The organism is Coriobacteriia bacterium, from assembly GCA_018368455.1.
Taxonomy (GTDB): domain Bacteria; phylum Actinomycetota; class Coriobacteriia; order Coriobacteriales; family UMGS124; genus JAGZEG01.
In genome coordinates this window covers 1-57,671 of sequence record JAGZEG010000014.1, presented here as the reverse complement: position 1 = coordinate 57,671, position 57,671 = coordinate 1, and the positions used below count along the sequence as shown (strand labels likewise).

Genomic DNA, 57,671 nt, shown 5'->3' with positions numbered 1-57,671 from the left:
GAACGGAAATCGGGGACAATTCTGGCGCCTCATTTTGCAAGATCTCGCACAACCGAAAATCGGGGCCAGCCAGACAGGACATGCCTGATTTACGCGACATGGGCTATGGATTCACTGAATTATGGTCCATGGCAGGCACGCATATGCTTAGTGACGATTCCGCTTGCTTATGCTTTGGCACTATAGAATATGAAGACGCCTACGATTGGCAATCATAGAGGTGGGATATCGCCAAGGCAGTCGCGGGGTGGGCGGAAAGTAGCTGGAGAGACGCCTCTCCTCTCATCCGGGACGAGCACGGGCACTTTGACCGTGCCTCTCGGTCAGGACGCTCGATTGCGGTTGCGAGCGAGCGGGCTCGCCTGGCGGCTTGAACTCGCGATTCGAGAAGGGACAGCGAATCCCATGGGCATGCGAAGCGCGCAGGATCTCCGTCGACAGCTGGCGGCTATCGACGGACGGGGCTACCCGGCCTATAAGGGCCTGCGCGGGGCCTACGACTTCGGCGACTACGTGCTGTCCATCGATCACGTGCAGGGTGATCCGTTTGCGGCGCCCTCGTCGGTGAGCGTGTGCCTGACGCATCGCCAGGCGGGCTTTCCACGGGCGCTGTTCGATGCGCCCCATCGTCGTGTCGCGTTCGAGGACTTTCTTGTGCGCCGCTTCGCCCGGCAGTCTGCCCGTTGGAGCTTCCGTGCCCAGGGTTCGGGCAAGAGCGGCCTCATCGCGACGAGCCGTCCCGGCCCCGAGGTTCTCGAGCGCTCGGCCTGCACATGCGACGAGCGTGGCATTACGCTGCGCTTCTCCGTGGGCTTCCCCGCGCGTGGCCGCACGATTGACGCCAAGGAGCTTGGCCGTGTGCTCTGCGACTTCGTGCCGCGCTGCGTCGACGGTGCACTGCGCTGCGACCGCGAGGCAGGGCGGGCGGCTCGCGACGTGGCGGACCTCGCCGACGACCAGCGCTTCGTGCGTGGGGAGCTCGAGCGCCGGGGCCTCGTGTGCTTCGTGGCCGACGGCGCAATCCTGCCGCGGGCGAGCGGCGTGTCGAGCGCGCCCCTGCGCGGCGCCCTGCCGTTCCGCTCGCCCGATGAGCTGCGCGTGACGCTCGACCTGCCCCATCGCGGCCCCACGAGCGGTATGGGCATACGTCGGGGCGTGACGCTCGTCGTGGGCGGTGGCTACCACGGCAAGTCGACGCTGCTGCGCGCCATCGAGGCCGGCGTGTACGACCACGTCGCTGGTGATGGGCGCGAGCTCGTCATCACGGACGCCTCGGCCGTGAAGCTGCGCGCCGAGGACGGACGCTGCGTGCACAGCGTTGACATCTCGGCGTTCATCGATGGCCTGCCTGACGGGCGCGACACACGGCGATTCTCCACGCAGGACGCGAGTGGTAGCACGTCGCAGGCTGCCGGGACGGTCGAGGCCGTCGAGGCGGGGAGTCGCCTACTGCTCTTCGACGAGGATACGTCGGCGACGAACTTCATGGTGCGCGACGACCTCATGGCAGCTGTCGTGAGCCCGGATCGCGAGCCCATCACGCCGTTCGTGTCCCGCGTGCGCGAGCTGTACGAGGTGGCGGGCGTCTCGTCGGTCATCGTGGCCGGTAGCTCGGGGGCATTCTTCCCTGTGGCGGACACTGTCATCCAGATGGACGCCTACGAGGCGCACGACATCACCGCCCGCGTGCGCGAGACGTTAGGCGCGCGAGGTATCGAGCTGGCTTCCGGAGTGCGCGAGGTCGGCCATGATGGTTCAGCTGCCGTTGAGCCTAGGGAAGCGCGGCCTGCTACCACGCCCTTCTTTGGCTGGCCCCCGCGCGAACGCTGGCTGAGGAGTGTGCGAGCTGGCGGTTCCTCAGCCAGCGTTCGTGAACCCCTGACGAGTCAGGAGGCTGATGCCGAGGCCGTCGACGCTCGCAGCGGCGCGACACGTCCCCACGGCCGTGGCGCCCGCGGGGGTCGCTCTGACCGCGTGAAAGTGCGCTCTGGTCGCGACGCGCTGCAGGTGGGGGAGGGCTCGGCGGACCTGCGCCTCGTCGAGCAGCTCGTCGACGCCGAACAGACGGCTGCACTTGCGCACATGATGCGCCTGTGCGTCGAGCGCGGCTGGCTGGATGACCTGCCGATTCGCGAGCTTGCAGAGCGTCTCTCCGACGAGGTGGCCGACGGCGGGCTAGTGGCTCTGTGCCCGCACGAGCCGGCGTGCGGCCTGGCCATGCCACGCTTCCAAGAGGTGTGCGCCTGCCTCAGTCGCTGGCGCGTGCGCTCCTGACGCGCCGTCCGCCAGCCCCTCGCGTCTCCGCCACTCCAAAACTGCCTCGAGTGCAGGGTTCTTCGGACCGGACTGTTCGTTTTGACCGTTGAGTGCACGCTTCTTGAAAAGGAGAGGGACCGCTCAGGACCTATCGGCCAACGTCGGTCACTTACGACCTGCGGTTTTGTGCGCGCATCTCGAAGCGCTAGGCTTTGGGGTCGCCTCTCTCGGCGAAGAAACCTGCACTCGACGCTTGTTTTGTGCGGCACGCCCCCAAGAACCCTACACTCGAGCGGGTTCTTGTGCATCCGAGTGCGCCGAGGCGCCCCGGTGGAGCGACATCCTCGCGCACTGTACAAAAAAGCCCCGGTGCCGCTGGGACACCGGGGCGAGGTGCGGGTTATGCGGAGGCGAGTGCCGCTGTCACGGCTTCGAGGATGGCCTTCGACGTGACGGTTGCACCGGAGACCGTGCTCACGCCATCGACGCCGTTGGCTTCGACGATGGCCGCGGGCAGCTGCTCGATGGCCTTCGTGCCGATGCCAGCCGTCTCGGAGTTCTCGCCGACGACGACCTCGGTGATCTTGCCGCCGGATACGGTGACGCTCACGGGCACGTCGCCGCCGATGCCCTTGGCGCTGCCCTCATACGTGCCATCGGCGATGGCGCTCACGTCGGCGGCTGCGGCACCGCCCTCACCGGGGGCGCCGGGCATGCCCGCGGGCTCCTCGGCGGGTGGCTGGTTGGCGGCGTCCTCGGCCGTCCAGTCCGTGACGGGGTTCTTCATCTCGTACGTCTCGACCTTGGAGTTGTCGAGCAGCGAGACGTCTCCGTCGTGGGCGGCGATCATGCCCTCGATGCGGCCGTACACCAGGGCGAACGAGCGGGAGATACCCGGGACCGTCGTGGGATAGCCGCCGGCGAAGCGACCGCCCTGGTTGTTGCCGGCGGCGTACAGGCCCTCGATGACCTGGTTGTTGTCATCGATGACGCGGCCGTACACGTCGGTCATGATGCCGGACGACGACACGAGCAGCGGGCCGGCGTTGTTGAACTTGCACGCGTAGAACGGCGGGTTCTCCAGCGCGTACAGGCAGTTGGCGGCCTTGTAGTAGTCCGTGTCCTCGCCGGCGGAGGCGAGCTCGTTGTAGCGCTGGATGGAGGCGAGCGCCGCCTCCTTGTCCTCGATGTCCGTCGCGGCGATGAGGTCCTCGAGCGTGTCGGCCGTCACGGTCGTGCCTGCCTCAATGGCCTGGTCGATTTGGGCCTGCGAGCCGAAGCCGTCGTTGGACGACAGGCGCTGGTTGTCGCTGTCCTGCAGCTCGTAGATGACCTGTCCGTGGCCGGCACCCATGAGGCCGACCTCCTCGTTCCACTTGGCGTCGAAGAACTGCCACACGTGGTCCTCGTTGTTGACGGCCATCTGGTCCTGGATCTCCTGGCCAGGGATGTCCTCGTTCATGAAACGCTTGCCCTGCAGGTTGAGCATCAGCATCGGCGCGCAGCCCAGCGGGCCGCCCATCGTGTGCGCCATGCCGGCGTGCGGGCCGCCCTCCATGCGTGCGCCGACCCACAGCGCCATCTTGTCGCCGTCGCCCGTGTTGGCCGCGTTTCCGTCGGGATCAGTCGCCGAGTACATGACGGGCAGGTAGTAGTACCACGGCATGTAGTACTCGAACATCTCGTTGTCGCCCGTGTAGTCGCCCGTGCACAGGATGACGCCCTTGGCGGCGTTGAACTTGAGGTAGGCGCCCTCGTACGTCTTGGCGATGAGCGCGCTCACACGGCCGGACTTCTGATCGTCACCGCGCACGAGCTGATAGCCGGCCGTCTGGTAGTACGTCGTGCAGTTGCCCGTCGCTTCTGCGGCCTTGACCATGGCCTCGCCACAGTACGTGAAGCTCTGCGCGCCGCCGAGGCGATACGTCGTCTGCCACGTGCCGTAGTAGGCGTCGCGGGGCTCGTGGGGGGCGGGCAGCGGGTAGCGCTCGGGCTGGATCCAGGCGTAGGCGCCGTTGGGCGTCGGCGTGGCTGTGGCCTCCAGGATGTAGAGATCTTCGAAGCAGTCGCACGCCCAGTCGAACGTGGCACCGGAGTGGCGCAGCCACGTCGTGTAGAGGTCCTGGTTGACCTTCGTCTGCGCGTTGTGCATCAGCTCGTGCATGATGCCCTCGGCGTCGTGGCTGTACTCGAAGCGGTCGGTGAACTGGCTCTCGAACGCGCCCACGTCACCGCCGTTGAACGTAGCTGTGCTGCCCTTCTCGAGCAGGCAGACCTTCGCACCCTCCTGGGCGGCGGCCAGGGCCGCGGCAACACCGGCGGGGCCGGCGCCTACGACGACAACGTCGCAGTCGATCGTCTCGGAGATGTCGGCGTCGGCGACGAGCTCGGGAGCGGTCATGAAGCTCGGCTGGGGCAGGACGTGCTCGCGCACGACGTCGCCCGAGCCGGACGCGTTCGCAGCGGCCGTGGGCTCGGCGGAGGGCGCGGGCGCCTCGGCGGCGGCGTTGGCGGCAGCCTTGGCGCCCTCCTCGGCAAGGGCCGTTGCGGCAGCGGCCGAGAAGGCGACGCCGCTCACGCCCAGGGCGGCGCTGCGCAGGAAGTACCGACGGGTCATGTCACTCATGGGAAACCATCCTTTCGTGGGAGCGCCGGCCGGCCGGAGTGGCAGGCCGGCGCCGCTGATGGACAAGGGAAACGGAGTGAGACTCAACGTTCATGCTCACCCTCACCTCAACGTGCAACATGAACGTGAGGGATTGTGCAAAACAGACTGGTGAAGTGCTGCGTGAAGGGCCGCTCCTATGCGGGCAGGCCTCCGAGGTACGTGCCCAGCGCATATCCGCCCGCAAGCGCGAAGCCGATGGAGGCGCCGTTCATCGGGGCGGTGTACTGCAGCGGGAAGCGTCCGCCAGCGCAGTTGCCCGTCGCGTAGAGCCCCTTGATCTTGTCGAAGCCCTCCGCGTCCATGACCTGCTGGTTGCCGTCGACGAACAGGCCGGCGAACGCGCACATGATGTCGTTGCGGTTCGGCGTGTTGGCGTAGCAGTAGAACGGCGGGTTGTTCAGGGCGATCATGTACGTGGCGTCCTTGCCGAAGTCCTCGTCAGAGCCGGCCTCGCACAGCTCGTTGTAGCGCTCGACCGTTGCGACGAACGTCTCCTGGGCGTCCTCGTCGAGGCCCATACGCACGGCGAGCTCCTCGATCGTGTCGGCCGCGTAGAGGTAGGCGGGGTCGTCGGGGCCGACGTAGGCGGGGCCGCGCTGGATCTTGACGGCGAGGCCGGCATCACCGGCGGCGTACGCCTCGTCCATGGACTGCTGGAGCGAGGCGATGGACTCCTCCGTTGCCTCGGGGTTGAAGTGCTCGAGCGGGTTGACGTCCATATAGGCGGCCACGTTGGCGTCCCACACGTCGTAGATGAAGCCGGCAGGCTGGCGGGCGCCCCAGATGCCGGCAAGCACGCCGCCGCCCGCGTACTCGTCGCCGTAGCGCTCGCCGTACTTGTTGACGCGCAGCACGGGCGTGCCGGCGAGTGGGCTCATCGGCAGGCCGAAGTTGCCGCCCATTGCCGCGCGCGGGCCGATCTCCATCGCGGCGCCGGCCCACAGGCCGAGCTTCTGGCCCTGGCCGCTCCAGCCCTGGCCCGCCAGCTGGTCCGTGGCGGTGTTTGTCTCGGCGACCTCCTGGCACAAGGCGGCGAACATCTCCTTGTCGGCCGAGCAGTCGCCGGCGGCGAGCACGACGCCGATTTTGGCCGTGTACTTGTGGAAGTTGCCGTCCGCGTCCTTGCCCACGACGCCCGTGACGCCCTGCTTGGCGTCTCCGATGAGCACGTAGCCGCTCGTGCCGTAGGCGATGGTGCCGCCGGCGTCCTCGATGGCCTGGCGCTGGGCCGCCATAGCCTTGTTGATGCCGCCACCCCAGCTCGCTGCCGCCGGATAGCTGCAGAAACTGCCGACCTTGTGCTGCCAGCCCTTCGGGGCAGGCCAGGCCTGCGCCATGGGCTGCGCGTCCTCGGGGCACACGGCGATGAGATCGTCGATGGCCGGGCCGCCGTAGACGGCGAAGTCGTGGACGAGCTTGCCCTGGGCGCGGTTGGCGCAGTGCAGCTGCCAGTTGTGCACGAACTCCTCGACGTCGTACTCGGGCACGCCCTGATCGAACTGCCACTGGGAGTTGATGTGGCCGATGGCCTGACCGAGCACCATGAACGTGTCGGGGTCGCCGTCCTGCTGCTCAAGCACGATGACGCGCTTGCCGAGCTCCGCTGCCTTGCGAGCACAGGCGGCGCCGGAGTGACCGCAACCCACGACGACGATGTCGGCCTCGAGCTCCTCGACGAAGCTCTCGGGCATGGCGGGCGCCTCGCCGAGCCACGCGGGGTTCTGCTTGAAGATTGTGGGGACGGTCTCGGTCGCGGTGTCGGAGCCGGCGGGGGCGTCTGCTGGCGCGGAGCCCTTCTCGTCGGCGAGGGCCTGCGAGGCGCCGACGGCGATGCCGGCGACGGCTGCGCTCGCGGCGGCGGCCTTCATGAGGTCGCGGCGCGAGATGGATGCGTTCTCGGTAGCCATGGAAGCTCTCCAATCGTTAGCGTGCGGGGCAGGGGCGCGGGCGGGGATTCGAGTCTTTTCGCCCACAGGCGCTTGACGGCGAGCCCTCCTAAGGGACGCCCGCTTTCGCCACGTGCCCCGCGTTGACGGACTCCACGCTACCGATGTGGGCCGCCGGGCGCTTCACCTCGTGCCCATGAATGACAACATCGCAGGTTGTGGGCATAGATTCACCTGCTCCGGGTGAAGCGGATGGGGGCATACTTTGCGGGGACGGATTGCGTCGGGGCCGCCTTTCCAGCGGGTGACGTAGGCGTGGGCTCGTCAATACGTCGTTTTGGAACGGGTGGATTGCGCGACGGTCTTCCATCGCGCGTAGTCCAGCGGATCGGACTGGAACGAAAGGGGGCCGGCATGGCGAGAGGACTGGGTGAGGCGGTGCGAGTCACGCTAGAAGACGGGCGTGCCCGTCTCGGGGCGTGCGCCATCGCCGTTCTTCTCGTTCTCGGCGGTGTCGCCCGATCCTATATGGAGCTCTCGCTCGACGGCGTCGGGCGCTTCCCCATGCCGGGCGACAACGTCGCCATGCTGCTCTGCTGTCTCGTGCCGTGCGCCCTGCTCGCGGTGGGTCCTTGCGTGCTGCGTCGAGCCATGGGAGGCCGCGCGGGCCGGGTGCTCGTCTGCGGGCTCGCCCTGATCTCAGCGGCGCTGCTCGCCGTCGCTGGCCTCGCGCCGCATGCGCTTCCGACGTCGGCGCTGTCCGCCGCGGGCGTGCTTGCGCGCGTTGCGAGCATGCTGGGCCTCGTGGCGCTCTGTGCGGTGGCGGGCCCCGCGCGCCCACTTGCCTGCGCTGCCCAGATGGCGCTCGGCATTGCGATAGCCGCGTGCCTCGACGCCGCTTTCCTGCTTTTGGCGCCTGCGGGCGTTGCCATCGCGGGCCTGGCTCTGCCCTTTGCGCTCTGGCTGTTGTTGGGACGTCTCTCCCGCACGAGTGGCGGGAGCGAGCTCGCGGGCCAGGGGGTGCCGGGGCCTGCCTGCCCCGAGGCCGAGTCTTCCGCGGGGGCGCGAGGCGCCGATGACGGGGGAGCGGCTTGCCCGGACGCCAGCGCCTGCGGCTGGAATGCCGGCAGGGCGGCGCTCGGCAGCGTCGGCCTTCTGCTCGTGACGTTCGCGCTGTACGGCGTGACGGGTGGCCTCGCATCGAGCCAGGCGTTCTCTGTGGGCGTTTTCGCCCTGGGCGGGGCGGATGCGCTTGCCCGCTCCCTCGTGCGCGACTGCCTCATCAACGACGCCGGCCTGCTGCTCGGCGCGCTCGTCCTGCTCGAGGGCACGCGGCGCCTCGACGCGCGCGGCTCGGGGCCGCTTGCGCTGCGCTGCGTTCTGCTGCCGGCCTATCTCGTCGCCATTTTCCTGACGCCGCTCATGTCGGGTGCCGTGGCCCTGCTCGTACCTCTGCTCATGGCCCTGTCCCAGGGGTTGTTCTACGGCCTGCTCTGGATGGCCCCTGCGGCGGTGGGCGAGGCCGAGGACGAATCTCCTGGGGGCCGCGACGCCGCGCTTGTGCGCCTCTCTGCCGCGCTCGGCTGCTTTTTCGGTGGGACGTACGCGGGCATGTGGTTCGGCGGCGATCTGCTCCCGCAGCTCGGCAGCGGCGACCTCTACATGATTGCCGCTGCCGTCGTGCTCGGCGCCGTCCTGTGCCTAGAGCTCGCGCCGCGCCTCCTCGCTCCGCAGCGCCCTGCGGGGGAGCTGGCCCAGCCGAGCTCTCCGGACGTTCCCGCCTCACAGGCGGAGATCGCGCGCGACGCCGTGGCCGCGGGCGAGCAGGGCGTTGAGCGGCTGGCCGACATCGCGGCGGAGGCGTGGGGTCTGACGCCGCGTGAGCGCGCCGTGCTGCCGGGCCTGGCGCGGGGCCGCTCCATCGCGTGGGTGGCCGACTCCCTGACGCTGAGCCGCAACACGGTGCACACGCACGTGCGCAACATCTACCAGAAGGCGGACGTCCACTCCCAGCAGGAACTCATCGACGCCGTTATGGCCCTCGCCGACGGGGAGCCGTAGACGCGTTGCCGCGGGCGGGCGCGTTCAGCAGCCTGTCGTTTGAGTGGAGCCTCCCGACGCGCGCCTCGGGCCGGGCGCCCCAAAGCTCTCTCTTGCGCTATGCTGGCCCGCAAGGCTATGACGAAGAGGTTCCGCGCACACGCGCCCAGCACAGAGAGGCGGGCCGGAGGCATGCCGGGGGTCGACGCATGTTGCGCGCCTGCCCACGGACACGCCCAGGCTGCAAGCTCGCCCAGGAGGTGCCGCGCGGACGTTCACTTCACCAGCCGCGAGCTGAACGAGGGCACGCCTGCCGCCGCATGGCGACGCAGCGACCCTCTGCGTAGGCGAGCCGGACTGGCCTCCCGACACCAGGGGCCGTAACGAGCGGGCACTCCGGACAGACAGCCGGGCGTGCCAATCAAGGTGGTACCGCGGTTAAATCCGTCCTTGAGCAGTGGCTGCCGGGGGCGGATTATTCATATACAGACCCCGGCCGATCGAGAGAAGGGATTGTGCATGTCGATTCTCGATGACCTGCGCGGCATTCGCGAGCGCGCCCTCGCCTCCATCGCGGCGGCGGCGGACACGCGAGCCCTCGAAGAGGTGCGCGTCGCCGTGGCCGGCAAGAAGGGCGAGCTCACGTCCGTGCTGCGCGGCATGGGCCAGCTGAGCGCTGACGAGCGCCCCGTCGTGGGCAAGCTCGCCAACGAGGTGCGCGCCGCCGTCGAGGAGGCGCTGGCCTCCCGCAAGCAGGACCTGTCCGCCTCCGAGCTTGAGGCCAAGATGGCTGCCGACGCCGTCGATGTCACGCTGCCGGGCCGCGCCCACCCGCTGGGCCACCAGCACCTCATCAACGCCATCCGCCAGGAGATGGAAGACTTCTTCTGCGGCATCGGCTACACGATCGCCGACGGTCCCCGCATCGAGACGGAGTACTACAACTTCACGGGCCTCAACACGCCGGCTGACCACCCGAGCCGCTCCGCGCGCGACACGTTCTATGTCGTCGACGAGTCCCAGGGCGCTGACGGCAAGGCCACGACGGGCGTTATCGGCGAGTCCAACGTGCTGCTGCGCACGCAGACCTCCGGCGTCCAGGTTCACACGATGGAGTCGCAGAAGCCGCCTATCTACATGATCTGCCCGGGCGAGGTGTTCCGCCCCGACGCGCCTGATCCCTGCCACCTGCCGCAGTTCCACCAGGTCGAGGGCCTCGTCGTCGACCGTGGCATCACGTTCGGCGACCTGAAGGGTACGCTTGACGCCTTCGTGCGCGCCATGTTCGGGCCCGATCGCCAGACGCGCTACCGCCCGCACTTCTTCCCGTTCACGGAGCCGAGCTGCGAGGTCGACGTCTCGTGTGGCGTGTGCCACGGCGAGGGCTGCCGCTTCTGCAAGAACACAGGCTGGCTTGAGATTCTCGGCTGTGGCATGGTCGACCCCAACGTGCTGTCTATGAGCGGCATCGACCCCGAAGAATACTCGGCGTTCGCGTTCGGCATCGGCATCGAGCGCGTCGCCTGCCTGCGCTACGACCTGCCCGACCTGCGCATGCTGGTAGAGGGTGACATGCGCTTCCTGAAGCAGTTCTAACCTGCACGCGCGGCGACCGTGGCACGCCATCTGCGGCGTTGGAACGAGGCTTGCGTATGTCATACGCGGCACCTCGTTCCGCCTTGCATACGACGCACCACGGCACCGCGTAACGGTGTAGATGGTTCGAACGCCTGATTTTGGGCGCCGCGTAACGGAGTTGGGAGTCTGACTGGTTGTTTTGACCGGCCCGAGTGGTTTTTTGTTTTGATTTTTGAACGGGGGTGAGGTGCGCCGGATGCAAGGCGCACGGAGGCGAAGCGTATTGGACATACGTGAGCCTCCGCGCAACGCCGCAGACGGCGTGTCTCAGCCCCGCTGGACCCGGATACAGTTTCCTTTGAAAGGAACGCCATGAAGGTTTCTTACGAGTGGCTCAAGACGATGGTCGCGGTGCCGGACGACCCGGCCGACCTCGTGCGCGCATATACCCGTACCGGCACGGAGGTCGAGGGCGTCGAGACGATCGGCGCCAACCTCGACCACGTCGTGACGGGCCAGATCCTCACGAAGGAGAAGCACCCCGACTCGGACCACATGTGGGTTACGACCGTGGACGTGGGCCGTGCCAACGTCGATGCGGACGGCAACCCCGTCCCGCTGCAGATAGTGTGCGGCGCTCAGAACTTCGAGGCCGGCGACCACAACGTCGTCGCGCTCGTCGGCGCTGAGCTTCCCGGCGACGTCCACATCAAGAAGAGCAAGCTGCGCGGCGTCGAGTCGTGCGGCATGAACTGCTCGGAGCGTGAGCTGGGTCTGGGCGGCGACCACGCCGGCATCATGATCCTGCCGCCCGACGCGCCCGTCGGCATGCCCATCGGCCAGTACCTCGGCACGTCCGACACGGTCATCGAGTGCGAGATCACGCCGAACCGCGGCGACTGCGAGTCCATGTGGGGCATGGCACGCGAGACGGGCGCCGTGCTCGACGAGGACTGGACGCCCGAGGTGCCGGCCATCGAGCACGAGGACGCCTCCAACTCCGCTACCGACAAGGTCGCCGTGACGATCGACGACCCGGAGCTGTGCCAGCGCTACGTCGCCCGCGTCGTCAGCGGCGTCAAGATCGCCCCGAGCCCTGAGTGGCTCGCCCGCCGCGTCATCGCCGCCGGCTCTCGTCCCATCAACAACGTCGTCGACGTCACGAACTACGTCATGTATCTGACGGGCCAGCCGCTGCACGCCTTCGACCTCGGCACGCTGACTCGCGGTGAGGACGGCCGCGCCCACATTGTCGTGCGCGCCGCCCACGATGGCGAGCACATCACGACGCTCGACGGCCAGGATCGTGCTCTGACGAGCGATATGTGCGTCATCACTGACAATGGCGCCGCGCTCGTCGCCCTCGCCGGCGTCATGGGCGGCGCCGACACGGAGATCACGGACGCGACGGTCGACGTCCTGCTCGAGTCCGCCGCGTTCTCGTCGGCTCACACGTCGCGCACGAGTCGCAACCTGCAGCTGTTCTCCGAGGCTGCTATGCGCTACGAGCGCACGGTCGACCCCGAGGGCTGCCTGCGCGCGGCTGACATCGCCGCCGCCCTGTTCGAGCAGGTGTGCGGTGCCACGGTGTGCGCTGGTGCCGTCGACGCCTATCCCGCGCCCAAGGCCCAGCCGACGCTGACGCTGCGCTGCGAGCGCCTGCGCGCCATGATGGGCGCCCCCATCACCGACGAGTTCGCCTCCCACGCTCTCGAACGCCTCGGCTGCACGGTCGAGGCCGGCTCTGAGCCGCACACGCTCAGCGTTGTTCCGCCGAGCTTCCGTCCCGACCTGCCCCGCGAGATCGACCTGTACGAGGAGGTCGTGCGCCTGTGGGGCGAGGGCGACATCGAGGCCACGATCCCGGCCGCCAAGAACCACGCTGGCGGCCTCACGGAGGAGCAGCGCCTGCGCCGTCGCGTGTGCGAGACGCTGCGCGCCTGCGGCCTCAACGAGACGGTGTCTTATAACTTCGTGCCCGACACGGACCTCGCCCGTCTGCGTATGAGCGAGGAGGGCCGCGGCCAGGCCGTTCGCCTCATGAACCCCATGTCCGCCGACTGGGAGGTCATGCGCCGCTCGCTGCTGCCCGGCCTGCTGCGCAGCGTGTCGTACAACCAGCACCACGGCCAGGGCAACGTCGCGCTCTACGAGACGGGTCGCCTCTACTTCGGACGCGAGGGCAAAGCGCAGCCCAAGGAGCGCGCCTACGTTGCCGGCGTCCTGGCGGGCAGTTGGGGCGAGGACGGCTGGAACGTGCGCTACCCGCAGCTCGACTTCTTCGATGCCAAGGGCGTCGTCGAGAGCCTGCTTGCGGCCATGCGCGTCGAGAAGGTGCGCTTCAAGGCCGCTGACGCCCAGACGCACGCCTTTGCGCAGCCCGGCCGCGTCGCCGAGGTGCTCGCGGGCGGCGCCACGCTGGGCTGGGTCGGCGAGCTGCACCCCGCCATGCTGAAGGACTGGGACGTCGAGGCCCCCGTTGCGGCGTTCGAGCTCGACCTCGAGGCGCTGCTCAAGGCCTCCCACGACGAGCTGCCCTATCAGGACGTGCCGACACTGCCGGCCGTCGAGATGGACCTTGCGCTCATCGTGGACGAGGACGTGACGTGCGAGCGCCTGCTGCAGGTCATCGGTAGCGCCGGTGGCAAGCAGCTCGCCGACGCCCGCCTGTTCGACGTCTACCGCGACCCGAAGCACGTGGGCGTGGGCAAGAAGTCCATGGCGTTCGCGCTGCAGTACCGCGCTGACGACCACACGCTGACGTCTCAGGAGGCCGAGGAGCTGCACGGCCGCCTCGTGACGAAGGTCTGCCGCGCCACCGGTGCGCAGGTGAGAGGGGAGTAATCCCATGCCAAAGCTGTCCCAGCCCCGCGGTGGCGCAACGCCCGCCTCGAATCGCCCCGAGCGCATCGAGGCGGGCGGTGCCCGTGGCGTCCAGCGAGACGACGTCGGCGCGAGCGCGACGCAGGCGAGCGCTGCTCGCACGCGCACGATGGACGCGGGCGGCGTGCGCGCGTTCTCGGCGAGCGACTACCAGGCGCCCGAAGGCGCGCCCGGCGCCGCCCAGACGCAGGCGAGTGCCGTGGATGCCGCGAGGCTGGGACGGGCCGAGGGTGTGTCTTCCCTGCGGCAGGGACATCTGTCGCATTCGCAGGAGGGGCGCGCCAAGGCCGCGGAAGTCCGGCGGGACAAAATGCTGCCCGTAGCCGTCGTGATGGTCGTCGTGGTCGTCGCTATCGGCGTCGGCGCGTTCTTCCTGTTCCGCAGCGCTCTCTCCAGCGTGAACGAGAGCGCGACGAGCGCGCAATCGGCCCACTACGCGACGGACGCGTACGTACTCATGGCCGTGCGCTCGGACGACGGCGCTCTCTCCAGCGCCTACCTGGGCTACGTCGACTCCATCAATGGGCGCACGGAGCTGTGCCTGCTGCCTGCCGACATTGAGGCGACGATGCCGAGCGGCGAACAGGCGGGCACGCTGGCATCCGCGTTTGCCGACGGTGGGCTTGATCGCCTTGCCAGTTCCGTGGGCTCGCTTGGCAACATAGAGCTCGCTGCCTCGTTCGTCGTGACGTCGGCGCAGATGGACGCTATCATCGACGTGGCAACGAACGCCTCCTCGTCGCAGGACGTCGCAGGGCTTGCCGGCACCATCGCCGCCGAGCCGGGACAGAACGTGACGGAGGCTGCCCTGCGCGGCCTGCTCGTGACGATGCACGACGTGGGAAGTGAGGGCTACGTCGAGATGACGGCCCCGACGACGCAGGACGACTCCGCGGCGAAGGAGCTGCTCGTCGACGACTGGCAGACGATGGTGCGCGGCATGCGCGACGCGGCGAGCGACGTGACGCTGGCGGGATAGCCCCGCTGGCATGACGCGCGCCATGCTGGACGATACGAAGAAGAGAGAGCGTGCGATGGCAGAAAGCACACCGAACGGCGCGGGCTCGGCCGGCGACACGATGGAGTTCCTGAAGCTCCTGGACGCCGCGGCGGCCGGAGATCCCCCCTCGGCCGGCGGCGCGGACGTCCCGCCGCCGGCTCCCCATGCGGCGAGTACGGGCATCTCGGACGCGCTGCCCTCAGGCGCAGCGGGAGGACGCATGCCCTCCATCGACGAGGTTGGCACCGCTCCCGACGCGGCCGCCACGCTCAACGTCGCCCCGGTTCGCGCACGCGGCCGCAGCGGCCCCAAGCCGGTCGTCATCAAGGGCGGCCCGCGCCGCGTCGTGCGCGCTGACGGCATGCAGCCGGAGATGGCGGGCGCGCGGGGGCAGCGCCGCTTCTCCCTGTCCTCCGGCCACCAGATGTTCGTGCGCCAGCGTCGCATGACGCCGCTGACCGGCGCGATCATCGGTGTTGTCGCCCTGGTCGTCATTGCGCTCATCGCGCTTGCGAGCTGGGGCGTCGCCCAGAGCACGGCGCGCCACGACAAGCAGCTCGACGTCGTGGGGACGTCTGACTACGACAACTCGCTGTCGTTGACGCCGGCCAACGACGGCGGCTACTACACCGTGTTCTTCGTCACGTCGACGCCGACGGACGAGGAGACGATCGGCACGCTGTCCCAGGCCGTCTTGTACCGTACGGACAAGGCTGTCACGACGGCGATGCGCATCACGGTGCCTGCCAACCTCGCCGTCGCCACAAGCTCGAGCGACTCGACGATGATCTCGCTGGCCGACGCGCTGACGCAGCGTGGCGTGGCGCGAGCCCTGCAGGGCATCGACGATGCGTTCGGCATCCGCCTGTACGAGGTCGTCGTGCTCGACCAGAGCGACTTCGACGCGCTGTCCGCCGTCATGGACGGCACGGCCCAGGCGTCGAGCGTCGACCCGCAGGGGCTACTCGGTCGCGTGCGCTCGAGCTTCACGCTCGAGCAGATCGTCGAGTTCGCCGGCAAGATCGCCGCCGTCGGCCCGTCGAACATCACGAGCTTCGACGCCCCGACCTCTCCGCGCGAGGGCACGGAACTCGTGAACGGCATGTCCGACCAGTTCCGCGCCGCCGTGGAGAACGGCGGGTCGACGCTCATCCGCGACGAGAACGGCAATCCCGCCGGCACGCAGTACGACGAGGCGGGCAACCCCATTCTCGACGAGCAGGGCAACCCCGCCGGCACGATCTACGGTGAGGACGGTCAGCCCATCGTTGAGAACGGCTATCTCGTCATCTACGGTCAGCAGTACGACGAACACGGCAACTTCGTGGGCACGCAGTACGACGAGGCAGGCAACCCCATTCTCGACGAGTGGGGTAACCCCCGCGGCTCACAGTACGACGAGAACGGCGAGTTCGTGCGCGACTGGCGCGGCAACGTGGTGATCTCGGCATGATGGGCGGTTCGTGCGCCACGACGCCGCAGGGGAGCATGCGCCCCAAGGTGAGCGTCATCATGCCGGTCTACAAGGTCGAGGCCTACGTTGGACGCGCCATCGAAAGCGTGCTCGCGCAGACGTTGGGCAACTTCGAGTTCCTCATCGTCGACGACGGCTCGCCGGATCGCTCGGGTGAGATCTGCGACGAGTACGCTGCCCGCGACGCGCGCATCAGCGTCATCCACCGTTCCAACGGGGGCGCTCCCTCTGCGCGCAACGAGGCCATGGACAAGGCGCGCGGCGAGTACCTGTACTTCCTCGACGCCGACGACTGGGCCGAGCCGAACATGCTCGAAGAGATGTACGCGCTGGGCAGTGCCCACGATCTGCAGCTCGTCATCGCCGGCTTCTACATCGACACCTATGCGGGCGACGATCCCACGAACTTCCTGCGCCAGATCCTGCACGTGCCCTCGCAGGTGTTCGAGAGCCAGCGACAGTTCCGCGAGCAGGCGTGGCGCCTGTTCGACGTCAACCAGTTCTACTCGCCGTGGAACAAGCTGTACCGTCGCGACTACATCGAGGCCAACGGCCTGCGCTTCCCGCAGACGTTCTGGGATGACTTCCCGTTCGTGCTGTCCGTCATCCGCGACGTCGAGCGCGTCGGCGTCATGGAGCAGGCGTACTACCACTTCATCCGGGCGCGCGAGGAGAGCGAGACGACGCGCTACCGCAAGGGCATGTACGAGAAGCGCGAGGAGGAGCACCGCTGGATGCTCGACCTCTACGAGCACTGGGACGTCCACGACGATGACAGCCGCGAGATGATCATGCGCCGCTACTCCGAGCGCCTCGTCGGCTGCGTCGAGAACGTCACGTGCCCCGACTCGGGCCTGACGCGCCGGCAGATGCGCGAGCAGGTGCGTGCCATCATCTCGACGCCGCACGCCATAGAGGCTGCCCGGCTCACGCGCCCGCGCAGCACGGCGGTGCGCTGGCTGCTGTGGCCCATCCGCATGCAGCACCCCTGGGTTGCATATGTCGAGGGGCGCTTCATATCGTTTGTGAAGCGCAATTTCTCGCTCGTGTTCGCCCGCCTCAAGGCGGCGCGCTATGGTAACGGCGAGGGGGCCGTCCGCCCGTCGTAAGCGACCGCCCAGCTGTGCGGACGGGCGGCGGCTCCGCTGTTCTCGTGGGCTTGGGTCACAGGGGCGCCGCGGGCCCTCTGACAGGCTATAAAGAGAAGTACAGTGCACACCTACGCGCAACATTATCTGACCCGCGCGTCGTAACCTGACAGAACCGCACACCGGGAGGTGCCGTATGAAGCCGCTGCACATTATGGACACCACCATCAGGGACGGTCAGCAGTCCCTGTGGGCAACGCGCATGACCATCGGCGACATGCTGCCCATCCTGCCGAAGATGGACCAGGTCGGCTACTGGGCCATCGAGGCGTGGGGCGGCGCGACGTTCGACACCTGTCTGCGCTTCCTCGACGAGAACCCGTGGGAGCGCCTGCGCGCCATCAAGAAGCACTGCCCGCAGACGCCGCTGTCCATGCTGCTGCGCGGCCAGAACCTCGTCGGCTACCACCTGTACTCCACCGACATCGTCAACCGCTTCATCGCGGCGGCGCACCGCAACGGCGTCGACGTGTTCCGCGTGTTCGACGCGCTCAACGACATTCGCAACGTCGAGGACTGCGCGGCGGCCATCAAGGCATGCGGCGGTCACTTCGAGGGCGCCATCAGCTACACGGTGAGCCCCGTCCACACGCTTGACAGCTACATCGACTACGCCGTCGCGCTCAAGAACCTCGGCGCCGACTCCATCTGCGTCAAGGACATGGCGGGCCTGCTGACGCCCTATCGCGCCGCGCGCATCACGACGGCGCTGCGCGAGGCGACGGACCTGCCCATCCACCTGCACTGCCACTACGTCGGCGGCATGGCGCCCGCCAACTACATCAAGGGCACGGAGGCTGGCGCCGCCATCGTCGACACGGCGAGCGCGCCTCTGGCCTTTGGCAACTCCCAGCCCGCCGTCGAGATGATCGTCGCTGCGTTCAAGGAGAGCGGCTACGACACGGGCATCGACCTCGACCTGCTCTTCGAGATCGCCAACTACTGGGAAGAGGTCCGCAAGCGCAGCCACTACAAGCGCGGCATCTCGACCCTCATCCACATGCAGGTGTACAAGCACCAGATCCCGGGCGGCATGATGAGCAACCTCATGAGCCAGCTCGAGATCCAGCACGCCTCCGACCGCCTGCAGGACGTCGTCGAGGAGATCCCGCGCGTGCGCGCTGAGGTAGGCTTCCCACCGCTCGTGACGCCCATGAGCCAGATCGTGGGCACGCAGGCCGTGTTCAACGTGCTGACGGGCAAGCGCTGGAGCGTCGTGTCCGCCGAGATGAAGGACTACCTCTGCGGCAAGTACGGCAAGGCGCCCGGCCCCGTCGACCCCGACGTGCTCGCCAAGGTCGTGGGCGACGCCGACCGCCTGCCCGCGAACGTGGCGCCCGGCTCGCTCGTGACGGACTCGTTCGACCAGGCCGCTGCCGAGATCGGCTCGCTGGCCAAGAGCGAGGAGGACGTGCTCATGTACGCCCTGTTCCCCAACGAGGCTCGGGCGTATCTGTCCAAACACCGCACGGCCGACAAAGTCGAGTTCCTGTACGAGGGCGAGAGCAGCCACACGAAAGAGGAGGACTACGTGGACATCAACCAGATTCGCGAGCTCATCCGCGCCGTCGAGGACTCGGGCGTCGGCGAGATCACCATCAAGGAGGCTGGCAGCGAGGTCACGATCCGCAAGCCCGGCGTTGCCGGCGCCCCCGCGGCCACTGCGCCCGTCGTGGCAGCCGCTCCTGCTGCGGCTCCGGTCGCTGTCCCGGCTGCGGCGCCCGCCGGCGATCGCCCTGCGTCGTGGGTGGCCGTCAAGAGCCCGATGGTCGGCACGTACTACGCCGCCCCGGCGCCTGACAAGCCTGCGTTCGTCAAGGTGGGCGACGAGGTCATGGCGGGCAGCACGCTGTGCATCGTCGAGGCCATGAAGCTCATGAACGAGATCACGGCCGAGTCCATGTGCGTCGTGCGCGAGGTCTGCTGCGAGAATGCCCAGGCTGTCGAGTTCGACCAGCCGCTGTTCTACGTCGAGCCCGTTGAGTCCAACGCCGCCGCCGAGAAGCCCGGCATGACGAAGCAGGGGGCCTAGCAGATGTTCTCCCGCGTGCTCGTTGCCAACCGAGGCGAGGTGGCTCTGCGTGTCGTGCGCGCCCTGCGCGAGCTGGGCGTCACGTCCGTCGTGGCATACTCCCAGGCCGATAAGGACACGCGCGCCGTACAGGAGGCCGACGAGTGCGTCTGCATCGGCCCGGCCCCCAGCGCCCAGAGCTACCTGTCCATCCCGGCCATTATCGGCGCCGCCAACTCGCGCCACTGCGAGGCCGTCCACCCCGGCTATGGCTTCCTGTCGGAGAACGCCGACTTCGCGCGGGCCTGCGCCGAGAACGACGTTGTGTTCATCGGCCCGTCCGCCGAGGTCATCGACCGCATGGGCGAGAAGTCCAACGCGAAGCAGACCATGCGTGCTGCCGGGGTTCCCTGCGTTCCTGGCAGCGACGGCGAGGTTCGCACCGTCGAGGACGCCCGCCGCGTCTGCGACGAGATCGGCTTCCCCGTGCTCATCAAGGCGTCGGCTGGCGGTGGCGGCAAGGGCATGCGCGAGTGCTTCTCAGCCGACGAGCTCGAGCACGCGTTCACGGCCGCAAAGAGCGAGGCTGAAGTCGCGTTCGGCAACGGCGAGGTCTACATCGAACGTCTTGTGCGCCGCCCGCGTCACGTCGAGGTGCAGGTGCTCGCCGATACGCACGGCAACGCCATCGCCCTGTGCGAGCGCGACTGCTCCGTGCAGCGCCGCCACCAGAAGCTCATCGAGGAGGCCCCGAGCCCCGCGCTGAGCCCCGAGCTGCGCCAGCGCATGTGCGACGCCGCCGTCGCCGCCGTGCGCGAGGTGGGCTACGTCAACGCCGGCACGATCGAGTTCCTGCTCGACCAGGACGGCAGCTTCTACTTCATGGAGATGAACACCCGCATCCAGGTGGAGCATCCCGTCACGGAGCAGATCACGCTGACGGACCTCGTCAAGGAGCAGATCCGCATTGCCGCCGGCGAGCCGATGTCCATCGCCGACCGCGCTCCGTTCTCGCCCATCGGGCACGCGTTTGAGTTCCGCATCAACGCTGAGGACCCCGAGCACGGCTTCCGCCCCTGCCCGGGCACCATCACGCGGCTCGTGCTGCCCGGTGGCCCTGGCGTGCGCGTCGACACGCACGCCTACCAGGGCTACAAGGTGCCGCCGACGTACGACTCTCTCGTTGCGAAGGTCATCGTCTGGGGTCGCGACCGCGCAGAGGCGCTCGCCCGCGCTGATCGCGCGCTTGCGGAGATGGTCGTCGAGGGCATCAAGACGACGATCCCGTTCCATCGCGCCGCCATTGCCCAGGAGGCCTTCCGCGCGGGCGAGGTGTACACTGACTTCATCCCCGAACACCTGCCCGAGTTCCTGAAGTAGGAGGCTGCCATGGATACCGAGATCGAGCTCGAGGGGCTGAGCATCTCGACGCGCGTGTTCGACTCCGTCGTTCGCATCGCCGCCGAGAAAGTCGACGGGGTCGCCTACGTCGGCATCCCTGCGGGCGTGAACTCCATGCTCACGTCGTTCCTCTCTGAGAAGCGCCCGCTGCAGGTGCCCGCTGTCGGCGTGCGCCGTGTCGATGGGGAGCTGCAGGTCGCCGTGCACGTGACGGCGTTTTTCGGCTATCCTTTCCGGGCCCTGGCCGACGACGTCCGTACGGCGGTCTCGGAGGCCGTCTCCGGTCTTGTCGGCATCGACGTCAGCTCGGTCGATGTGTTCATCGACGCCCTCGTCTTTCCGAAGGAGTAGTTCGTGTCAAGCATTCTCGTGGGGCGCACCCGTGCCCGTAGTCAGGCCATCCAGCTGCTGTTCCAGGCCGAGATCCAGGCGGTCGACGTGTTTGATCTGCTTGCCAGCGGCCAGTACGTGTTGGAAGACGGCCCGCTCGACGAGTATGGCGAGCAGCTGGCGCGCGGCGTCGCCCGCACGAGGCTGTCCATCGACCGCCTCATCGCCGGCGTGTCGCAGAACTGGAACCTGTCGCGCATGCCGCTCGTCGACCGCACCATCATGAGCGTCGCAGTCCACGAGATATTTGACGAGGACGAGGTGCCGACCTCCGTCGCCATCTCCGAGGCTGTCGAGATCTCGAAGGTGTACGGCACGGATGACTCCTCCTCGTTCGTGAACGGCGTGCTCGGCCGCGTCGCCCGCCTCGCAGACGAGCACCCTGACCTCGGCCTGGCGCAGATCGCTAAGCTCGTCGCCCCCGTCGAGGAGGCGCCTGCTGCCCCGGAGACGGCCGATGAGGCGCCGCTCGAGGGCGACGCCGCTCCCGAGGCCGCGCAGGCCGATGTGCCTGCCGAGAAGGGTGCGCATGCCGATGAGTAGCGAGGGACAGTCGTTCAGCGAGGTCGTGGGCCGTCTCGACGAGATCGTCGAGGCAGTGCGCAGCAAGGATGCCTCGCTCGAGCGCAGTCTCGACCTGCTTGACGAGGCCATAGCCCTCGGGTCGCGCGCAATAGAGCTCGTCGACGCGGCAGACGTCTCTCCCGAGGAGCTGGCGCAGGCTGACGCCGCTCCTGCTGACGCCGCACAGGTCGCCGACGGCCCGACCCCGGCCCCCGCGACGGGGACGCCCGGTGATACGCACACGGGGTCGGACGCTATCAGCTAGGAGGTGCGAGCGAGATGTCAGTGCTTGAGCGGATCGGCTGCCCCTCCGACGTCAAGAATCTCTCCCGGGCGGAGCTTTCCCAGCTTGCCTGCGACTTGCGGGCCGAGATGATCGCGGCCACGTCGCTCAACGGCGGCCACCTGGCGCCGTCGCTCGGCGCGGTCGAGATCATCCTGGCCGCCTATCGCGTGCTCGACCTGCCCAAAGACAAGCTGCTGTTCGACGTCGGCCACCAGGCGTACGCCCACAAGCTGCTTACGGGCCGCCTGAGCGGCTTTGCCAAGCTGCGTCGCAAGGGCGGCGTCTCGGGCTTTACGCGCCGCGAGGAGTCTCCCTACGACGTGCACGACGCCGGCCACGCCTCCGACAGCCTTGCCACGGCACTGGGCCTCGCGCTCGGCCGCGACCTTGACGGTTCCGACGAGCGCATCATGGCCGTTATCGGCGACGCCTCCATCGCTGGTGGCCTCGCCATGGAGGCACTCAACTACATCGGCCAGACGCAGGCGCGACGCTTCGTCATCGTGCTCAACGACAACGAGATGTCCATCTCGCATTCCGTGGGTGCCCTGTCGTCCTACCTCGCTTCCATCCGTACGAACGAGCGCTACCGCACCGTGCGCGACTCCGTCGAGGAGGCGATGACGAGCGCTGGCCCCATCGCGGCGGGTCTCATGCGCCTGGGCAACCTCGCTAAGGCCTCGACGAAGCAGCTGCTCGTCCCTGGCATGTTCTTCGAGGAGTTCGGCCTGTCCTACCTCGGGCCTATCGACGGGCACGACCTCGACGTCATGCAGGAGACGATGGAGCGGGCGTTCTCCATGGGCAAGCCCGTCATCATCCATGCCGTCACGCGCAAGGGTAAGGGCTTCGAGCCGGCCGAGCGCAACCCCGAGCTGTTCCACGGCGTTGGGCCGTTCGACCTCACCACGGGCGAGGTCATCAAGAAGCCGGCGTCCGCCCCTAGCTATACGCAAGCGTTTTCGCAGGCGCTGCGCTCCGAGGCGCGGGCCGACAAGGATGTCGTCGCCATCACGGCCGCCATGATGGGCGGCACGGGGCTCACGGGCTTCAAGCAGGAGTTCCCGGGCCGCTGCTTTGACGTGGGCATCGCGGAGGAGTGCGCCGTCACGATGGCGGGCGGCCTGGCAATCGAGGGCAAGAAGCCGGTCGTCGCCATCTACTCGACGTTTTTGCAGCGCGCGTTCGACGAGATCTCGACGAACGTCTGTCTGCCGAACCTGCCTGTCGTGCTCGCCGTGGACCGCGCCGGGCTCGTCGGTCAGGACGGCTCGACGCACCACGGCGCCTTTGACCTGTCTTACCTGCGCATGCTGCCCAACATGCGCGTCATCGCTCCCTCGGACGAGGCGGAGCTCGCTCGCGCGCTGCACACGGCGCTGCGCCTTGGCGGGCCCGTCGCGGTGCGCTACCCGCGCGGCTCTGCCCGCGGCGTTCCCATGCCCGCTGCCGGTGAGGGGCTGCCTGAGAGTGCCCGCGTGCTGCGCGAGGGCAGAGACGCGTGCATCCTGGCTGTCGGCAAGATGGCGTGGACGGCGCTGGAGGCCGCCGAGCTGCTGGTGGCATGCGGCATCGATTGCGGCGTCGTCGACATGCGCTGGGTCAAGCCGCTCGACCGCTCCGCCGTGCGTGACGCGTGCGGCTGCGACCTCGTCGTGACGCTCGAGGATAACGTGCTTGCCGGCGGCTTCGGCGCCGCCGTGCTCGAGGACATGGCTGACGAGGGGTTGTCAGCTCCCGTGCTGCGCCTCGGCCTTCCCGACGCGTTTGTGCCACACGGCTCCGTCGACGAGCTGCTCGCCGACCTGGGGCTGGACGCCGAGGGTGTGGCCAAGAGCATCGAGACGCGCCTGCGCGCGGCGAGGGCGTAGGGGGCGGTCGAATGGCGGGGGCGCGCACGCGGCGCCGGCTCGATGACGAGCTGGTGGCGCAAGGTCTGTTCCGCACGCGCGACGAGGCGATGCGCGCCGTGCTCGCCGGCGAGGTCTCCTCGCGCGGTGAGCGGCTCACAAGCCCGGGCGCTCAGGTGAGGCCGGGCTGCGAGCTGCACGTGCGTGCCGCGAGCCGCTACGTATCGCGCGGTGGCCTCAAGCTCGAGGGCGCACTCGACGCGTTCGGCCTCGACCCGACGGACCTCTCCTGCCTCGATGTGGGCTGCTCGACGGGCGGCTTTACGGACTGTCTGCTCAAGCGCGGAGCCCGCCGCGTCGCGGCCGTCGACGTGGGTCGCGCCCAGTTCGCCTGGTCGCTTCGCACTGATGAGCGTGTCAGCCTCTTTGAGGACACGAACATCTGTGACGCCGATCCCGCCCTGCTCGGCGCTCCGTTCGACCTTGCGGTTGCCGACGTCTCGTTCACGTCCGTCGCGCGCATCCTCGACAGCGTGTGTGCCCTGCTTGGCCCGCAGGGTGCGCTGTGCACGCTCGTCAAGCCGCAGTTCGAGGCGGCGCGCGACGAGGTGGACGAGGGCGGCGTCGTTCGCGACCCCGCCGTGCACGCCCGCGTCCTGCGCGACACGCTCGCGACGTTCGATCGCAGCACGCTTTCCGTGCAGGCCCTGGGCGTCTCGCCGATCCACGGCGCCAAAGGCAACATCGAGTTCTTCCTCTACGCGCGCCAGGGCGTTTCCGCCCTGCCCGTCGACGTCGACGCCCTCGTCGCGCAGGCGTGGGGGAGCGCCAGCGATTCGGGCGCGTTGCGCGCCCAGGCATAGCTGAAAGGTTCGTGATCGATGCGTAAGGTCATGCTCGTTCCCAACGACCTCTATCCCGAGTCCATGGCAGACGCCCGTCGCCTGGCGGACTGGCTCGACGACCAGCTTGTCGACGTCGCGTGGGCACCATCGTTCGGCTCTGATGACGCGGGCGAGGCGCTCGAGGGCGTCGAGCTCGTCGTCTCGCTCGGCGGCGACGGCACGCTGTTGCGCGCGGCGCGCCTCGTTGGTACGTCCGAGGTTCCGATTCTCGGCCTTTCCTACGGTCACCTCGGCTTTCTGACGTGCGACCAGGGCGAGCTGGACGTGTGCGGCATCGTGGGCCAGGCGTTGGCGGGCGAGCTGCACCCCTCGCGCCGCGCGGCCCTCGTCGCCGAGCTGAGCGGTGCGGATGCAGGCGGCAGGCTCGTGCAGCGCCAGGCGTTCGCGCTCAACGAGGTCGTGCTGTCGCGCGGGGGCTCGGGCAAGATCGTGGAGTTCGACGTCAAGGTGAACGGTCGCGCCATCGATGATCTGCGCGGCGACGGCTTCGTCGTGGCCAGCGCCACCGGGTCGACCGGCTACGCGCTGTCGGCCGGCGGCCCCATCGTGACGCCGGAGTTCAAGGGCATGGTGTGCGTGCCGATCGCCCCGCACACCATCACGGCGCGCGCGTTCCTCACGTCGGCGTCGGACGTCGTCGAGCTCGACGTGACAGATGCGCGCTCCATCGATCGCTGCGTGTTCGCCGACGGCGTGGCTCTGGCCGACGACCTACTCGTCGAGCGGCTCGTCGTGCGCCGCGCTCCGGCTGACGTCATCCTGCTTACGAACGACGTCAACGAGTTTTACGGCTCCGTGTCGCGCGTGTTCTACGGCGCGTGCCGCTAGCGGCTGGGGGAGGGCCCGATGCTTGACGAACTGCACGTCTCGAACCTCGCGCTCATCAGCGACGCCACGCTCGTGCCGGGTGCCGGCCTCACCGTGCTGACCGGCGAGACCGGCGCCGGCAAGTCGGCGCTGCTCTCGGCCATTAAGCTGCTCATCGGCGAGCGCGCCTCGGGCGACGCCGTGCGCGACGGGGCCGAGGGGCTCGTCGTGGAGGGCCGCTTCTTCCTGCGCGCCGACGGCGACGCCTGTCCCGACGGCCACGTTGCCAGCCGCCGTGTGAGCGCCGAGGGCCGCAGCCGCTGCTCGCTTGACGGCGCCATGGCGACGGTGGCGCAGCTCGCCGATGTCGTGGGCTCGACGGTCGACCTCTGCGGCCAGCACGACCACCAGCGCCTGCTGAGCCCGGCCAATCACCTTCCGCTGCTCGACGCGTGGGCCGGCGAGTCCGTTGCAGCGGCGCGCGCCTCCTACGAGCAGGCGTTTGACGCCCGCAGACGCGCAGCCGCCGAGCTCGACCGCGTGCTCGCCGCCCGCAGCGAGGAGGCGTCGCGTGTCGAGGAGGCCCGCTTCACGCTGGCGCGCATCGACGAGGTGGCGCCCCAACCGGGCGAGTACGAGGAGCTTGAGGCGTCGCTGCCTCGCTTGCAGAACGCCGAGGCACTGGCATCGGCGGCCAACGCGGGCTACGAGGCGCTCTCGTCCGACGGCGGGGCGCTCGACGCCGTGAACGCTGCCATCTCGGCGCTCGAGGGCGTCCGTGGATACGACGCAGAGCTGGGCAAGCTGGCCGACGCCCTGACGGAGAGCACGTACGGCCTCGAGGACGCGAGCCGCGAGCTGCGGCGCTATCGCGACGACGTCGACTTCGACCCCGAGGCGCTTGCCCGGGCGACCGATCGCATGGGCGAGCTGACGGGTCTGCTGCGCTCGTTTGGCCCGCGCATGGAGGACGTGCTTGCGAAGCGCGAGGAGGCTGCCGCCCTCGTCGCGCTCGTCGACGACTCCGAGGAGCTCGAGCGCAAAGCCCGCGCCGCCCTCGACCAGGCCGACGAGGTGCTCACGCAGGCTGCCGCGGCGCTCACGCAGGCGCGCAGTCAGGCGGCCCCGCGCTTTGCGGCTGAGGTCAGCGCCCAGATGGGTCGCCTCGAGATGGCGGGCGCCGAGCTCATCGTCGACGTGGCGGAGCTGCCGCGCGCCCAATGGGGCCGCCACGGCGCCGACCGCGTCGAGTTCCTCTACCGGCCAGGTGCCGGCCTCGCGTCGCGTCCGTTCGCCAAGATCGCCTCGGGCGGCGAGGTCAGCCGCGTCATGCTCTCCATCAAGGTGGCGCTGGGCGGCCACGACGACGTCGAAACGCTCGTGTTCGACGAGATAGACACGGGCGTCGGTGGCTCGACGGCGCGTGCCGTGGCGGCCGTGCTGGCAGACCTTGCGCGGACACACCAGGTCATCGTCGTGACGCACCTCGCGCAGATCGCCGTGTTTGCCCAGCGCCACTATGTCGTAAGCAAGGGCCTGTCCCCGGTCGACGGGCGCAACGAAACGCGCCTCGTCGCCGTCGAGGGCGAGCAGCGCGTGCGGGAGGTGTCACGCATGCTTTCGGGCGACGTCGACGACGCCTCGCTCGAGCACGCACGTCGCCTGCTCGCGCAGGCCTCCGCCGAAGCGGCGCCTGTCCCCTCCCGGGCATAGGGCATTTCTGTGGAGCACGTCGGCGTCGTCAAGAAGGACGCGCGCACAAAGAACCTCGTGGCGCGGCTCGTCCCCGGGGACATCGCCCTCATCGACCACGTCGACCTCGATCGCGTGAGCGCCCAGGCGCTCGTGGCGACCGGCGTGCGCGTCGTCATCAACGCTGCGCGCTCCATCTCGGGACGCTACCCCAACCAGGGCCCCGCCATCCTGCTCGACGCCGGCGTCATGCTCGTCGACGACGCGGGGCGTGCCCTGTTCGACGAGCTCTCCGAGGACGAGCACGTCACCGTGACCGCAGACGGCGTCGTGCTGCGCGGCGGGCAGACGATCGGTGCGGGGACCGTGCTGACGCGTGCTAGTGTTGAACGGGCGCTGCGTGACGCGGACGCGTGTCTCGACGAGCGCCTCGAGGCGTTCGTGCGCAATACGCTCGACTACGTCTCGCGCGAGCACACCGTGCTGCTCTCCGACATGGAGGTGCCGCAGACGCGCGACCAGATCGCGGGCCGACAGACGCTCGTCGTGACGCGCGGGCCGTCGTTCGAGGAGGATCTCAAGGCCCTGCGCAGCTACATCGCCGAGACGAGGCCGGCCATCATCGCCGTCGACGGCGCCGCCGACGTCCTGCTGCGCGAGAAGGTCGTGCCTGACGTCATCATCGGCGACATGGACTCGGTGTCCGACGCGGGCCTTCGCTGCGGTGCCCAGCTCATCGCGCACGCCTATGGGGACGGGCGGTGCCCGGCCGCGGCACGCCTCGACAGGCTGGGGCTGGCGTACTCCACGTGGGCGCTGCCTTGTACGAGCGAGGATCTCGCGCTTCTGCTGGCCTGGCACGGGCGCGCCGACCTCATCGTGGCCGTCGGGTCGCACACGAGCCTGAATGACTATCTCGACAAGGGACGAAGCGGGGCGTCGTCCTCGTTTCTTGTGCGCCTGAAAGTCGGGGACAAGCTCGTGGATGCGCGCGGCGTGAGCCGGCTGTACCGGGCCGCCCCGCGGCCGCGTCACCTCATGCCCGTCGTTTTGGCGGGGCTGGCCGTTGCCGTCGTGGCGATAGCGGCGTCCGAGCCGCTGCGTTCGGCGCTCTCGCTGCTGTGGCTGACGCTGCGGGCCCAGCTCGACCTGCTATTCTAGGGAGCGTCCGTGCGGCCGGGAGGGGGCTTGTGCGATGTATAACCTGCGCTACCACATCGTGACCGTCACGGCCATATTCGTTGCGCTGGCGATTGGCCTTCTGCTTGGCGTGGCAATTGGCCGCTCCAACGCCGTCCAGGCCACGACAGATTCTCTCGTGAGCGGTCTGCGCGACAGCCTCGATGTGCTGCAGGACGAGAACGACGCCCTGTCCGCGCAGGCTCGCGAGGCCGGGCAGCTCAACGACGCCCTCGTGGGAGCATGGACATCCGGGCGACTCGCGGAGCGTGACGCCCTCGTGTTGGGGGACGCCGGGTCGGCAGAGTGCGTGGCGCGCGTCACGAACGTGCTGGGCGCGGCAGGGGCGACGGTGCATGCGGTGACGCTCGCGTTGCCGGATACCGACGACTCCTCCTACGCTGACGTGCGGGCAGGTCTTTCCGGCCTGCTGCCCGGGGACGTGCCCGAGGGCCGCGCCGAGCTGGCCGACATGCTGGGGGAGGCGCTCGCGGCGGAGTGGGGCGCGACGGCAGGGCGGGATGGTTCGAGCCACGCGGGCTCGGAGGTTTCCGATGCCGCTTCGACGCAGCTTGGGGATCGTTCTGCGCAGGCGGCATCTGGGGCGGGCGAGAGCCAAATCTCCGACGGGGCGACGTTCCCCCTGACGGACTACCTGCGTTCGTGCGGCGTGCTCGCGACGTCCTCTTCCGACGCTGAGCTGGCCTCGTGCTCCCTCGTCGTGGACGTCGCCGTCGAGCGCGATGGTGCCGCCCCGCTCTCGCTGGCGCTGACAGCCGCGCTGACGGAGCGCGGCGTTCCGGCCGTCGCGACGCAGCTGTCCGATTCGGAGGCCTCGCTCGTGCAGGACGCCTGGGCGCACGGCGTCTCGGGTATGGCCGCTGTCGACGAGGCGGCGGGCGCCTACGGCGTCGTCGCGCTGCTCTCGGGTGCCGTTCCGGGTGCGTACGGCGTGGAGGGGCGCGACCCCTGGCCGTCCGTCCCCGATGATGTGGCGAGCGCTTTCCGGGAGGGAGATCTCTCTGCCTCTGCTGATGCGGCCGCCCGGGCGCAGGCGACATCGTGAGCCCCGCTGTCGTACTTGCCCAGCTCGCCATACTCGCCGTCACGGGCATCGCCGTCCCGATAGCGCTCATGCGCATGCTTGCCGCGCGCCTCGCGCATACGGCGCCGCGCGTGCGCAACTACCGCGGGCGCGAGGTGTTCACGGGGCTAGGCGTTGTCTGGGTCGTCTGGATGGCCTCGTTGATGGTGGGCGCCGCCGTACTCGACATGGCGTTCGCGTGGCGCCCTGCGTGGATCGGGACGCTGGTCAAGGCCGCCCCGCTCGTATTCGGCGCGTGCGCTCTCGGGATGTTCGACGACCTCGCCGGGTCGGGCGATCCCGCCAAGGGCTTTCGCGGGCACGTCGCGGCCCTGCGTCGCGGGGAGGTCACGACCGGCATGCTCAAGTTGTTGGGCATCGGCGCTCTGAGCCTCGTCGTTGCGGCGCAGATCTCCGGCGAGCCAGCGATGACGCCCTCCTATGTCGGCGGCCTGGTGCTGCGCGCCTCCGTCATGGCGCTGTTCGCCAACGAGATAAACCTGTTCGACCTGCGCCCCGCCCGTGCGCTCAAGGTGTACGTGCTGTTGCTGCTCGTGTCCTGCGCCGTGCTGGCGGGGCTAGCGGCGAGCGCCAGGGGGGCCGTGTCCGTGGCGGGCGTCGCCATTTTGTCGCTTGCGCCCGTGGTGGCCGTGTGGCCCTACGACGCGCGTGAGCAGGGGCTCATGGGAGATGCCGGGTCGAACGCCATGGGTGCGTACCTGGGATTCATTGTCGCGGCGTCAATGCCCCTAGCCGGGCAGGTTGTCGTCGCGGCCCTGCTGCTCGCGGCAAACGTGGCCTCGGAGCGCGTGAGCTACTCGGCGCTCATCGAGCGAACCGCACCCCTGCGCTGGCTCGACCGCCTCGGCCGCCCGCGCGACTAACGTCAGCAGCACGACGACGAACCGCCTCACTTGGGGAGGTTTCGTCGCGTGCCGTGTCGGTGGTCGGCCTGTTCGTAGGGCCTTGTAGAATCAAGTGCGGTGCCAGCGGCGTCCCGGCTGCGGGCGGCGCTTCCAAGCGATTGGGGGTGTTCGCCTTGGTCACACAAATCCTCAACGCCCTCGCGGCGGTCGCGACCGTCGCAGGCTTCCTTCTGGAAACCTGCGAGAAGATACTCAAGCTTCGCAAGGGGAGGAATTCGCACGTACGGGAGGCTCGGGAGGAGGCCAGCGAGAAGGCTTCCGAAAACAAGTAGGGCTGAGGTTGCAGCCTCAGCCCTAAAATAAACACCGCGCCGCCCGCCCCAGGTTAATTCGCCGCGGGCACGCTGGTACCGCTATTATACTCCTCGGGGGGCATTGCGCCGTGGCCCAATGCGGTATACCAAAGAAGCACAAGGCGAGAGCTTCGCGCTGGTGTGCCGCTGTCATCCCTAGGACTTGTTTTGCACAAAGGTGCTAAGACGGCGTCACACGAAGAAGGCCAGGCGGCACGTGCCGTTCTGGCCTTCGAGTTTCAGATGGTGCCCCCTGAGCGATTCGAACGCTCGACCTTGGGATTAGAAGTCCCCTGCTCTATCCAGCTGAGCTAAGGAGGCGTGTGGTGCTGCACAGCAGGGTGCAATTATACCGACCGACGCGCTTTCGCACCAGATGCTACTCCCTGCGCCATCCCACGTACAGACAGGTCATCGTGGTTCCCGTGCGTTCGTGACGCCTCGCGCCGCGCTCGACGCTCCGAGCGACGCCGCAGCTCTCTTGCTGGCAGCGCGGCACGCTCTCCGGCCGTTCCATGGTATAAGGGAGGCGTATCGGCGGATGCGCGCGTCTGCGAAGGGGTTGGCGCGCGCCTGCAACGGCAGGGGGTCGCCCATGGCTTCTTTGGAATCAGGGGGCACGCCGCACGGCGGTGACGCCGTTCCTCGCGAGCCTCTCGCTGCCAAGTCGCCCGCTCCGGATGCGGCCGTCGCCCGCCCTCTTCTCACGGCGTTTTCGTGCGGCGCCGCCTACCTGGCGCTCGTCGTGTTGTTCTCGTTGACGCCGCTGTTCACGCGGGAGACGCTCGTGCGCCCGGCCGATGGCCTCGGGCCTGCGCTTGGCCTGTTCTTCGGGGCCCCCGCGATCGTGGGCTGCTCCGTTGCCTCTCTGGCGGGGGCGCTGCTCGGCGGCATGCCGATCGGCCCGGCCGTGCTGTTTGCGCTGGCTCAGGTCGTCTACCTCGCCATCCCACGCCTGCTGTGGCGCCTTGTCGCAGGCCGCATCGCCCCCGCCGTCCGCCGCAGGCTTCCCTCAAACTCGTCGGGGCGTGGCGCCGCCGCGCCCCAGGACTCGCACGGCCTTGAAGGCGGGGTGCGCCCGCGCTTTGACACGGCGGGCAAGGTGGCGCTCTACGTCGCGCTCGTCCTGGTGGACGCGGGCTTTGCGGCGCTCACCCTCTCGGCGTTCGGGCCGGCGGAGTTTTCCGGTGTCGGCGCCCCGCTCGTGTGGTTCCTCAACTCGTTTGTCTTCGGCTGCTACGTCGGCCTGCCCTGCGCCCTCGTGCTGGGGTGGCGTCGCGGCCGCACGCTGGGCGAGCTTGTCGTCGCGCTGTTCCTCGTACTCATGGCTGCCGTCATCGTCGGCTTCTTCGCCATCGCCTACGGACCCTATCTCGTGGACGGCTCGTTGGCGACGCTGCAAGACTGGGGCTACTTCATCAGCTCGAGCTACCTCGTCGTTCTGGAGTTCACGGTCGCGGGCCTGCTGTTCATGGTCGTCGTCGTGGGCATCGTCGAGCGGCGCGTCTCCCGGCCGGTCATGGCCCTGCGCGCCTCGGCGACGGCATTCATGGGCGAGCTTGCGGCGCGCGAGGAGCACGGCGGCGAGCTGCAGGCCCTTCCCGTCGACGAGCGGGCCTTGCGCCCAGCGGCGGAGATCGGCGACCTCGTGGGCTCGGTCAACGCCATGCAGGCGGGCCTGGTGAGCTACGTGGAGCGCTTCGAGGCGGCGGCTGCCGAGCGCGAGCGTACGGCCGCGGAGCTCGACATCGCGCGTGAGATTCAGCTCTCCGCCGTGCCGCACGACTTCTCCGCGCTGCGCGAGCGCTATGGTCTGGACGTGAGCGGCTTCCTTCGTCCGGCGCGCGAGGTAGGCGGCGACTTCTATGACGTGTTCGAGCTGCGCGAGGGTGAGGTCGCGTTCGTCGTGGGCGACGTGTCGGGCAAGGGTGTCCCTGCCTCGCTGTTCATGATGCGCGCGCAGGGGCTCATCCGCGCGTGCATGCTCGCCCACGACGACCTGGGCGAGGCCCTCGCTGCCGCAAACGACGGCCTTGTGGAGCGCAACGACGCCATGCTGTTCGTGACGGCGTTCGTCTGCGCGCTTGACGTGTCGTCGGGCCGGCTGCGCTATGCCAACGCCGGGCACAACCCGCCCTCGCTGCGCCGCGGGGGCGTGCGGACGTACCTGCGCGCGCGACCCGGTCTCGTGCTCGGTGCCATGGCGGGCATGCCCTACGCGCAGGCGGAACTGTCGCTGACGCCCGGCGACGAGATCATGCTGTACACGGACGGGGTGACGGAGGCGGCTGACGGCTCGGCGGCCCTGTTCGGCGAGGCCCGTCTTGCCGAGGCGCTTGCCACCTGCGACGCGGGTAGCCTCGCAGAGGCCGCGCCCGAGGCCGGCCTCTCGCGCATGGGGGCCGCCATCGAGGCCGTTGTCTCGCGCATCGACGCGTTTGTCGATGGAGCGCCCCAGGCAGACGACATCACGCTCGTCGGCGTCTCGTGGGACCTGCCCCTGCGCGAGATAGACCTACCCAACGAGGATCGCTTCCTCGACGACCTGTTCGCCTTCCTCAAGCCTGTGACCGACGACCTCGTGGCGCGGAACCTCGCGACGGCGAAGCTCTCGTTTGACCTGCGCCTTGTGGCGGAGGAGCTGTTCGTCAACGTCTGTCACTACGGCAGCCCGGCAGGCGACGCGTTCCCGGTGCGTGTGTCGCTTGCCGTCGACGAGCGGGCGCGGCGACTGTTCTTGACGATGCGAGACGGCGGCGTCGCGTACAACCCGCTCGAGCACGCGACGCGCATGCCGACGCCAGACGGCCCGGTAGGCGGATTGGGCATCCACCTCGTGCGGACGTGCATGCAGTCCGTGCTCTACGAACGCGACGGTGGCGACAACGTGCTACGCATGGCGAAGGACTTCGTGTAGGGAAAACTCGCGCGGCCGGCCCGCCATAGCGCGCGTTCATACCGCGCGAAGCCCGGCGCCGCACATTTTGGCAGGGATGCCGTCGGTGTTGCTTTTTCGTTGCAGTTGTTCGGGTATGATGACAGTGAAGAGAAGAGGCGAGCCCTCCTCCGAGGCAGGCAGGACGTTTGGCCTGTGGAACCGGACGAGAGGCGGCGCCTCGAGCAGGGAATGGCGAAAGGAGGCCCCCATGAAGGAAGCGGAAGGCCGTCGAGAGCAGCAGGCTCAGCGCGCCGTTGAGCAGAAGCGCCTGCGCGAGGGTGTCGAGGAGCCCCGCAAGCTGACCGACCGACAGCTCGGCCAGGTCGTGGGCGGCATTGGCATCAAGGGCTACCTGCCTAACCTGCGCAACAGCTAGCATCTCGCTGTTCAGCCCGCTTTCCCGCGACTGCTGCGGGCGCGGGCTGCAGGGCATCGCCTCGTCGCCTGAGCGCGCGGGGCGATGCCCTTTTTCTCATGTCGCGCACCACACGATCCGAGGCGTCGGCCATCGCAAGCGCCCGGAGCACCACAACGAGGAGGCTGCATGGACGTAGCGGTGAACATGGACGGCACGTGCGCCCTGGTCAGCGTGCGCGGCTCGCTCAACACGAACACGGCGCCCCAGCTCGAGCAGGCGCTCGAGGGCGTCTTTTCGCAGGCGAGCGCCATCACGTTTGACTTTGACGGCCTCGAGTATGTCTCATCTGCCGGCTTGCGCGTGCTCATGATGGCGTTTAAGCGCTTGGGAGGTCAGGGCGTCGCCATCGAACACGCCTCCGACGAGATTCGCGAGGTGCTCGAGATAACCGGTTTCTCGACGCTGTTCGAAGTGAGGTAGCACATGGCTGACACAGACGGCGGCCCTGCTTCCATATTCCGTAAGAAGAGCCTCGACCGCGTGTCGTCGCCTGATCAGCTTGACCAGTACATCCGCGTGTCGAGCCCCGGCGCTTGGATGGTGCTCATCGCCATCGTCCTGCTTGCGCTGGCGGCCGTCATCTGGCTGTTCCTCGGGCGCGTCCCCTCGACGCAGCCCGCGACGATCACCGTTGAGAACGGGCAGATCACCGGGCAGGTCGGGGGCGTCTCCGACGGCACGTACCAGGCGGAGATCACCGTGAGTTCGGACAGCCCCTCTGCCCTGTTCCTCGGCCGATAAGTGCGGGTGAGAGCCATGGCGAAGGCGAGACGTTCCCCGGGGGAGCCCGGAAAGATGGCCGGCAAGATCCCCCAGATCATGCAGATGGAAGCGCTCGAGTGCGGCGCCGCGAGCCTTGCAATGATTTGCGCCTACTGGGGCAAGTGGCTGCCACTGGAGCAGGTGCGTCTCGACTGCGGCGTCTCGCGCGACGGCTCTTCGGCGCTCAACGTCGTCAAGGCGGCGCGCTCGTACGGCTTTGAGGCGAAGGGTTATCGCTTCGAGCCCGAGACGCTGCGCGAGAAGGCGACGTTTCCCTGCATCGTGCACTGGAACTTCAACCACTTCGTCGTCGTGCGCGGGTTTCGTGGCAAGCACGTCTACCTCAACGACCCGGCCCGCGGCGAAGTGCGCATAGGCCTCGAGGAGTTTGACCGCTGCTTTACGGGCGTCTGCCTGCAGTTCGCCCCCACGGATGCTTTCGAGCCGGGCGGAGAGCCCGCGTCGGTGCGATCGTTCGCGCTCGGCCGACTGCGCGGCACGGCGACGGCTCTGGCGTTCGTGGCGCTGACGTCGGTCATCACGTCGGTCATCAACGCTGTCAACCCCGTGTTCTCGCAGGTGCTCACCGACAAGCTGCTCGGAGGCAGCAACGACGGATGGCTCGTGCCGTTTATCGTGGCGCTGGCGGCTGTCGGCGTCGTCCAGGTCATCGTCGCCATCCTCAACGCCCGCTACCTGCTGCGTGTCGAGGGCAAGATGGCCGTCTCCGCCAACTCGAGCTTCCTGTGGAAGCTGCTGCACCTGCCCATCGAGTTCTACTCGCAGCGCTCCGCCGGTGACATCCAGGCGCGCGCCGCCTCGAACACGCAGGTTGCGTCACGCCTCATCGGCAAGCTGGCGCCCCTCGCCATCAACTTCGTCATGCTCGTGTTCTACCTCGTCGTCATGGTGAGCTACTCGCCGCTGCTCGCGGCCATCGGCATCACGGCGACGGTCGCCAACCTCGTTTTGGCGCGCGTCATCTCGCAGAAGCGCGTCAACATCGTGCGCGTCCAGATGCGCGACCAGGCCAGCCTCAGCGCGGCGACGGTCGCCGGTATCGACATGGTGGAGACCATCCGGGCGTCGGGTGCCGAGGACGGCTACTTCCAGCGCTGGAGCGGCTACCAGGCGGGCGCGAACAACCAGGAGGTTAGCTACGCGCGCCTCAACGCCTACCTGGGCACCGTGCCACAGGTCGTGTCGGGCGCGTCCAACGTCGCCGTGCTCATGGTCGGCGTGTGGCTCGTGCTGCAGGGCCAGTTCAGCATCGGCATGATCCTGGCATTCCAGGGCTTCCTCGCGCAGTTTGCCGCGCCTGCCCAGTCCCTCATCGAGACGATGCAGTCGTTCTACGAGATGCGCACCGACATGGAGCGCATCCAGGACGTCATGGACTACGCGGAGGACCCGCTGGCGGGCGGCGCCGAGCGGGGAGCTGAAGATTCCGCGGGCACCCAGCAGGCGCACGAGTCCTACGAGAAGCTGCGCGGCGAGGTTGACATGCGCGGCGTGACGTTCGGCTACTCCCGCCTTGCGCGACCGCTTGTCCAGGGGTTTGACCTGCATGTTGCCGCCGGCTCAAGCGTCGCGTTCGTCGGGCCGTCCGGCTGCGGCAAGTCGACGATCGCCAAGCTGCTTACGGGTCTGTACCGCCCGTGGGAGGGCGAGGTTCTGCTCGACGGAACACCGCTGCCCGATATCCCACACCCTGTGCGCACGGGCTCGGTGGCCGTCGTCGACCAGGATATCGTTCTGTTCGAGGGATCCATCGACGAGAACATCAGTCTGTGGGACAGCTCTATCGAGGACTACGAGGTCATACTCGCGGCGCGCGACGCGAAGATCCACGACGACATCATGGCGCGGCCGGGCGGCTATGCCGGCAAGCTCGCCGCGGGTGGAACGGACATGAGCGGCGGCCAGCGCCAACGCCTCGAGATCGCCCGCGCACTGGCGACCGACCCGACGATTCTCGTTCTCGACGAGGCGACGAGCGCGCTTGACGCCGTGACGGAGCATGAGGTCATGCAGAGGATCCGCCGGCGCGGCATCACACTCGTCGTCGTGGCACACCGCCTGTCCACCATTCGCGACTGTGACCAGATCATCGTGCTCGACCGCGGCAACATCGTTCAGCGCGGCACGCACGACGAGCTCATGGCGCAGGGCGGGCTGTACGCCTCGCTCGTCACGCAGGAATAGGGGTGCCCCATGGGATGGTTTGACAGCCAGATTCAAGAGCGCCTCAAGAGCGACCGCGAGGGCGTCGAGTCGAGCATTGCCGACCTCACCGAGGCACTGACCGGCTTTTCCGGCGCCCACGACGCCAGCCGCGCGACGACGGATGCCGTGGCGGACGTGCTGGCGTACTTCGGGGCGCGTCCCCAGGAGGCGCCTCAGGGCACGACGGCGCTTGCCGACGTCATTGATGCCCAGGTGCGCCCGCTCGGCATCATGTACCGCGAGGTGAGCCTGACGCCGGGCTGGTCGCGCGAGGCGGCAGGCGTCATCCTCGGCACGCGCGACGACGGCACGCCCGTGGCGCTGCTGCCCCACGGCGCGCGCGGCTACGCCTGCCACGACCACGCGACGGGCAAAGTCGTGCCCCTGGGCTCCGACGACACCGCCGGGCTGCGGCGCCATGCTCTGCTGTTCTATCGCCCGCTGCCGGCGCACGAGCTCGGCGTGCGTGACATCCTCGCGTTTCTGGCGCGCTCCGTCGACCGGCGCGACTGGATCATGGTCGCGGTCGCTGCCCTGGCCGTCTCGCTCATCGGCCTCGTTCTGCCCGCGCTCAACCAGGTCATCTTCGGCCCACTCGTGGCGTCGGGCAACGCGTCGCTCGTGGCGCCCGTGGCCGTCGTGCTGTTGTGCGTCACGTTTGCCCAGATCGTCATCGGCGTCGTGAAGTCGCTGCTCATCTCACGCATCCAGACGCGCGTGTCCGTGGCGCTGTCCGCTGCCGTCATGATGCGCGTGCTGCAGCTGCCCACGGGCTTCTTCAAGAAGTACTCCGCCGGTGCCCTGGCCACGCGCATCGCGTGCGTGCAGGCCATATCCGACACACTGCAGAGCGTCATACTCGGTGCCGGCCTTACAGCGACGTTCTCCGTCGTGTACATCTTCCAGATCCTGACGATCTCGCCGGCACTCGTGGGCCCGGCGCTCGTGGCGACGCTGGCAACGGTCGGCGTGCTCGTCGCCATCGCGCTGGCCCAGGCGCGCATGATGGGCGAGCTGCTCGAGTGGCGCTCGAAGCGCAGTGGCTGGGAGTACGCGCTCATCGGCGGCATGCAGAAGATTCGCCTCGCAGGTGCGGAGAGCCGCGCGTACTCCCGCTGGGCCGACATCTACAAGAACGAGGTGCGCCTCACGTATCGCGGTCCCGTGCTCGTGCGTTACGGCGCGGCGCTGCAGGTGGCCGTGTCGCTGGCGGGAACGCTGTGGATCTACTGGACGGCCGTGAGCCAGGGCGTGTCCGTGGCGGACTACATGGCTTTCACGACGGCGTACGGCATGGTGTCGGGCGCTCTGATGTCGCTGGGCGCCGCGGCGGCGCAGGGCATGGCCATCAGGCCGTACCTCGACATGGCGCGCCCCCTGCTCGAGGAGGTGCCCGAGCTGTCGGAGCGCCGTCACGCCGTGGGGCGCGTGACGGGCGGCATCGAGATGGACCACGTGACGTTCTCGTACGGTGAGGGGCGCCCGCCCATCTTGAAGGACCTCTCGTTCAAGATCCGTCCCGGCCAGTACGTCGGAGTCGTTGGGCGCACGGGCTGCGGCAAGTCGACGCTGCTCAGGCTGCTTCTCGGCTTCGAGGAGCCCCAGACGGGCGCCGTGTACTACGACGGGCGCGACCTATCGACGCTCGACCTGCGAGGGCTGCGGCGCAACATCGGCGTCGTACTGCAGGACGGTAAGCTTTTCGCGGGCGACATCTACTCGAACATCGTCGTGTCGGCTCCGTGGCTCACGCTCGACGACGCGTGGGCGGCGGCCGAGCTCGCGGGCATCGCCGACGACATTCGCGCTATGCCGATGGGCATGCAGACCATCATTTCCGAGGGAGCGGGCGGCCTGTCGGGCGGTCAGCGCCAGCGCCTGATGATCGCGCGCGCCATCGCCGCCAAGCCGAAGATCCTGATGTTCGACGAGGCCACGAGCGCCCTGGACAACGTGTGTCAGCGCATCGTGTCCGAGTCACTGGCGAGCCTGCGCTGCACACGCATCGCCATCGCCCACCGACTGTCGACCATCCGCGAGTGCGACCGCATCCTCGTGCTCGACGGGGGGCGCATCGCCGAGGACGGCACGTACGACGAGCTCATGGCGCAGGGCGGCATCTTCAGTGAGCTCGTTGCCCGCCAGCAGGTGTAAAGCGCCCCGGATTAGTCGCAAGGCTTCCCGGGGCTCGGGCCTGCCCCTAGCCGATGCTCGCCAGGTGTCGTCTGGCTCCGCTCGAGCCCCAGCTCTGGGCGCGTTTTGCCCCAACCCCGGGCGCATTTTGCGGTTATGCGAGGTCTTGTAAAAAAGCTGGCTGTAAATGGGCGCGGATTGCGGTTGTGCTGGGTTTGCAGGCTCGACTGCATGGCGCACGTGCGGGTGGCTTTGAGAAACCCGCAGGTAGGAGGACCACGCGTTTCGCGCCTTCCCCGCCTCGCACGAAAAAAAACGACGCAAACCTCGCATCACCGTGATTTGCGCCCATTTCCAGCACCCGGTTTTGCAGAACCTCGCACAACCGCAGGATTTGACCGGCGGGCGGGCTCGAACCCGGGCACGATGTCCAAACTGCCGGCAGGATCCAGCCGGGCCCCAGGCCCTGCCCGTACGCGTGCCAAAGAAGAAAAACGCCCGCGCATCCCCGGGGGTTTGCGCGGGCGTGAGAGCATGCGAGTTCGTTTAGCGATCCGAGCGCTTCTTGTCGATCATGATGCCGATGACCATCACGAGGAACATGCCGACGACGAGCAGGGACCGTAAGATGAAGCCGCTTAGTTCGGTGTCCATAGCCAATCCATTTCAACGGGGGCGGCCATGTGCTGCCCTTTCTCTGCCCAGAAGTGTAGGCAATCCCGTCTAAAGATAGGGTTAAGCTTTCTGGACACCGATACCTGGCGTCCGGTCGGGGCGCGACGGGCGCCCCGACCAGAGTCTGCGCTCTCCCTACTCGAACGTCTCGGCCACGAGCTTGAGGCCGTCGACGATGCCGAGATGCTGCGGGCAGGCGCGCTCGCACGCGCGGCAGGCGATGCAGTCGCTTGCCCTGCCGTGGTCGCGGGCGTAGCCGCGGTAGATCATCTTCTGCGTTGAGAAGTCTCGGCTTACGGTGCGCTTTTCGGCGTTGAGCAGGCTGAAGTACTCCGGGATGGCGATGTCGCGTGGGCAGTGGCTCACGCAGTAGCGACACGCGGTGCACGGGATGGTGATGTTGCGTCGCACGAGCTCGCCGACCTGGTGCAGCAGCTCGACCTGATCGGCGGGGAGCGGCTTGAAGTCCGCCATGAACGCTACATTGGCGCGCAGCTGCTCGAGGTTTGACATGCCGGAGAGCACCATCTCGACGCCCGGCAGGCTTGCGGCGAAGCGGATGGCCCACTCGGCAGGGGAGCGGTCGGGCTCGGCGGCGCGCAGCAGCGCCTCGGCCTCGGCCGGCAGGTCGGCGAGCGCCCCGCCCTTGATGGGCTCCATGACGAACACCGGCTTGCCGTGCTTGCGGCAGACCTCGTAGTTGCGCCGCGCCTGGATGGCGTCGTCCTCCCAGTCGAGGTAGTTGATCTGCAGCTGCACGAACTCGGTGTCGGGCCAGCGCGTCAGAAGCTCGTCCAGGTACTCCGCGTTGTAGTGGTATGAGAAGCCGAGACGCTTGATCTTGCCCTCGTCGCGCTGGCGGCGCAGGAAGTTCCACGAGTCGAAGCGGTCGGTGTTTACGGAGTTCTGGCCGCCCAGGGCATGCAGCAGGTAGAAGTCGAACGAGTCGACGCCACAGCGCTCGAACTGCTCGGCGAATATGCGCTCCTGGTCGCCCTCCTGCTTGATGAGGGCGCTCGGCAGCTTGTCGGCGAGCACGTAGGCGTCGCGGGGGTAGCGGTCCATGAGGGCGCGGCGCAGGGCCCCCTCGCTGGCCTGCTTGTGGTAGAAGTACAGCGTGTCGAAGTACGTGAAGCCGGCGGCTAGGTACTCGTCGACCATCTGGGCGAGCTGGGGCTCGTCGATGGCTGCGGGGTTGTTGGGGTCGGTGAGTGGCAGGCGCATGCACCCAAAGCCGAGCTTCTTCATGGCGGGCCAGGGCGAGCCGGTGGTGGTCGTGTCGGGCATGGCGGGGGTCCTCTCCTCGAATGGCTCCTTGCCTGCCGGGGTCATCGCCGCGTCGGTGGGGGCGAGCCACGCAGGTGGGCGGCATTATACGGCGAGGGGAGGGCCACGTCGGGGCTCGCCCTACTGGCTGAGTCGCTCCGCGGAACGCTTGAAGCGGTCGAACGCTGTATTGCCTGCGGGGTCGAACAGGTTGGCGTACTGTAGGGTGGCGTAGTGGTTGTAGGCGTCGGCAGCCGGCCCGTCTTGCCCGATCCAGAACCATGCGCCGCCGCTCGACTGGTAGCCGTTGAGGTTGACGGCGGGCATGGTGGTCTCAAGCTGCAGAAGGGCCTTCTGGTAGTCCGTGAGCGGCAGGCCCGTTGCTTGCACGGTCTGCGCCATGAGGTAGCCGAGGCTGAGATCGAGGACAGTACCGTCGCCTGCGTTCCCCTGCGCCGAGCCGTGCACCGTGAGCTTGCCCTGGAGGGAGCTCGCGTTCGCCGCGGAGGAGCTGTCGACGTCGTAGTTCGCCCAGATGAGGTAGGGCGTCTCGAAGCGCTGCTGCACCTGGGAGAGCGTCATGGAGCTCTCGGCGAGGCCCGTGGAAGCCTCGGCGACGGCGTCGTTGAAACCGGGCTGGTGGTCGCCAAAGAACACGACGATGACGGGGCGGTCGAGCGTGCGCAGCTCGTCGAACAGATACTCCAGGTCGTCGAGCGAGGCGTCGATGCAGCTGAGGTACTCGCTCATCCCCTCGACGTACGTTCCGTTGACGCTGACGTTGCTGTAGGGGTAGTCGTCGAGCAGGCCCGTGTCGTAGCCGCCGTGGTTCTGCAGCGTCACGTCGAAGATGAACTGCGACTCGTCGCTGCCGCTCAGCACATCGAGAATCATGTCGTATGTCGCGCGGTCCGTGACGAGGTCGCGCAGGCGCGCGGCGTCCTCGGGGAAGTCGGCGCGGCTCAGGAAGCGGTCGAAGCCCATCTGCTCGTAGACGATGTCGCGGCGCCAGTTCGTCGGCGCCTCCGGGTGGATGGCTGTCGTCTCGTAACCGAGCGCCGCGAAATAGTGGGGGAGCGACTCTGCCAGGCTCATGTCGTAGAACATGTAGGGATAGACGCCGCCACCCACGCTGCCGAGCGTCGAGCCCGTGAGGTACTCGAACTCGCTGTTGCACGTGCCGCCGCCGCGGGCGCTTGTGTATGCCGTGCCGCGCTGGATGGCGCCGAGCGACGCCAGACGCTCTTCGATGCCGTCGTAGCCCTCGACGCCGGCGTACAGGGCGAGGTCGCTGAACGACTCGTTCATGATGGCGATGACGGATGGGCGCTCCTCAGGGGCGGACGCCGTGTCAGGCTGCCCATATGAGGGATTGTCCTCGTCCCAGGCTGCGGCGAGCTGGCTCTGCAGGCGGTTTGCTGCAGCGGAGCTGTAGCCCTCCGGCGGCTCGGGCACGACTTCCTGCATGCGTTGCAAGAAGCAGGGGATCGAGCCGTAGTGGACGTAGGAGTCGCGAGTGGCCCACACGTCGACGGTGACGCCGTACTCGTCGTGGATGTCATGCGTGTCGTACCAGTTGACGAGCAGGGCGATGCAGGCGAGGCCCACGATGAGGTTGGCGGGCACGATGAGGCGCGTCAGGCGGGGCGAGGGCAGGATGGCGAGCACGCCGGCGGCTGCGAGCAGCACGCACAGAGCCTGGACGACCGCGTCGCCGACAAAGTAGACGTAGCCGGCGCTGACCTCAGCGGCTGTCGAGAGAGCAAGCGCGTCGGCCGGCAGCACGGTCTGGCCCTTGAACAGCGAGAGGAAGTAGTTTGCCAGGCCCCAGATGAGGCAGGCGACGAGAAAGGCGAGCACGGCTCCGCGGCGCCGCTGTGCGACGAACCACACACTCGCCAGGCCCAGGGCGAAAAGCCAGAGGTTGAGGGCTCGCAGATCGGCGTTTGCGAGAAGGGAGCCCAGCTCGGGGTTGTACGGCCATTCCGCCAGGAAGAGCGCTACGGGGACGCAGGCGACGATGAACAGGGGGCGCACGATGGCCAGCACAGTGCGCGCTCGTCCGGCGCGAATGCCGGGCGAGATGAGCGTGAGCGTTGCGACGCCTGCGATGAGCGTCGTGGCAAGCGGGGCGAGCCAGGTGCGCTCGCAGCGCACGAGGCCAGCGACGTTGTAGGCAAGCCAGGCAAGCAGGACGACGCACCACGCGATGCAGCCTGCGACGGAGCCGCGCGTGCGGGCGGCGGGCGAGCGACGAGCGTGGCGGGCTGCCAGGATCAGGAGCAGGGCGCATGCGATGAGGGACAGCAGGTGAAGGAGCATTCCCACGACGGGCCTTTCAAGAGCGAGACGTCCCGGTGACGTGGTCGAGAGCGGTACCGGGGGAGACGGTGCGGAAACGGACAAAAATAGCGCGCGATCTGCGATGCCCGTACCTATATGAAACGGCAGACAGATGAGGAAATCAACCGCCTCGACAGGAAGGGTAGAACCATAAAGAAACGGACACGACGTGCCGGGCGGTGTGCCGCAAGAGACGGATGCGATGCCAGAGAAGCGCGAAGGACCGACCTTTTGGCCAAAACACCCCTGCTTTGCGAGGGGATAAGAAGCTTTGAGTCGCAAATTGCCCCTTGGTCCGCCCGGCGGTTCAGGTTTACCTGCGGTTTTGCTTTTGCCAGCTGATCCTGTGGGCCTCGGGGACTCGCAAAGCACGGTGGTTTTGACCAATCAGGTGGGTTGCGGGCATTATCTGGCATCCGGGCAGGTCGTTTTGGGCCAGCGGGGGCGCTCGCCCCCGCCCTCTTGGTGCACATTGCCCCACAAACGAAAACAGGCCAGAAGCTCATGGCCTCTGACCTGCGATTTCACTGGAGCGGCGGACGGGACTCGAACCCGCAACAATCAGCTTGGAAGGCTGACGCTCTACCAATTGAACTACCGCCGCGTGGTCGGGGCGACTGGATTTGAACCAGCGACCCTCTGCTCCCAAAGCAGATGCGCTACCAAGCTGCGCTACGCCCCGTTGGTGCAGGACACATCTCGGCACCGCACCCATCCGAGTCACGAAGTATATCCGTTGTCGTTACGGCCGGCAACGCCCGTTGCAATCCCCGTGCGAAAACCATATGTCCCGTCCCATTTCGTTAGCCGATCGCGGCTCGGGCGAATCGTGGGGATTTCTTGTACGCGAGCTCTCAACGCGTTCCTCTATGGATTCGTTCGCATCGCGGGTAAAAGAATGCGGGCGTTACGCGCCATGTTTGGTACTATGCGATGGTTATGCTCAGGCGGGCGTGGCGGAATTGGCAGACGCGCTGGATTTAGGTTCCAGTGGGGAAACCCGTGAAGGTTCGAGCCCTTTCGCCCGCACCATAGGCATTACACGCATCGCCCATAGGCAATCGAGTTGTTGGAGGAACGTTGGAGACATCGGCAAAGCGTCTGGAGAACAACAAGGTCGAGGTCACGGTCACGGTTGACGCCAAGTCCGTTGACAAGGCCATCGCAGGCGCCTACAAGGACGTGGCGCACAAGTACCGCTTCCCGGGCTTCCGCCCCGGCAAGGCCCCGCGCCCGGTCATTGACAGCCAGGTCGGTCGCGCAAACGTGCTCGCTCAGGCCACCGAGACGCTCGTGAACGACGTCGAGCCCTCCGTGCGCAACGCCGAGGACATCGTGCCCGTCGGTGACCCCAACTTCCCCGAGCCCTCTTCGGTTGAGTCCGGCAAGGACTTCACGTTCAAGGTCGTGTACGGCGTCCGTCCTGAGCTCAAGCTCAGCTCGTTCGACCCGGTCGAGATCACCCTGCCCTCCGAGGAGGCGACCGAGGCCGAGATTGACCGCCAGGTCGAGACGTTCCGCGGCTACTTCGGCAAGTACGAGGACATCGAGGGTCGCGCTGTCGAGGCCGACGACTTCGTCTACATCAAGTGCCAGGGCGGCGAGAACGCCGAGAGCCTCAAGTTCGACAACCGCCTGTACAAGCTCGGCAGCGGCTCCATGCCCGCCGGCTTTGACGAGGGCCTGCTCGGTATGAAGCCCGGCGACGCCAAGACGATCGAGTTTGAGGTCCCGCAGCCCGAGCCCAAGGAGGGCGAGGAGGCCCCGGAGCCCAAGAAGGCTACGGTCGACGTCACGCTCAACCGCCTCGTCGAGCACGTGCTGCCCGAGCTGACCGATGAGTTCGCGAAGAAGAACTTCGGCTTCGACGACGTGGCCGCCATGCGTGAGGCTGTCTCGAAGGAGATTGGCCAGCAGAAGCAGCAGGCCATGCCCCAGCTCAAGGAGAACCGCGTCACTGGCGCCCTGGCCCAGCGCCTCGAGGGCGAGCCCACCCCTGAGTTCACGCAGACCGTCTTCCAGGAGCTCGGCCAGAATTTCCTGACGCAGCTGCAGCAGCAGGGCCAGACGCTCGACTCGTGGCTGCGCATGAGCGGCATCAGCATGCAGGCGTTCATGGCTGACCTGAACCGCCAGGCCAGCGACATCGCCCGCGAGTCTCTCGCCCTCGACGCTCTCGTGGCCGAGAAGGGCTTCGACTGCACGGACGAGGACGTTGACAACGAGTTCAAGAACGCCGGCGTCGCTGACTGGGAGGCCACGAAGGCCGAGTTCGTCGAGGACGGCCGCATTCCGGCCATCCGCGTCTCCATCCGTCGCAACAAGGCCATCGACTGGCTGCTCGAGACCGCCCAGGTGACGATCTCCGACGACGCTCCCGAGGCGCCGGCCAAGGCTGAGGAGGAGCCTGCCAAGAAGGCTCCGGCCAAGAAGCGTGCCACGAAGAAGGCCGCCGACGCCGAGCCGGCCGCCGAGGGCGAGGCCGAGAAGCCCGCGCCGAAGAAGCGTGCCACGAAGAAGGCCGCCGCTGAGGCCCCGGCCGAGGGTGAGGCCGAGAAGCCCGCTCCCAAGAAGCGCACCACCAAGAAGACCGCGGCCAAGAAGGACGAGGCCGCGCAGGAGTCGGCCGAGTAAGGCTTTCAGGATCGTCATCGTCCGGCGCGTCTCGTCCGGGCGGGCCGGGCAGACGCCGTCGCGCTGCGCTCACCTGGTGTGAGGCAAGCTCGCGAAGGCGCCTGCCCAGGTTCGCCCGACACGGGGCGCGCCGGTCGCGCACTGGCGGACCTGACCCGTGCTCGACCCGCATAAGCACCGGGAGGTTGCAAGCATGAACACCATGAACCCCATGTCGTCGCTCGTGCCCATTGTCGTGGAGCAGTCGCCCCGCGGCGAGCGCAGCTACGACATCTACTCGCGCCTGCTCAACGACCGCATCGTGTTCTTGGGCGAGGAGGTTTCCGACGTCAGCGCCAACCTCGTCGTGGCGCAGCTGCTGCACCTCGAGAGCCAGGACGCTGACAAGGACATCTCCCTGTACATCAACTCTCCGGGCGGTTCCGTGACGGCTGGCCTTGCTATCCTCGACACGATGAACTACATCAAGTGCGACGTGTCGACGATCTGCCTGGGCGAGTGCGCCTCCATGGCGGCCGTGCTGCTGTCGGCTGGCGCAAAGGGCAAGCGCTACGTGCTGCCGAACTCCATGGTGCTCATCCACCAGCCGAGCGGCGGTGCGCAGGGCCAGCAGACCGAGATCGAGATCGTGGCCGACTTCATGAAGAAGACGCGCGAGCGCCTCAACGGCATCCTCGCCGCCAACACGGGTCAGTCCCTCGAGACGATCCAGCGCGACACGGAGCGCGACAACTACATGACTGCTGAGGAGGCCGTGGCATACGGCCTGGCCGACAAGGTCATCGTTGACCGCACCGCAGCTGCCGCTCCGAAGGACGAGGCCTAGTTTTCATGGACGACTTCATCTCACATCCGCCGCTGCACTGCTCGTTCTGTGGCAAGCCGCAGGACCAGGTGCGCAAGCTCATCGCCGGCCCCAACGGCGTCGTCATCTGCGATGAGTGCATCGACGCCTGCCGCGAGATGCTGGCCGAGAGCGGCATCGGCATTGAGGAGGAGCCCGAGGAGGCTCAGCAGGATGAGGGCCTCGACCTCGAGAACCTCCCCACGCCGCACGAGATCTACGACGAGCTCTCCCAGTACGTCATGGGTCAGGAGGCAGCCAAGCGCGCGCTGTCCGTGGCCGTGTACAACCACTATCGCCGCATCGCCGCGCCCGACGAGGAGCCTCTCGAGCTCGACGAGAGCGACGACGTGGAGCTCGCAAAGAGCAACATCTTGATCCTGGGCCCCACGGGCACAGGCAAGACGCTGCTTGCCCAGACGCTCGCGCGCTTCCTCAAGGTGCCGTTTGCCATCGCCGACGCCACGAGCCTCACCGAGGCCGGTTACGTGGGCGAGGACGTCGAGAACATCCTGCTCAAGCTCATCACGGCCGCCGACGGCGACGTCGAGCGCGCGCAGGTCGGCATCGTATACGTCGACGAGATCGACAAGATCGCCAAGAAGGCCGAGAACCTGTCCATCACGCGCGACGTGTCGGGCGAGGGCGTCCAGCAGGCCCTGCTCAAGATCCTGGAGGGCACCGTTGCCAGCGTGCCGCCGCAGGGCGGTCGCAAGCACCCTCAGCAGCAGCTTATCTCCATCGACACGACGAACATCCTGTTCATACTCGGTGGAGCGTTCGTCGGGCTCGACCAGATCATCGCCGATCGCGTTGGCAAGCGCGGTGTGGGCTTCAACTCCGAGCTGCACGAGAAGGTCAGCGAGACGTCTGACGAGCTCATGGCCCAGTGCCTGCCGGAGGACCTGCACAAGTTCGGCATGATCCCCGAGTTCATCGGCCGTCTGCCCGTCATCACTGCGACGCGCGGCCTGTCGGAGGACGACCTCGTCACCATCCTGACGGAGCCGAAGAACGCGCTCGTCAAGCAGTACACGCGCATGTTCAAGATGGAGGGTGTCAAGCTGACGTTTACCCCCGAGGCGCTGCGCGAGATCGCCCACAAGGCGATCAAGCACGGCACGGGCGCGCGCGGTCTGCGCTCCATCTGCGAGGGCGTGCTGCTCGACACGATGTACGACCTGCCGAGCGAGCAGGACGTCACCGAGGTCGTCGTGACGCCGGAAGCGGTGCGCGGCGAGGCGCAGCCGCTCAAGCTCACCGAGGCGCTGCCCGAGGCCGAGGCAACTCCTGCTCCGGCGCACATGGCATAAGCCGCAGGAGCGTCCGAAACGTCTGCATCCGGAGGGGCCCGCGCTACCTGTCCTAGGGACGGGCTCGCGCGGGCCCCTTTTTGCGTTATTGCGAGCCGCCGGGGCTCGGAGTGCGGCCTGTTGTGATCTCACGGCCTCCGTCCCGACCGAGGAATCCTCCGGTCCAACTTCCTGCCGCACCTCCCTCGTGCATGGGATGGGCCTGCGCGGGCGGGCTTCCCGGGGCGTCGCGGACCGCTTCTGCAACGCGAAGCCCATCCTGTGGCCAAGAACGGCGCTCGTGCATGTGCCCTCTGGCCCGCGACCTCTCCCGTGCCGGCAAACTCCCAGGTACGGCTCTCCCGAATCGCATGCCAGGAGACGACGCCCCATTCACGAGCGGGATTTCTGTCCACGAACCGAGGAATTGCGCGCGAAATCGGGTCGAAAGGTAACAGTCTCGCAAGGCGGGGCCTCAAAACGGGAGCCCCGCCTTGCCGCGTGGTACAGTCTTATGCAAAGCCGCTCGCCTGACCCCCTCTGCGCGCAAGGAGTTAGCTCGATGTACTACGAAACGCCCAGTCTGAAGCGCCGCCTGCTCGACGCCCTCGGCGCAGGCAAGGACTGGCTCGCTTCCGTGCGGGCTCACTTCGCAAGGATGCGCCGCGAGGGCATGACGCGCCAGGAGCGCCGGCAGGCTCTCGTGCTCGTTGCGTGCGCGGCCGTCGCCATTGCCGTATGCGCTCTGCTCGTGCCGCCCGTCATGCATCTCATCGCTGACCCGGCGGCATTTCGCGCAGCGCTGGGCGACAACTACGTGCTGGCCTGCGTCGTCTATGCGCTCATCAACACGCTGCACGTGTTCATCGCCCTCATCCCCGGCGAACCGCTCGAGGTGGGCGCGGGCCTGCTGTTCGGCACGCTCGGTGGCACGATCGTCGTGAGCGTTGGCCTTGCCCTGGGCGAGCTGCTCGTCTTCTTGCTCGTTAAGCGCTTCGGTGCCAGGTTCGTCCGCCTGTTCGTCTCCCAGGAGAAGCTCGACGAGCTCGTGCTCTTCCAGGACCAGCGCCGCCGCAACGTCATCACGTTCCTCATGATGTTCATCCCCGGCACGCCCAAGGACATCTGGTCGTACGTCGTGGGCCTCACTCCGATGACGCTGGCCACGTGGATGGCCATCTCTATCCCGACCCGCCTGCCGTCCATCCTCATCTCTGTGCTTGTGGGGTCGGCTGCGGCACAGGGACACGCCGGGACGGCCGCGCTGCTGTTCCTTGTCGTCCTCGTCGTGTCTGCGCTTGGTATCGGCTACTACCTGCTCATCTCGAAGCAGGCTCGCCAGGCGGCCGTGCTCGAGGAGGAGGCGCGCCGCCAGTGGGTGCGCGACGGCCGCCACCTCAACGACGCCGATTCCGAGCACACGGTGACTGTCCGCGCATAGCAGCGCGCCTGCGGCTGGAAGATCGCCCCGCCCGTCCGCCTCCCGTTCTTCGCGCCGTGACAATTCCCGGGTTTATCTGCGCCGCCGTCCTCGGAAAACGCGGCTCCGGCACCGTGGCGTGTATACTCGACGGCACCATTTGACCCAGGGAGGAAACCGTCGTGGAAGAGATGCCGAAGACGTATGATCCGCAGGCCGTCGAGCCGCAGATGATCGAGACGTGGATGAGTGCGGGCGCCTATCAGCGCAACAAGGGCGTCGGCGACTGCACCGTCGTCATCCCGCCGCCCAACGTCACCGGCATGCTCCACATGGGCCATGCGCTCGACGACACGATCCAGGACACGATCGTGCGCTACAACCGCATGAAGGGCGTCTCGACGCGCTGGATTCTCGGCACGGATCACGCCGGCATCGCCACGCAGACGAAGGTCGACAAGAAGCTCAAGAGCGAGGGCATCTCCCGCCTCGAGCTCGGCCGCGAGAAGTTCGTTGACGCCTGCTGGGACTGGACGCGCGAGTACGGCGGCATCATCGTCGACCAGATCAAGCGCATGGGCTGCTCCGTCGACTTCGACGATCCCAAGTTCACGATGGATCCCGCCTATCAGACGGCCGTGCGCAAGGTGTTCTGCGACTGGTATCACGACGGTCTCATCTATCGCGGCAAGCGCATCGTCAACTGGTGCCCCACGTGCACGACGGCCATCTCCGACGACGAGGCGGAGTATCGCGACGAGCCCGGCCACCTGTGGCACCTGCGCTACCCGCTCACAGAGCCCGTCGACGGCCAGGAGTACATCGTCGTCGCCACGACGCGCCCCGAGACGATGCTCGGCGACACGGGCGTCGCCGTCAGCCCCAAGGATCCCGAGAAGGCCAAGTTCGTCGGCAAGACGGTCATGCTGCCTATCGTGAACCGCGAGATCCCGATCTTCTCCGACTTCCACGTCGACGCGGGCTTCGGCTCGGGCTTCGTGAAGGTGACGCCGGCGCACGACCCCAACGACTACGCCATGGGTCAGGCGCACAACCTGCCGCAGATCAACATCTTCGACGAGCACGCCGTCGTGGTGGACGGCTACGGCGAGTTCTCGGGCATGACGCGCGAGCAGTGCCGCGAGGCCGTCGTCGCGTGGTTCGAGGAGCACGGACTGCTCGACCACGTCGAAGACCACGAGCACAACGTCATGCACTGCTACCGTTGCGATACGACGCTCGAGCCCTGGCTGTCCGAGCAGTGGTTCGTGGCCGTCGACAAGCTCAAGGAGCCGGCGCTCAAGGCCGTGACGAGCGGCGAGATCACGTTCCACCCCGCCCGCTGGACGGACACGTACACGACGTGGATGGAGAACCTCAAGGACTGGTGCATTTCGCGCCAGCTGTGGTGGGGCCATCGCATCCCCGTGTTCTACTGCGAGGACTGCGGCTGGGAAGACGCGTGCATGGACGACGTGGACGTCTGCCCCAAGTGCGGCGGGCACCACGTGCATCAGGACGAGAACGTGCTCGACACGTGGTTCTCGAGCCAGCTGTGGACGTTCGCGACGCAAGGCTGGCCGCAGAACCCCGAGCAGATGGAGGGGCACCACCCCACGAGGGCGCTCGTCACGGCGCGTGACATCATCGCGCTGTGGGTGGCGCGCATGGTCATGAGCTCGCTGTACTTCTGCGACGAGATCCCGTTCCACGACGTTGTCATCTACGCGACGATCCTGGCCAAGGACGGCAGCCGCATGTCCAAGTCCAAGGGCAACGGCGTCGATCCCATGGACCTCATGCGCATGTACGGCGCCGACGCCATGCGCTTCAACCTGCTGACGCTCGTGACGAACAACCAGGACGTCAAGTTCGACGCCGACATCGACAAGAAGACGCACGAGCTCATCGGCTCGCCGCGCACCGAGCAGGCCAAGGCGTTCGTGACGAAGATCTACAACGCGAGCCGCTTCGTGCTGAGCAACCTGGACGAAGGCTTTGAGCCGGGCGAGCCCAAGGCGCTGAGCGGCGCCGACGCGTGGATCCTCTCGCGCCTTGGCAAGCTGGCGAGCGCCGTAAGGGCCGACCTCGATGGCTACCTGTTCGGCGACTACGCCCGCGAGCTGTACGCGTTCTTCTGGAACGAGTTCTGCGACTGGTACATCGAGTGCTGTAAGGCGCCGCTGCGCTCCGAGGACGCGCAGGTGCGCACGCAGACGCAGCGCAACCTCGTGTTCGTGCTCGACCAGGCGCTCAGGCTGCTGCATCCCGTCATGCCGTTCGTGACGGAGTTCATCTGGGACCAGCTGCCCAAGACGGCGGGCGAGGCGGCCGACGGCGTCGTGGAGAGCGGCGAGAAGGCCGGCACGCAGCTGCTCATGCTGGCGAGCTGGCCGGAGCCCGAGGCACTGGCGTGCTGGGTCGATGAGGCTGCCGAGCACGCATTCGAGCTCGTGCGCGCCGTCGTGGGCACGGCACGCTCCATGCGCGCTCGCTACGGCATCTCGCCCAAGCAGGAGCTCGAGGTGCTCGTAAGCGGCGCGGCTGAGGACATCGCGAGCCTTGAGGCCGACCGCGGCACCGTGTGCGGCATGGCACGCCTGGGCGAGCTGAAGCTCGTGGCGGGCGAGGCTGACAAGCCAGCGGGCTACGTGGGCCGTCTTGAGCAGGGCCTGCGCATCTACGTGAACCTGACTGGCCTCGTGGACTTCGGCAAGGAGGTCGAGCGCACGACCAAGCAGCTCGAGGCCGCGCGCAAGGAGCTTGCGAGCGTCGAGAAGGTGCTGGGCAACGCTGGCTTCATGGCCAAGGCTGCGCCCGAGATCGTCGCTGACAAGCGCGAGCGCGTTGCCAAGCTGACGGAGAGCATCGCCCTGCTCGAGGAGCAGATTCGTGACCTGTCCTAAGGGCGCGACTCTGGGGGCTTCGGCAGGGGAGGGCGCCGGCGCATCGCGTCGGCGCTGGGTGCCGCCGTTTGCGCTTCGCGATGACCAGGTGCTCGACTACGATACGGCTGTCGAGCGCGTGACGGCGGCTCTGTGCTTCGGCATCGACCTCACGCTCGAGACGACGCAAGAGATCATGGCGGAGCTCGGGCACCCCGAGCGCTGCTATCGCTGCGTGCAGATTGCCGGCACGAACGGCAAGACGTCGACCTCGCGCTACACGGCGGCCCTGCTGCGCGGCGAGGGCCTGTGCGCGGGCCTGTACACGAGCCCACACCTCGTGAGCTACGCCGAGCGCATGGAGGTCGACGGCGCGCCCGTGAGCGAGGCCGCGTTTGCACGCGGCGTGTCCTGGGCACTGGCGGCGTGGGAGCGGGTGCAGGCGCGCAACGCTGAGATGGCGCGACTGGGCGTCACGGAGTTCGAGTTGCTGACGGCTGCTGCGGTGGCGGTGTTTGCCGAGGCGGGCGTCGACGTGGCCGTGCTCGAGGTGGGCCTCGGCGGGCGTTGGGACGCGACGAGCGCCGTAGCGACACAGGGGTGCTGCGTGACGGGCATCGGGCTCGATCACGTGAAGATCCTCGGCGACACGCTCGGGCAGATCGCGGGGGAGAAGGCAGCAGTCATCCATGCTGGTAATCCCTGCGTGCTCGGTCCTGACGCGGCGCGCCCGGCAGAGGTGCTCGATGTCATGCTGGATCGGTGCTCTCAAGAGGGTGTGACGCCGACGGTCGTGGTGGTTGACGGCAGCGAGGTGCTGCCCAGGGCGGCGGGGCTGCCGCGAACGGATGCCCGCGTGACGCACCGGCCTACGCACCTTGGCGACGAGCTTACACTCGATGTGGATGTGCAGGTTGAGGTGCCGGGAACAGGTGCTGGTGAGGCCGCGGAGCCGGGCGCCCGGCTCGTGAGCGCGAGCTACCCGAATGTCTGCCTCGTGGCACCGGACTACCAGGCGGCCAACGTTGCGTGCGCGCTGTCGCTGGCGACGGCGCTGATGGGGCGCCCTCTCGACGCGGATGCTGCCCGTGCTGCCATTGCGAGCTGTCCTACGCCGGGGCGCTTCGACGTCATCCGTCGAGAGCCGCTTATCTTGCTCGACGCGTGCCACAACCCGCAGTCGGCGCAGGCGTTCGCGACGGCGCTGCAGGAGGTCGCGCCCGACAAGGCGGCCCGACCCGCCCTTCTGTTTGCGACGCTGGCCGACAAGGACCACCGCGGCATCGTGCAGGTGCTCGCCCCGCTGTTCGGGCGCATCGTCGTGACGCAGAGCGACTCTCCGCGAGCCCTGCCTGCCCAGACGCTGGCGGACGAGGTGACCGAGCTTGTAGGGTCGCCAGAGCAAAGTGGCCCGCGCCTCATGGTCATCCCCGACGCGGGAGAGGCGCTTGCGGGGCTGCTCGAGGCCGAGGAGCCGTTCATCTGCTGCGGCACGATCACGCTTATCGGCCAGATCAAGGGCTTGCTGCAGAAGAGGGCGTAAGAGTCGGGTGCGGCCCGTGTCTGCCGTTTCGCGCGCCGCCGGCCGGGACGATCTCGGCCGGCGGCGCGTTGTGTAGCTCGCGGGATCTGACACGTCGGAGCATGAAGTCTCCATGACGCTTTCGACTGGTTTTGTGCGTTGCATGACGCGGCGCGCGTCAGTTATTACATCTGGCGAACACGCTGCGTGCTCCTCTGAAAGCCGTGTTAAAGTACGCGTGACTAGAGGCCTCAACAAGAGGTAGATAAAAGACGGGAGGTGTCCGTGGTGCAGGCGATTATGACATGCGGTATGAGTACGCCGACTGCGCTGCCGACGCGCTCCCGCTGCCTTATTCCCACTGACTCGCCCCGCGAAATAAAGCGGGGGGGGGGTCATTCTGAGGCCCTTTGCCCGTCTTCACTAACTGAGCGCGCCGTTTCTTTGAGGGCCGCTGCACAGAAGCTGCCCTGGTATGCCTTGCAGGTGACGGCGGGGCGGGAGAGCGCTGTGGCGCGTCGCGTACGTGCCATTGCAGGTGAGGCGGTACATGACTGCTTCTCTGTCCGTCGTCAGGCGTTCTTTCGCTTAAAGGGCGTCTGGGAGCTGCAGGAACAGCATCTTTTTCCCGGATATGTCATCGCTATAACTCAAGACACCTCGACGCTTGCCGAGGCTCTGGGCTTGCTTGCTGACGAGCCTGTGCGCCCGCTTGTGAACGATGCGGGCGAGCCGATTGCGCTTGACGCACCTACAGTTGCCTTGCTTTCCGAGCTTGCGGGCCCGAACCACCTCATCGCTGCGTCGGAGGGCGCCATTGTCGATGGGCGCCTCGTCGTCTATTCCGGGCCACTCGCGGGGCGCGAGGACCTCGTCACGAAAATCGATCGCCACAAGCGCGTGGCCTATCTCGACATGAGCCTGCTTGGGCGGTCGTCCGTGCGCATGGCGCTGGAGGTGGTCGCCAAGTCGTAGGAGATTGTGCGGTTGGCGATGTGCCAGCTGGGCGCGCAAAGCCCAGGTGACCCGTGAGGGCGATGGCCTGGTTTTTGCGCGCTGAGCTGCGAGGTGAGTGATGCCGCCTCGGATGTTTGCCGAGGTGGGCGTGCTTTCCAAAGCGTGTCTCGCACGTGTTCGACGACATATCTTGCTGCGGTCGAGGCGGTGCCTGGTGCGGGTCTCGACGGGTCAAGGGAATGCATACGTCTCTCTTTTCGATGCGGATAGGCCGCAGGGGCGAAGCATGGCGCTGCGAAGGCGGCGCGGTGGCTTTGACAAGGGCCTGATGCGTCGGTTTCTGCTTCGCACATCGTTTTAGGGATCTGATTTTGCATACGTGAGCCGTGCGGACGTGTCTCAGGGCTTCGCGGCTTTCGCGTGCGCCCTGCACGGATCGGGCGCGGCGGATGGGATGGTCGCATGTGGTATGTCGTGCAGGTTCTGGGCGGCAAGAAAGAAGCCACATGCCGTCTTATCGAGAGAATCGTCAGCAAGGACGCAGTGAGCGAGTGCTTCACGCCGCGCTACGAGACGCAGAAGAAAGTACGCGGGACATGGGTGAACGGGACGAGCGTGCTGTTCCCTGGATACGTCATCGCTGTGACGGACGACGTCGAGCGGTTGAAACGCGAGCTGCGTGACGTGCCGGAGTTTACGCGCGTGTTGAGCATGGGAGAGGCGTTCGTTCCCCTGAGCGAGCAGGACCAGGCGTGGATCGGTGCGTTTACCAGGCCGGGAGAGCGCGTTGTGCCCATGTCGGAAGGCGTCATTGAGGGTGACCGCGTCATCGTGACGAGCGGCCCGCTCAAGCAGCGCGAGGGATGGATCCGGAGCATCAACCGCCGCAAGGGCCTCGCATTTCTCGAGGTCGACATGTTCGGACGGAAGATGCAGACAAAAGTGGGATTGGCGATTCTTGCAAGACGACCAGGAAAAAGTGAAGAGCATGGCGATGGATTTGCCGTCTGAGGATAGGCGAGAGTCTGCTGTTGCGAACGCGGGGCCCGCTGACGCGCCCGCTCCCGAGCCCGGCGCCCCCCTGGGCACCAAGGCCCCCCGCCCCCGCGCCAGGCCCGGGGGCTCCGGGGACGGACCGCAGGCCCCCGACGCCCGAGGCGTGCTCCCGCGCTTCTCGGCCATGCAGTCCGTCAAGGACTTGGACCGCTCCCGGGTGGGCTACCGGGTGGCCAAGCGCGCCTTCGACATAGCCTTCTCGGCCTGCGTGATAGCCGTCGGGCTGGTGCCGGGCCTGCTGCTGGCCGCCGCCATACGCCTGGACTCGCCGGGCAACCCCTTCTACGGCCAGGCCCGGGTGGGGCGCACCCACCGCGACGGCTCCCAGTCGACCTTCACGATGTGGAAGTTCCGCTCGATGCGCAAGGGCGCCGACAGGGGGCTCTCCGAGCTGCTGGACAGGAGCGACGTTGCCGGCCCCATGTTCAAGATGAGGGAGGACCCCCGCGTCACCCGGGTGGGCCGCTTCCTCCGCCGGCACTCCATAGACGAGTTCCCCCAGTTCGTCAACGTCCTTATGGGCCAGATGAGCGTGGTGGGGCCCCGCCCCCCGCTTCCCCGGGAGGTGGCCCTCTACGACGAGAGGGCCTTTCAGCGCCTGGCCGTCAAGCCGGGCCTGACCGGCTACTGGCAGGTCGGGGGCCGAAGCGACCTGGACTTCGACGAGATGGTCGAGCTGGACCTGGCCTACATACGCGACCGCTCGGTGTGGACTGACCTGAGGGTGATCGCCAGGACCGTGAGGGTCGTGTTCACCGGAGAGGGGGCGGTGTAGCGGTGGCCCTGGACCCTTCCGACCCTCGCCTGCGCCGCGTCGACGTCGTCGGCGTGCCCATCACGGCGACGAACATGGATGGCTGCCTGTCGCTGCTCTGCGAGGGCCTGGACGGCCTGCGCGGGGAGTACGTCTGCGTCTCCAACGCGCACACGTGCGTGATGGCCCACGACGACCCGGCCTACTGGGAGTGCCAGGCGGGGTCGGTCATGTCGCTTCCCGACGGCAAGCCCCTGTCGGTGGTGGGCCGCAGGCAGGCCCCCGCGATGGGCCGCGTCACGGGCCCCGACCTGATGCGCGAGGTCCTCGCGCTCTCCGCGGGGCGGGGCTGGCGCCACTACTTCTACGGCGACGCGCCCGAGACCCTGGGGGCCCTGCGCTCCGCGCTCGAGGCGGCCTACCCCGGCCTCGCGATCGCCGGCATGGAGCCCTCGGTCTTCCGTCCCCTGACGGAGGCCGAGAAGGCGGGGCTGTGCGCCCGCGTCGACGCCGCCGGGGCCGACTTCTGCTGGGTGGCGCTGGGCGCGCCGCGCCAGGAGGCCCTCATGCGCGAGCTCAGGGGCCGCACCCGCTGCCTGATGGTCGGCGTCGGCGGCGCCCTCAAGGTGCTGGCGGGCGTGGTGCCCGAGGCCCCGCGCTGGATGCAGGACCTCTCCCTGGAGTGGCTCTACCGCCTGGCCCAGGAGCCCGGGCGGCTCTTCAAGAGGTACGCGGTCACCAACACGAAGTTCATCTGGTATCAGCTCACGGGCGCGAGGCGCAAGGAAGGCAAGGCATGAGCGACGCATTCACCGGCAGGACCCTGATGATCACCGGCGGCACGGGATCTTTCGGCAACACCGTGCTGCGGCACTTCCTGGGCAGCGACGTGGGGGAGATCCGCGTCTTCTCCCGCGACGAGAAGAAGCAGGACGACATGCGCCACCGCCTGCAGGAGAGGAGCCCCGAGCTGGCGCGCAAGGTGCGCTTCTTCATCGGCGACGTGAGGGACGCCCAGAGCGTCCGGGACGCCATGCGCGGGGTGGACTACGTCTTCCACGCGGCGGCCCTGAAGCAGGTGCCCTCCTGCGAGTTCTTCCCGATGGAGGCGGTGAGGACCAACGTCATCGGCACCGACAACGTGCTGCACGCCGCCATCGAGGAGGGCGTGGAGCGCGTGGTGTGCCTCTCCACCGACAAGGCCGCCTACCCCATCAACGCCATG

Annotated in this window: 41 protein-coding genes and 4 tRNA genes; 38 read left to right on the top strand and 7 right to left on the bottom strand. The window is 67.7% G+C overall.

Features of this window, described 5'->3' with window-relative positions; all coding sequences use genetic code 11:
• Positions 1-411: 411 nt before the first annotated feature.
• A complete protein-coding gene (locus KHZ24_09575) occupies positions 412-2,274 on the top strand; it encodes an ABC-ATPase domain-containing protein (GenBank protein ID MBS5451437.1) in 1,863 nt (620 codons plus the stop codon).
• A 382-nt stretch (positions 2,275-2,656) separates the two neighbouring features.
• Here KHZ24_09575 and KHZ24_09570 read toward each other — a convergent pair whose 3' ends face one another.
• Together KHZ24_09570 and KHZ24_09565 are read right to left on the bottom strand one after the other, a co-directional pair.
• The gene (locus KHZ24_09570; GenBank protein MBS5451436.1) at positions 2,657-4,882 is read right to left on the bottom strand and encodes an FAD-dependent oxidoreductase; all 2,226 of its coding nucleotides are present in this window, start codon (positions 4,880-4,882) and stop codon (positions 2,657-2,659) included.
• 176 nt (positions 4,883-5,058) lie between these two features.
• Entirely contained in the window at positions 5,059-6,831 is a 1,773-nt protein-coding gene (locus KHZ24_09565) for an FAD-binding protein (GenBank protein ID MBS5451435.1), read from the bottom strand.
• Between the two features lie 393 nt (positions 6,832-7,224).
• On the opposite strand from KHZ24_09565, the gene KHZ24_09560 reads away from it, so the two are divergent.
• The 19 genes from KHZ24_09560 (at position 7,225) to KHZ24_09470 (ending at position 30,300) form a co-directional block, all read left to right on the top strand.
• The gene (locus KHZ24_09560; protein ID MBS5451434.1) at positions 7,225-8,871 is read left to right on the top strand and encodes a hypothetical protein; all 1,647 of its coding nucleotides are present in this window, start codon (positions 7,225-7,227) and stop codon (positions 8,869-8,871) included.
• 498 nt (positions 8,872-9,369) lie between these two features.
• Positions 9,370-10,446, top strand: coding sequence for a phenylalanine--tRNA ligase subunit alpha (pheS, locus tag KHZ24_09555; protein MBS5451433.1), 1,077 nt, complete (start codon positions 9,370-9,372; stop codon positions 10,444-10,446).
• 354 nt (positions 10,447-10,800) lie between these two features.
• Positions 10,801-13,272 (top strand): phenylalanine--tRNA ligase subunit beta, encoded by a 2,472-nt coding sequence (locus KHZ24_09550; protein MBS5451432.1) that lies wholly within the window; start codon positions 10,801-10,803, stop codon positions 13,270-13,272.
• A 4-nt stretch (positions 13,273-13,276) separates the two neighbouring features.
• Positions 13,277-14,290, top strand: a complete 1,014-nt coding sequence (locus KHZ24_09545) for a hypothetical protein (GenBank protein ID MBS5451431.1) — start codon at positions 13,277-13,279, stop codon at positions 14,288-14,290.
• Positions 14,291-14,345: 55 nt separating this feature from the next.
• Positions 14,346-15,764: a hypothetical protein gene (locus KHZ24_09540; protein ID MBS5451430.1), complete on the top strand. Its 1,419-nt coding sequence runs from the start codon at positions 14,346-14,348 to the stop codon at positions 15,762-15,764.
• Positions 15,765-15,799: 35 nt separating this feature from the next.
• The gene (locus KHZ24_09535; GenBank protein ID MBS5451429.1) at positions 15,800-16,894 is read left to right on the top strand and encodes a glycosyltransferase family 2 protein; all 1,095 of its coding nucleotides are present in this window, start codon (positions 15,800-15,802) and stop codon (positions 16,892-16,894) included.
• A 175-nt stretch (positions 16,895-17,069) separates the two neighbouring features.
• Positions 17,070-18,965: an acetyl-CoA carboxylase biotin carboxyl carrier protein gene (gene accB / locus KHZ24_09530; GenBank protein MBS5451428.1), complete on the top strand. Its 1,896-nt coding sequence runs from the start codon at positions 17,070-17,072 to the stop codon at positions 18,963-18,965.
• A 3-nt stretch (positions 18,966-18,968) separates the two neighbouring features.
• Positions 18,969-20,324: an acetyl-CoA carboxylase biotin carboxylase subunit gene (gene accC / locus KHZ24_09525; protein MBS5451427.1), complete on the top strand. Its 1,356-nt coding sequence runs from the start codon at positions 18,969-18,971 to the stop codon at positions 20,322-20,324.
• A 9-nt stretch (positions 20,325-20,333) separates the two neighbouring features.
• Positions 20,334-20,696 (top strand): Asp23/Gls24 family envelope stress response protein, encoded by a 363-nt coding sequence (locus KHZ24_09520; protein MBS5451426.1) that lies wholly within the window; start codon positions 20,334-20,336, stop codon positions 20,694-20,696.
• 3 nt (positions 20,697-20,699) lie between these two features.
• Positions 20,700-21,278, top strand: coding sequence for a transcription antitermination factor NusB (gene nusB / locus KHZ24_09515; protein MBS5451425.1), 579 nt, complete (start codon positions 20,700-20,702; stop codon positions 21,276-21,278).
• Positions 21,271-21,564, top strand: coding sequence for an exodeoxyribonuclease VII small subunit (locus KHZ24_09510; protein ID MBS5451424.1), 294 nt, complete (start codon positions 21,271-21,273; stop codon positions 21,562-21,564). Before nusB ends, KHZ24_09510 begins: the two co-directional genes overlap by 8 nt.
• Positions 21,565-21,578: 14 nt before the next feature.
• Positions 21,579-23,456, top strand: a complete 1,878-nt coding sequence (dxs, locus tag KHZ24_09505; GenBank protein MBS5451423.1) for a 1-deoxy-D-xylulose-5-phosphate synthase — start codon at positions 21,579-21,581, stop codon at positions 23,454-23,456.
• 11 nt (positions 23,457-23,467) lie between these two features.
• On the top strand, positions 23,468-24,298 hold the full coding sequence (locus KHZ24_09500) for a TlyA family RNA methyltransferase (GenBank protein ID MBS5451422.1): 831 nt from the start codon (positions 23,468-23,470) through the stop codon (positions 24,296-24,298).
• An 18-nt stretch (positions 24,299-24,316) separates the two neighbouring features.
• Positions 24,317-25,168 (top strand): NAD(+)/NADH kinase, encoded by an 852-nt coding sequence (locus KHZ24_09495; protein ID MBS5451421.1) that lies wholly within the window; start codon positions 24,317-24,319, stop codon positions 25,166-25,168.
• A gap of 18 nt (positions 25,169-25,186) precedes the next feature.
• Positions 25,187-26,860, top strand: a complete 1,674-nt coding sequence (gene recN, locus KHZ24_09490; protein MBS5451420.1) for a DNA repair protein RecN — start codon at positions 25,187-25,189, stop codon at positions 26,858-26,860.
• A gap of 9 nt (positions 26,861-26,869) precedes the next feature.
• Positions 26,870-28,000: a hypothetical protein gene (locus KHZ24_09485; protein ID MBS5451419.1), complete on the top strand. Its 1,131-nt coding sequence runs from the start codon at positions 26,870-26,872 to the stop codon at positions 27,998-28,000.
• A 34-nt stretch (positions 28,001-28,034) separates the two neighbouring features.
• Positions 28,035-29,084: a copper transporter gene (locus KHZ24_09480; GenBank protein ID MBS5451418.1), complete on the top strand. Its 1,050-nt coding sequence runs from the start codon at positions 28,035-28,037 to the stop codon at positions 29,082-29,084.
• Positions 29,081-29,986 carry a hypothetical protein gene (locus tag KHZ24_09475; GenBank protein MBS5451417.1) on the top strand — a complete coding sequence of 302 codons (906 nt, stop codon included), beginning with the start codon at positions 29,081-29,083 and terminating at the stop codon, positions 29,984-29,986. The genes KHZ24_09480 and KHZ24_09475 overlap by 4 nt, the downstream gene beginning before the upstream one ends.
• Before the next feature lie 53 nt (positions 29,987-30,039).
• Positions 30,040-30,300 carry a hypothetical protein gene (locus KHZ24_09470; GenBank protein ID MBS5451416.1) on the top strand — a complete coding sequence of 87 codons (261 nt, stop codon included), beginning with the start codon at positions 30,040-30,042 and terminating at the stop codon, positions 30,298-30,300.
• A gap of 265 nt (positions 30,301-30,565) precedes the next feature.
• Here KHZ24_09470 and KHZ24_09465 read toward each other — a convergent pair.
• Positions 30,566-30,642: transfer RNA gene (locus KHZ24_09465), tRNA-Arg, on the bottom strand.
• Between the two features lie 274 nt (positions 30,643-30,916).
• Between KHZ24_09465 and KHZ24_09460 the strand changes: the two genes are divergently transcribed.
• The 6 genes from KHZ24_09460 (at position 30,917) to KHZ24_09435 (ending at position 38,819) form a co-directional block, all read left to right on the top strand.
• Complete coding sequence (locus tag KHZ24_09460; GenBank protein ID MBS5451415.1) at positions 30,917-33,238, top strand: SpoIIE family protein phosphatase; 2,322 nt, start codon at positions 30,917-30,919, stop codon at positions 33,236-33,238.
• A 229-nt stretch (positions 33,239-33,467) separates the two neighbouring features.
• Positions 33,468-33,635 carry a hypothetical protein gene (locus KHZ24_09455; protein MBS5451414.1) on the top strand — a complete coding sequence of 56 codons (168 nt, stop codon included), beginning with the start codon at positions 33,468-33,470 and terminating at the stop codon, positions 33,633-33,635.
• A 168-nt stretch (positions 33,636-33,803) separates the two neighbouring features.
• Entirely contained in the window at positions 33,804-34,097 is a 294-nt protein-coding gene (locus KHZ24_09450; GenBank protein ID MBS5451413.1) for an STAS domain-containing protein, read from the top strand.
• Between the two features lie 3 nt (positions 34,098-34,100).
• Complete coding sequence (locus tag KHZ24_09445) at positions 34,101-34,418, top strand: hypothetical protein (protein MBS5451412.1); 318 nt, start codon at positions 34,101-34,103, stop codon at positions 34,416-34,418.
• Positions 34,419-34,472: 54 nt separating this feature from the next.
• Entirely contained in the window at positions 34,473-36,644 is a 2,172-nt protein-coding gene (locus KHZ24_09440; GenBank protein ID MBS5451411.1) for an NHLP family bacteriocin export ABC transporter peptidase/permease/ATPase subunit, read from the top strand.
• 9 nt (positions 36,645-36,653) lie between these two features.
• Positions 36,654-38,819: an NHLP bacteriocin export ABC transporter permease/ATPase subunit gene (locus KHZ24_09435; protein ID MBS5451410.1), complete on the top strand. Its 2,166-nt coding sequence runs from the start codon at positions 36,654-36,656 to the stop codon at positions 38,817-38,819.
• 789 nt (positions 38,820-39,608) lie between these two features.
• Here the strand turns inward: KHZ24_09435 and KHZ24_09430 are convergent.
• From KHZ24_09430 to KHZ24_09415, 4 genes are all read right to left on the bottom strand, one after another.
• Positions 39,609-40,721, bottom strand: coding sequence for an aldo/keto reductase (locus KHZ24_09430; protein ID MBS5451409.1), 1,113 nt, complete (start codon positions 40,719-40,721; stop codon positions 39,609-39,611).
• A gap of 159 nt (positions 40,722-40,880) precedes the next feature.
• Complete coding sequence (locus KHZ24_09425) at positions 40,881-43,067, bottom strand: LTA synthase family protein (GenBank protein MBS5451408.1); 2,187 nt, start codon at positions 43,065-43,067, stop codon at positions 40,881-40,883.
• Positions 43,068-43,610: 543 nt separating this feature from the next.
• Positions 43,611-43,686, bottom strand: a tRNA-Gly gene (locus KHZ24_09420).
• A 1-nt stretch (position 43,687) separates the two neighbouring features.
• A tRNA-Pro gene (locus KHZ24_09415) sits at positions 43,688-43,764 on the bottom strand.
• A 265-nt stretch (positions 43,765-44,029) separates the two neighbouring features.
• On the opposite strand from KHZ24_09415, the gene KHZ24_09410 reads away from it, so the two are divergent.
• The 12 genes from KHZ24_09410 to KHZ24_09355 form a co-directional block, all read left to right on the top strand.
• Positions 44,030-44,114 (top strand) — tRNA-Leu (locus KHZ24_09410).
• Positions 44,115-44,162: 48 nt separating this feature from the next.
• Positions 44,163-45,716 carry a trigger factor gene (gene tig / locus KHZ24_09405; GenBank protein MBS5451407.1) on the top strand — a complete coding sequence of 518 codons (1,554 nt, stop codon included), beginning with the start codon at positions 44,163-44,165 and terminating at the stop codon, positions 45,714-45,716.
• Positions 45,717-45,927: 211 nt separating this feature from the next.
• On the top strand, positions 45,928-46,542 hold the full coding sequence (locus KHZ24_09400) for an ATP-dependent Clp protease proteolytic subunit (GenBank protein ID MBS5451406.1): 615 nt from the start codon (positions 45,928-45,930) through the stop codon (positions 46,540-46,542).
• Between the two features lie 5 nt (positions 46,543-46,547).
• Positions 46,548-47,873 (top strand): ATP-dependent Clp protease ATP-binding subunit ClpX, encoded by a 1,326-nt coding sequence (gene clpX / locus KHZ24_09395; protein MBS5451405.1) that lies wholly within the window; start codon positions 46,548-46,550, stop codon positions 47,871-47,873.
• A gap of 541 nt (positions 47,874-48,414) precedes the next feature.
• Positions 48,415-49,293 carry a TVP38/TMEM64 family protein gene (locus KHZ24_09390; protein ID MBS5451404.1) on the top strand — a complete coding sequence of 293 codons (879 nt, stop codon included), beginning with the start codon at positions 48,415-48,417 and terminating at the stop codon, positions 49,291-49,293.
• A 161-nt stretch (positions 49,294-49,454) separates the two neighbouring features.
• Positions 49,455-52,178, top strand: a complete 2,724-nt coding sequence (locus KHZ24_09385; protein ID MBS5451403.1) for a valine--tRNA ligase — start codon at positions 49,455-49,457, stop codon at positions 52,176-52,178.
• 58 nt (positions 52,179-52,236) lie between these two features.
• Positions 52,237-53,700, top strand: a complete 1,464-nt coding sequence (locus tag KHZ24_09380; GenBank protein ID MBS5451402.1) for a bifunctional folylpolyglutamate synthase/dihydrofolate synthase — start codon at positions 52,237-52,239, stop codon at positions 53,698-53,700.
• 489 nt (positions 53,701-54,189) lie between these two features.
• Complete coding sequence (locus KHZ24_09375; GenBank protein MBS5451401.1) at positions 54,190-54,654, top strand: antitermination protein NusG; 465 nt, start codon at positions 54,190-54,192, stop codon at positions 54,652-54,654.
• Positions 54,655-55,098: 444 nt separating this feature from the next.
• Positions 55,099-55,647 carry an antiterminator LoaP gene (gene loaP / locus KHZ24_09370; protein ID MBS5451400.1) on the top strand — a complete coding sequence of 183 codons (549 nt, stop codon included), beginning with the start codon at positions 55,099-55,101 and terminating at the stop codon, positions 55,645-55,647.
• A gap of 169 nt (positions 55,648-55,816) precedes the next feature.
• On the top strand, positions 55,817-56,467 hold the full coding sequence (locus KHZ24_09365; GenBank protein MBS5451399.1) for a sugar transferase: 651 nt from the start codon (positions 55,817-55,819) through the stop codon (positions 56,465-56,467).
• Positions 56,468-56,541: 74 nt separating this feature from the next.
• Complete coding sequence (locus KHZ24_09360) at positions 56,542-57,246, top strand: WecB/TagA/CpsF family glycosyltransferase (GenBank protein ID MBS5451398.1); 705 nt, start codon at positions 56,542-56,544, stop codon at positions 57,244-57,246.
• A partial coding sequence (locus KHZ24_09355; GenBank protein MBS5451397.1) for a polysaccharide biosynthesis protein occupies positions 57,243-57,671 on the top strand: 429 nt, incomplete at its 3' end. The genes KHZ24_09360 and KHZ24_09355, both read left to right, overlap by 4 nt.

What these genes read in the sequence shown, in the direction of transcription:
- KHZ24_09575 (MBS5451437.1), top strand. Translation starts at nt 412, where the DNA reads ATGCGAAGCGCGCAGGATCTCCGTCGACAGCTGGCGGCTATCGACGGA.
- KHZ24_09570 (MBS5451436.1), bottom strand. Translation starts at nt 4,882, where the DNA reads ATGAGTGACATGACCCGTCGGTACTTCCTGCGCAGCGCCGCCCTGGGC.
- KHZ24_09565 (MBS5451435.1), bottom strand. Translation starts at nt 6,831, where the DNA reads ATGGCTACCGAGAACGCATCCATCTCGCGCCGCGACCTCATGAAGGCC.
- KHZ24_09560 (MBS5451434.1), top strand. Translation starts at nt 7,225, where the DNA reads ATGGCGAGAGGACTGGGTGAGGCGGTGCGAGTCACGCTAGAAGACGGG.
- pheS (MBS5451433.1), top strand. Translation starts at nt 9,370, where the DNA reads ATGTCGATTCTCGATGACCTGCGCGGCATTCGCGAGCGCGCCCTCGCC.
- KHZ24_09550 (MBS5451432.1), top strand. Translation starts at nt 10,801, where the DNA reads ATGAAGGTTTCTTACGAGTGGCTCAAGACGATGGTCGCGGTGCCGGAC.
- KHZ24_09545 (MBS5451431.1), top strand. Translation starts at nt 13,277, where the DNA reads ATGCCAAAGCTGTCCCAGCCCCGCGGTGGCGCAACGCCCGCCTCGAAT.
- KHZ24_09540 (MBS5451430.1), top strand. Translation starts at nt 14,346, where the DNA reads ATGGCAGAAAGCACACCGAACGGCGCGGGCTCGGCCGGCGACACGATG.
- KHZ24_09535 (MBS5451429.1), top strand. Translation starts at nt 15,800, where the DNA reads ATGCGCCCCAAGGTGAGCGTCATCATGCCGGTCTACAAGGTCGAGGCC.
- accB (MBS5451428.1), top strand. Translation starts at nt 17,070, where the DNA reads ATGAAGCCGCTGCACATTATGGACACCACCATCAGGGACGGTCAGCAG.
- accC (MBS5451427.1), top strand. Translation starts at nt 18,969, where the DNA reads ATGTTCTCCCGCGTGCTCGTTGCCAACCGAGGCGAGGTGGCTCTGCGT.
- KHZ24_09520 (MBS5451426.1), top strand. Translation starts at nt 20,334, where the DNA reads ATGGATACCGAGATCGAGCTCGAGGGGCTGAGCATCTCGACGCGCGTG.
- KHZ24_09510 (MBS5451424.1), top strand. Translation starts at nt 21,271, where the DNA reads ATGAGTAGCGAGGGACAGTCGTTCAGCGAGGTCGTGGGCCGTCTCGAC.
- dxs (MBS5451423.1), top strand. Translation starts at nt 21,579, where the DNA reads ATGTCAGTGCTTGAGCGGATCGGCTGCCCCTCCGACGTCAAGAATCTC.
- KHZ24_09500 (MBS5451422.1), top strand. Translation starts at nt 23,468, where the DNA reads ATGGCGGGGGCGCGCACGCGGCGCCGGCTCGATGACGAGCTGGTGGCG.
- KHZ24_09495 (MBS5451421.1), top strand. Translation starts at nt 24,317, where the DNA reads ATGCGTAAGGTCATGCTCGTTCCCAACGACCTCTATCCCGAGTCCATG.
- recN (MBS5451420.1), top strand. Translation starts at nt 25,187, where the DNA reads ATGCTTGACGAACTGCACGTCTCGAACCTCGCGCTCATCAGCGACGCC.
- KHZ24_09480 (MBS5451418.1), top strand. Translation starts at nt 28,035, where the DNA reads ATGTATAACCTGCGCTACCACATCGTGACCGTCACGGCCATATTCGTT.
- KHZ24_09460 (MBS5451415.1), top strand. Translation starts at nt 30,917, where the DNA reads ATGGCTTCTTTGGAATCAGGGGGCACGCCGCACGGCGGTGACGCCGTT.
- KHZ24_09455 (MBS5451414.1), top strand. Translation starts at nt 33,468, where the DNA reads ATGAAGGAAGCGGAAGGCCGTCGAGAGCAGCAGGCTCAGCGCGCCGTT.
- KHZ24_09450 (MBS5451413.1), top strand. Translation starts at nt 33,804, where the DNA reads ATGGACGTAGCGGTGAACATGGACGGCACGTGCGCCCTGGTCAGCGTG.
- KHZ24_09445 (MBS5451412.1), top strand. Translation starts at nt 34,101, where the DNA reads ATGGCTGACACAGACGGCGGCCCTGCTTCCATATTCCGTAAGAAGAGC.
- KHZ24_09440 (MBS5451411.1), top strand. Translation starts at nt 34,473, where the DNA reads ATGGCCGGCAAGATCCCCCAGATCATGCAGATGGAAGCGCTCGAGTGC.
- KHZ24_09435 (MBS5451410.1), top strand. Translation starts at nt 36,654, where the DNA reads ATGGGATGGTTTGACAGCCAGATTCAAGAGCGCCTCAAGAGCGACCGC.
- KHZ24_09430 (MBS5451409.1), bottom strand. Translation starts at nt 40,721, where the DNA reads ATGAAGAAGCTCGGCTTTGGGTGCATGCGCCTGCCACTCACCGACCCC.
- KHZ24_09400 (MBS5451406.1), top strand. Translation starts at nt 45,928, where the DNA reads ATGTCGTCGCTCGTGCCCATTGTCGTGGAGCAGTCGCCCCGCGGCGAG.
- clpX (MBS5451405.1), top strand. Translation starts at nt 46,548, where the DNA reads ATGGACGACTTCATCTCACATCCGCCGCTGCACTGCTCGTTCTGTGGC.
- KHZ24_09390 (MBS5451404.1), top strand. Translation starts at nt 48,415, where the DNA reads ATGTACTACGAAACGCCCAGTCTGAAGCGCCGCCTGCTCGACGCCCTC.
- loaP (MBS5451400.1), top strand. Translation starts at nt 55,099, where the DNA reads ATGTGGTATGTCGTGCAGGTTCTGGGCGGCAAGAAAGAAGCCACATGC.
- KHZ24_09365 (MBS5451399.1), top strand. Translation starts at nt 55,817, where the DNA reads ATGCAGTCCGTCAAGGACTTGGACCGCTCCCGGGTGGGCTACCGGGTG.
- KHZ24_09360 (MBS5451398.1), top strand. Translation starts at nt 56,542, where the DNA reads ATGGATGGCTGCCTGTCGCTGCTCTGCGAGGGCCTGGACGGCCTGCGC.